The 57671-nt window shown below is 56.5% G+C and carries 49 protein-coding genes, 1 pseudogene and 1 riboswitch (2 of these 51 running past the window's edge); of the genes and pseudogenes, 28 read left to right on the top strand and 22 right to left on the bottom strand.

From position 1 onward, the window contains the following. Together metC and yghB are read left to right on the top strand one after the other, a co-directional pair. Positions 1 to 856: the 3' portion of a cystathionine beta-lyase gene (gene metC, locus A3466_RS14860; protein ID WP_063451186.1), read on the top strand. 332 nt of this gene lie to the left of the window's left edge; 856 of the gene's 1188 nt are visible here — the last part of the coding sequence; its start codon lies off the left edge, out of view; the stop codon is at positions 854 to 856. Positions 857 to 998: 142 nt separating this feature from the next. Further along, a complete protein-coding gene (gene yghB, locus A3466_RS14855) occupies positions 999 to 1658 on the top strand; it encodes a DedA family general envelope maintenance protein YghB (RefSeq protein ID WP_023323743.1) in 660 nt (219 codons plus the stop codon). A gap of 46 nt (positions 1659 to 1704) precedes the next feature. Here yghB and A3466_RS14850 read toward each other — a convergent pair whose 3' ends face one another. Next, positions 1705 to 2604, bottom strand: a complete 900-nt coding sequence (locus A3466_RS14850; RefSeq protein ID WP_063451185.1) for an AraC family transcriptional regulator — start codon at positions 2602 to 2604, stop codon at positions 1705 to 1707. Positions 2605 to 2799: 195 nt separating this feature from the next. On the opposite strand from A3466_RS14850, the gene yqhD reads away from it, so the two are divergent. Together yqhD and dkgA are read left to right on the top strand one after the other, a co-directional pair. Further along, positions 2800 to 3963, top strand: a complete 1164-nt coding sequence (yqhD, locus tag A3466_RS14845; RefSeq protein ID WP_063451184.1) for an alcohol dehydrogenase — start codon at positions 2800 to 2802, stop codon at positions 3961 to 3963. A gap of 105 nt (positions 3964 to 4068) precedes the next feature. Further along, positions 4069 to 4896, top strand: a complete 828-nt coding sequence (gene dkgA, locus A3466_RS14840) for a 2,5-didehydrogluconate reductase DkgA (protein WP_063451183.1) — start codon at positions 4069 to 4071, stop codon at positions 4894 to 4896. A gap of 79 nt (positions 4897 to 4975) precedes the next feature. Here the strand turns inward: dkgA and A3466_RS14835 are convergent, their stop codons facing one another. From A3466_RS14835 to parC, 4 genes are all read right to left on the bottom strand, one after another. After that, a complete protein-coding gene (locus A3466_RS14835; RefSeq protein WP_063451182.1) occupies positions 4976 to 7147 on the bottom strand; it encodes a YgiQ family radical SAM protein in 2172 nt (723 codons plus the stop codon). A 131-nt stretch (positions 7148 to 7278) separates the two neighbouring features. Beyond that, positions 7279 to 8691 carry a cell division protein FtsP gene (gene ftsP / locus A3466_RS14830; protein WP_063451181.1) on the bottom strand — a complete coding sequence of 471 codons (1413 nt, stop codon included), beginning with the start codon at positions 8689 to 8691 and terminating at the stop codon, positions 7279 to 7281. Between the two features lie 60 nt (positions 8692 to 8751). After that, on the bottom strand, positions 8752 to 9489 hold the full coding sequence (plsC, locus tag A3466_RS14825) for a 1-acylglycerol-3-phosphate O-acyltransferase (protein ID WP_063451180.1): 738 nt from the start codon (positions 9487 to 9489) through the stop codon (positions 8752 to 8754). Between the two features lie 163 nt (positions 9490 to 9652). Further along, positions 9653 to 11911, bottom strand: coding sequence for a DNA topoisomerase IV subunit A (parC, locus tag A3466_RS14820; protein ID WP_063451179.1), 2259 nt, complete (start codon positions 11909 to 11911; stop codon positions 9653 to 9655). Between the two features lie 277 nt (positions 11912 to 12188). Here parC and tssD point away from each other — a divergent pair, with 277 nt between their 5' ends. From tssD to A3466_RS14805, 3 genes and pseudogenes are all read left to right on the top strand, one after another. Then, positions 12189 to 14174 carry a type VI secretion system tube protein TssD gene (gene tssD, locus A3466_RS14815; RefSeq protein WP_063451178.1) on the top strand — a complete coding sequence of 662 codons (1986 nt, stop codon included), beginning with the start codon at positions 12189 to 12191 and terminating at the stop codon, positions 14172 to 14174. Beyond that, the gene (locus tag A3466_RS14810; protein WP_063451177.1) at positions 14171 to 14848 is read left to right on the top strand and encodes a DUF2931 family protein; all 678 of its coding nucleotides are present in this window, start codon (positions 14171 to 14173) and stop codon (positions 14846 to 14848) included. Before tssD ends, A3466_RS14810 begins: the two co-directional genes overlap by 4 nt. 12 nt (positions 14849 to 14860) lie before the next feature. After that, positions 14861 to 15538, top strand: a pseudogene (locus tag A3466_RS14805) (DUF2931 family protein). Positions 15539 to 15596: 58 nt separating this feature from the next. Here the strand turns inward: A3466_RS14805 and A3466_RS14800 are convergent. Continuing rightward, the gene (locus A3466_RS14800; protein ID WP_063451176.1) at positions 15597 to 15998 is read right to left on the bottom strand and encodes a YgiW/YdeI family stress tolerance OB fold protein; all 402 of its coding nucleotides are present in this window, start codon (positions 15996 to 15998) and stop codon (positions 15597 to 15599) included. A gap of 139 nt (positions 15999 to 16137) precedes the next feature. On the opposite strand from A3466_RS14800, the gene qseB reads away from it, so the two are divergent. The 6 genes from qseB to A3466_RS14770 all read left to right on the top strand — a co-directional run bounded on the left by qseB (position 16138) and on the right by A3466_RS14770 (position 20333). Next, the gene (gene qseB / locus A3466_RS14795; RefSeq protein ID WP_063451175.1) at positions 16138 to 16797 is read left to right on the top strand and encodes a quorum sensing response regulator transcription factor QseB; all 660 of its coding nucleotides are present in this window, start codon (positions 16138 to 16140) and stop codon (positions 16795 to 16797) included. Next, entirely contained in the window at positions 16794 to 18143 is a 1350-nt protein-coding gene (qseC, locus tag A3466_RS14790) for a quorum sensing histidine kinase QseC (RefSeq protein ID WP_063451174.1), read from the top strand. The genes qseB and qseC overlap by 4 nt, the downstream gene beginning before the upstream one ends. 103 nt (positions 18144 to 18246) lie before the next feature. Further along, a complete protein-coding gene (locus tag A3466_RS14785) occupies positions 18247 to 18828 on the top strand; it encodes an NAD(P)H-dependent oxidoreductase (RefSeq protein ID WP_063451173.1) in 582 nt (193 codons plus the stop codon). A 30-nt stretch (positions 18829 to 18858) separates the two neighbouring features. Continuing rightward, positions 18859 to 19173, top strand: coding sequence for a putative quinol monooxygenase (locus tag A3466_RS14780; protein ID WP_063451172.1), 315 nt, complete (start codon positions 18859 to 18861; stop codon positions 19171 to 19173). A gap of 152 nt (positions 19174 to 19325) precedes the next feature. Beyond that, the gene (gene lysM, locus A3466_RS14775) at positions 19326 to 19766 is read left to right on the top strand and encodes a peptidoglycan-binding protein LysM (protein WP_003862507.1); all 441 of its coding nucleotides are present in this window, start codon (positions 19326 to 19328) and stop codon (positions 19764 to 19766) included. A gap of 39 nt (positions 19767 to 19805) precedes the next feature. Continuing rightward, positions 19806 to 20333, top strand: a complete 528-nt coding sequence (locus A3466_RS14770) for a hypothetical protein (protein ID WP_063451171.1) — start codon at positions 19806 to 19808, stop codon at positions 20331 to 20333. 12 nt (positions 20334 to 20345) lie between these two features. Here A3466_RS14770 and A3466_RS14765 read toward each other — a convergent pair whose 3' ends face one another. Genes A3466_RS14765 through A3466_RS14755 form a run of 3 tightly spaced genes read right to left on the bottom strand, consistent with a single transcriptional unit; the run spans position 20346 to position 24673 of the window. Further along, a complete protein-coding gene (locus A3466_RS14765; protein WP_063451170.1) occupies positions 20346 to 21533 on the bottom strand; it encodes a glycoside hydrolase family 88 protein in 1188 nt (395 codons plus the stop codon). 27 nt (positions 21534 to 21560) lie between these two features. Further along, entirely contained in the window at positions 21561 to 22826 is a 1266-nt protein-coding gene (locus A3466_RS14760; protein ID WP_063451169.1) for an oligosaccharide MFS transporter, read from the bottom strand. Between the two features lie 32 nt (positions 22827 to 22858). Further along, positions 22859 to 24673 (bottom strand): DUF2264 domain-containing protein, encoded by a 1815-nt coding sequence (locus A3466_RS14755; protein WP_063451168.1) that lies wholly within the window; start codon positions 24671 to 24673, stop codon positions 22859 to 22861. A 166-nt stretch (positions 24674 to 24839) separates the two neighbouring features. Here A3466_RS14755 and A3466_RS14750 point away from each other — a divergent pair, with 166 nt between their 5' ends. Next, positions 24840 to 25679 (top strand): AraC family transcriptional regulator, encoded by an 840-nt coding sequence (locus A3466_RS14750; protein WP_063451167.1) that lies wholly within the window; start codon positions 24840 to 24842, stop codon positions 25677 to 25679. Between the two features lie 52 nt (positions 25680 to 25731). On the opposite strand, the gene A3466_RS14745 is transcribed toward A3466_RS14750, so the two are convergent. From A3466_RS14745 to A3466_RS14725, 5 genes are read right to left on the bottom strand one after another with little or no spacing between them, the layout of a single operon-like run. Next, positions 25732 to 26607, bottom strand: a complete 876-nt coding sequence (locus A3466_RS14745) for a MurR/RpiR family transcriptional regulator (RefSeq protein ID WP_063451166.1) — start codon at positions 26605 to 26607, stop codon at positions 25732 to 25734. Then, positions 26604 to 27554, bottom strand: a complete 951-nt coding sequence (locus A3466_RS14740; RefSeq protein WP_063451165.1) for an iron-siderophore ABC transporter substrate-binding protein — start codon at positions 27552 to 27554, stop codon at positions 26604 to 26606. Before A3466_RS14740 ends, A3466_RS14745 begins: the two co-directional genes overlap by 4 nt. 9 nt (positions 27555 to 27563) lie before the next feature. Then, a complete protein-coding gene (locus tag A3466_RS14735; protein WP_063451164.1) occupies positions 27564 to 28604 on the bottom strand; it encodes a FecCD family ABC transporter permease in 1041 nt (346 codons plus the stop codon). Next, positions 28601 to 29584 carry a FecCD family ABC transporter permease gene (locus A3466_RS14730; RefSeq protein WP_063451163.1) on the bottom strand — a complete coding sequence of 328 codons (984 nt, stop codon included), beginning with the start codon at positions 29582 to 29584 and terminating at the stop codon, positions 28601 to 28603. The genes A3466_RS14735 and A3466_RS14730 overlap by 4 nt, the downstream gene beginning before the upstream one ends. Further along, positions 29581 to 30393, bottom strand: a complete 813-nt coding sequence (locus tag A3466_RS14725) for an ABC transporter ATP-binding protein (protein ID WP_063451162.1) — start codon at positions 30391 to 30393, stop codon at positions 29581 to 29583. Before A3466_RS14725 ends, A3466_RS14730 begins: the two co-directional genes overlap by 4 nt. A gap of 375 nt (positions 30394 to 30768) precedes the next feature. Here A3466_RS14725 and A3466_RS14720 point away from each other — a divergent pair, with 375 nt between their 5' ends. The 5 genes from A3466_RS14720 to A3466_RS14700 all read left to right on the top strand — a co-directional run bounded on the left by A3466_RS14720 (position 30769) and on the right by A3466_RS14700 (position 39676). Beyond that, positions 30769 to 32898, top strand: coding sequence for a TonB-dependent siderophore receptor (locus A3466_RS14720; RefSeq protein ID WP_063451161.1), 2130 nt, complete (start codon positions 30769 to 30771; stop codon positions 32896 to 32898). 265 nt (positions 32899 to 33163) lie between these two features. Beyond that, positions 33164 to 33799, top strand: coding sequence for a response regulator transcription factor (locus A3466_RS14715; RefSeq protein WP_063451160.1), 636 nt, complete (start codon positions 33164 to 33166; stop codon positions 33797 to 33799). Beyond that, positions 33786 to 36938, top strand: a complete 3153-nt coding sequence (locus A3466_RS14710) for an ATP-binding protein (RefSeq protein WP_063451159.1) — start codon at positions 33786 to 33788, stop codon at positions 36936 to 36938. The genes A3466_RS14715 and A3466_RS14710 overlap by 14 nt, the downstream gene beginning before the upstream one ends. 126 nt (positions 36939 to 37064) lie before the next feature. Then, on the top strand, positions 37065 to 37499 hold the full coding sequence (locus tag A3466_RS14705) for a DUF1090 domain-containing protein (RefSeq protein WP_063451158.1): 435 nt from the start codon (positions 37065 to 37067) through the stop codon (positions 37497 to 37499). A gap of 53 nt (positions 37500 to 37552) precedes the next feature. Continuing rightward, complete coding sequence (locus A3466_RS14700; protein ID WP_063451157.1) at positions 37553 to 39676, top strand: fimbria/pilus outer membrane usher protein; 2124 nt, start codon at positions 37553 to 37555, stop codon at positions 39674 to 39676. Positions 39677 to 39742: 66 nt separating this feature from the next. Here the strand turns inward: A3466_RS14700 and parE are convergent, their stop codons facing one another. Genes parE through nudF form a run of 5 tightly spaced genes read right to left on the bottom strand, consistent with a single transcriptional unit; the run spans position 39743 to position 44151 of the window. Then, complete coding sequence (gene parE / locus A3466_RS14695) at positions 39743 to 41635, bottom strand: DNA topoisomerase IV subunit B (RefSeq protein ID WP_063451156.1); 1893 nt, start codon at positions 41633 to 41635, stop codon at positions 39743 to 39745. 28 nt (positions 41636 to 41663) lie between these two features. Next, positions 41664 to 42245 carry an esterase YqiA gene (gene yqiA / locus A3466_RS14690; RefSeq protein WP_063451155.1) on the bottom strand — a complete coding sequence of 194 codons (582 nt, stop codon included), beginning with the start codon at positions 42243 to 42245 and terminating at the stop codon, positions 41664 to 41666. After that, complete coding sequence (gene cpdA / locus A3466_RS14685) at positions 42245 to 43072, bottom strand: 3',5'-cyclic-AMP phosphodiesterase (protein WP_063451154.1); 828 nt, start codon at positions 43070 to 43072, stop codon at positions 42245 to 42247. Before cpdA ends, yqiA begins: the two co-directional genes overlap by 1 nt. 27 nt (positions 43073 to 43099) lie before the next feature. Next, positions 43100 to 43522 carry a DUF1249 family protein gene (locus A3466_RS14680; protein ID WP_063451153.1) on the bottom strand — a complete coding sequence of 141 codons (423 nt, stop codon included), beginning with the start codon at positions 43520 to 43522 and terminating at the stop codon, positions 43100 to 43102. Continuing rightward, the gene (gene nudF / locus A3466_RS14675; RefSeq protein WP_063451152.1) at positions 43519 to 44151 is read right to left on the bottom strand and encodes an ADP-ribose diphosphatase; all 633 of its coding nucleotides are present in this window, start codon (positions 44149 to 44151) and stop codon (positions 43519 to 43521) included. The genes A3466_RS14680 and nudF overlap by 4 nt, the downstream gene beginning before the upstream one ends. Before the next feature lie 204 nt (positions 44152 to 44355). Between nudF and tolC the strand changes: the two genes are divergently transcribed. The 3 genes from tolC to A3466_RS14660 all read left to right on the top strand — a co-directional run bounded on the left by tolC (position 44356) and on the right by A3466_RS14660 (position 47856). After that, positions 44356 to 45834: an outer membrane channel protein TolC gene (tolC, locus tag A3466_RS14670; protein ID WP_063451151.1), complete on the top strand. Its 1479-nt coding sequence runs from the start codon at positions 44356 to 44358 to the stop codon at positions 45832 to 45834. Positions 45835 to 46027: 193 nt separating this feature from the next. Continuing rightward, entirely contained in the window at positions 46028 to 46693 is a 666-nt protein-coding gene (locus A3466_RS14665; protein ID WP_063451150.1) for a DUF1190 family protein, read from the top strand. A gap of 2 nt (positions 46694 to 46695) precedes the next feature. After that, positions 46696 to 47856 (top strand): glutathionylspermidine synthase family protein, encoded by a 1161-nt coding sequence (locus tag A3466_RS14660; RefSeq protein WP_063451149.1) that lies wholly within the window; start codon positions 46696 to 46698, stop codon positions 47854 to 47856. An 82-nt stretch (positions 47857 to 47938) separates the two neighbouring features. Here the strand turns inward: A3466_RS14660 and ygiD are convergent, their stop codons facing one another. Continuing rightward, positions 47939 to 48727, bottom strand: a complete 789-nt coding sequence (ygiD, locus tag A3466_RS14655; RefSeq protein WP_063451148.1) for a 4,5-DOPA dioxygenase extradiol — start codon at positions 48725 to 48727, stop codon at positions 47939 to 47941. A 130-nt stretch (positions 48728 to 48857) separates the two neighbouring features. Here ygiD and zupT point away from each other — a divergent pair, with 130 nt between their 5' ends. The 5 genes from zupT (at position 48858) to A3466_RS14630 (ending at position 54853) form a co-directional block, all read left to right on the top strand. After that, positions 48858 to 49631, top strand: a complete 774-nt coding sequence (gene zupT, locus A3466_RS14650; RefSeq protein ID WP_063451147.1) for a zinc transporter ZupT — start codon at positions 48858 to 48860, stop codon at positions 49629 to 49631. 333 nt (positions 49632 to 49964) lie between these two features. Beyond that, positions 49965 to 50525 carry a fimbrial protein gene (locus A3466_RS14645; RefSeq protein ID WP_063451146.1) on the top strand — a complete coding sequence of 187 codons (561 nt, stop codon included), beginning with the start codon at positions 49965 to 49967 and terminating at the stop codon, positions 50523 to 50525. Between the two features lie 73 nt (positions 50526 to 50598). Next, a complete protein-coding gene (locus A3466_RS14640) occupies positions 50599 to 53037 on the top strand; it encodes a fimbria/pilus outer membrane usher protein (RefSeq protein WP_063451145.1) in 2439 nt (812 codons plus the stop codon). A 9-nt stretch (positions 53038 to 53046) separates the two neighbouring features. Further along, positions 53047 to 53808 (top strand): fimbrial biogenesis chaperone, encoded by a 762-nt coding sequence (locus A3466_RS14635; RefSeq protein ID WP_063451144.1) that lies wholly within the window; start codon positions 53047 to 53049, stop codon positions 53806 to 53808. Further along, positions 53792 to 54853 (top strand): fimbrial protein, encoded by a 1062-nt coding sequence (locus A3466_RS14630; protein WP_063451143.1) that lies wholly within the window; start codon positions 53792 to 53794, stop codon positions 54851 to 54853. Before A3466_RS14635 ends, A3466_RS14630 begins: the two co-directional genes overlap by 17 nt. A gap of 44 nt (positions 54854 to 54897) precedes the next feature. On the opposite strand, the gene ribB is transcribed toward A3466_RS14630, so the two are convergent. Beyond that, positions 54898 to 55551: a 3,4-dihydroxy-2-butanone-4-phosphate synthase gene (ribB, locus tag A3466_RS14625; protein ID WP_063451142.1), complete on the bottom strand. Its 654-nt coding sequence runs from the start codon at positions 55549 to 55551 to the stop codon at positions 54898 to 54900. Positions 55552 to 55656: 105 nt separating this feature from the next. Further along, positions 55657 to 55807: riboswitch (FMN riboswitch) on the bottom strand. 120 nt (positions 55808 to 55927) lie between these two features. Here ribB and ubiK point away from each other — a divergent pair. Further along, positions 55928 to 56224 (top strand): ubiquinone biosynthesis accessory factor UbiK, encoded by a 297-nt coding sequence (gene ubiK / locus A3466_RS14620; RefSeq protein ID WP_063451141.1) that lies wholly within the window; start codon positions 55928 to 55930, stop codon positions 56222 to 56224. A 116-nt stretch (positions 56225 to 56340) separates the two neighbouring features. Here ubiK and hldE read toward each other — a convergent pair whose 3' ends face one another. Next, a protein-coding gene (hldE, locus tag A3466_RS14615) for a bifunctional D-glycero-beta-D-manno-heptose-7-phosphate kinase/D-glycero-beta-D-manno-heptose 1-phosphate adenylyltransferase HldE (RefSeq protein ID WP_063451140.1) crosses the window boundary here: on the bottom strand, positions 56341 to 57671 show its 3' portion. 100 nt of this gene lie beyond the right edge of the window; only the last 1331 of its 1431 coding nucleotides appear in the window; its start codon lies beyond the right edge, outside the window; the stop codon is at positions 56341 to 56343.

Raw genomic sequence — 57671 nt, 5'->3', positions numbered from 1 at the left:
CGAGCCAAGCCAGGATTTCTGCACCAAAATTCTCAGCAAGCTCGGCGTCACTACCAGCTGGTTCGATCCGCTGATTGGGTCAGGCATTGCCGGGCTTGTTCAGGCCAACACGCGTGTGGTGTTCCTGGAATCTCCCGGCTCCATCACCATGGAAGTGCATGACGTCCCGGCCATCGTGAACGCGGTGCGCAGTATCGCGCCGGAAGCGATTATCATGATCGACAATACCTGGGCGGCAGGCGTGCTGTTTAAAGCGCTGGACTTTGATATTGATATCTCCATACAGGCGGCGACCAAATATCTGATTGGCCATTCCGACGGCATGATCGGTACGGCGGTAGCTAACGCCCGCTGCTGGGATCAACTGCGTGAAAACGCCTACCTGATGGGTCAGATGGTGGATGCTGATACCGCCTACATGACCAGCCGGGGCATTCGTACGCTCGGCGTGCGTCTGCGTCAGCACCACGAAAGCAGCCTGCAAATTGCCCAGTGGCTGGCGCTGCATCCGCAGGTGGAGCGCGTTAACCATCCGGCGCTGCCGGGCAGCAAAGGCCATGAATACTGGCAACGTGACTTTACGGGCAGCAGCGGACTGTTCTCATTTGTTCTTAAAAAGCGCCTGAATGACGCCGAGCTGGCGCGCTATCTGGATCACTTTACCCTCTTCAGCATGGCCTATTCCTGGGGTGGATTTGAATCGCTGATCCTGCCTAACCAGCCGGAGCAAATTGCGGCGCTGCGCCCGGGCGGCGAGGTGGACTTCGAGGGGACCTTAATCCGCCTGCATATCGGGCTGGAAAATGTGGACGATTTAATTGCGGATTTATCGGCAGGGTTTGAGCGCATCGTGTAAAGTGCTGGCTGAAATGTACTCCCCGGAAGCCATTCTGAACACCGCAAGCGGAAAAGTCTGTATGAGATGCGCCTGCGATCAACCCCGACAGGCAAATTTGGGAGTACAATAGCGTTATATCTGCTGTTCCACAGGAAAGTCCATGGCTGTTATTCAAAATATCATCACGGCGCTCTGGCAACACGATTTTGCCGCGCTGGCGGACCCGCATGTCGTCGGGATTGTCTATTTCGTGATGTTCGCGACGCTGTTTCTGGAAAATGGACTACTGCCAGCCTCATTTTTACCCGGAGACAGCCTGCTTCTGCTCGCAGGGGCGTTAATCGGCAAGGGCGTGATGGACTTCGCACCGACAATGGTGATCCTCACCTCTGCGGCCAGTCTCGGCTGCTGGCTGAGCTATTTGCAGGGGCGCTGGCTTGGAAACACCCGCGTGGTGAAGGGCTGGCTGGCGCAGCTACCGCATAAATATCACCAGCGTGCGACCTGCATGTTTGACCGCCACGGCCTGCTGGCGCTGCTCGCCGGGCGTTTTCTGGCGTTTGTTCGCACCCTGCTGCCGACCATGGCGGGAATTTCAGGCCTGTCTAACCGCCGCTTCCAGTTCTTCAACTGGCTGAGCGCCCTGCTCTGGGTGGGCGTGGTCACTACGCTCGGCTACGCGCTGAATATGATCCCCTTTGTTAAGCGCCATGAAGACCAGGTGATGACGTTCCTGATGGTGCTGCCGATCTTCCTGCTGGTTGCTGGGCTGGTGGGTACCATTGCGGTAGTGATTAAGAAAAAGTATTGCAGTGCATAAACAAAAGCCGGGTGGCGCTACCGCTTACCCGGCCTACGTTTCCCCCTCAGGCTCCCTGCATGGTTCGGATGCGCGACGCATCTTCCCCCGGCGTAACGCCGAAGTAACGCTTAAACTCCCGACTAAACTGCGACGCGCTTTCATATCCAACCCGCATCGCCGCCGCGCTGGCCTTCATGCCATCGTGGATCATCAGCATCCGCGCCTTGTGCAGACGGTAGGTTTTGAGGTACTGCAACGGCGACGTGCTGGTGACGGATTTAAAGTTATGGTGAAACGCCGAGACGCTCATATTGGCTTCCGCCGCCAGCTGGTCAACGCTGAGGTTTTCCGTGTACTGGCTCTCAATGCGCTTCAGCACGCGGCTAATCAGGCTGAAGTGCGTTTGCCGGCTTACCAGCGCCAGCAGCGCCCCGCCGCCCGGCCCCAGCAGTACGTGATAAAGAATTTCGCGGATAATCTGCTTTCCGAGAATACGGGCGTCCAGCGGCCTTTCCATCACATCTAACAGGCGTTCGATCGCGCAAAGAATTTCATCCGATAAGGTCGCGGAGTTAATACCGCTTGCCGCCATCGACGGCCGGAACAGTTCGTCCTCCCCAATCTCCATCAGCAGCTCCTGCAACTGGAGGATATCGACGTTGACGCGGATCCCGGCCAGGGGCACGTCCTCTGTCGCGAAGGTTTCACATTCGAAGGGTAAAGGTACTGTCAGAAGCAGATATTCATTGGGATCGTAACGGAAAACGCGCTCGTTGATATAGCCAATCTTATGGCCAGAAAAGAGAAAAACGATGCCGGGCTGATACATCACCGGGGTGCGTGTCCCGGGCTGGGTTCCGTAGAGCAGCCGAATATCCGGCAATAACCCGGACACATTATTTCCATTATCTGTCAGTCTCTTAATCTGCGACGTTAGCTGATGGCAGATGGCATCACGGTTCATTTTCAGTTACTCCGGGTACGGTTTCCGACGTTAACAGTGTGCGCATTTTCTTACCGTTTCTCCAGCGCGCTGTAGAAATGGGCAAGACATCGGCAGGAATGTGCATTGAGAGGATAGCGCCTGCCCGCCACAATGTGCAGCATCAGGTTGCCTTCTGCGCCACCACGATTTTTTACCCACTACAGGGAACAAGCCATGAACAACTTTAACCTTCACACCCCAACCCGCATTCTGTTTGGTAAAGACGCTATCGCTGACCTGCGTGCACAAATCCCGACGGACGCCCGCGTCCTGATTACCTACGGCGGCGGCAGCGTGAAAAAAACCGGCGTACTGGATCAGGTTTACCGCGCGCTGGAAGGACTGGACGTGCGCGAGTTCGGCGGGATCGAGCCTAACCCGTCTTATGAAACGCTGATGAACGCGGTGAAAATCGCCCGCGAGGAGCAGATCACTTTCCTGCTGGCGGTGGGCGGCGGCTCCGTGCTGGACGGCACCAAATTCATCGCGGCGGCAGCACATTACGCTGACGGCATCGACCCGTGGCATATTCTGGAAACGGGCGGCAGCGACATTAGCAGTGCCATCCCGATGGGTTCCGTGCTGACGCTGCCGGCCACCGGCTCTGAATCCAACAAAGGCGCGGTCATCTCCCGTAAAACCACCGGTGACAAACAGGCCTTTATGAACGAACACGTTCAGCCCGTTTTCGCGATCCTCGATCCGGTTTACACCTATACCCTGCCTGCGCGTCAGGTGGCGAACGGCGTGGTCGACGCCTTTGTTCACACCGTTGAGCAGTACGTGACTTATCCTGTTAATGCCAAAATTCAGGATCGCTTTGCGGAAGGCATTCTGCTGACGCTGATTGAGGAAGGTCCGAAAGCGCTGAAAGAGCCTGAAAACTACGACGTGCGTGCCAACGTCATGTGGGCCGCCACCCAGGCACTGAACGGCCTGATCGGTGCAGGCGTGCCGCAGGACTGGGCTACCCATATGCTCGGCCACGAGCTGACGGCGATGCACGGCCTGGATCACGCTCAGACGCTGGCGGTGGTTCTGCCTGCGCTGTGGAACGAAAAACGTGACGTTAAACGCGCCAAGCTGCTCCAGTACGCCGAACGCGTGTGGAACATCACCGAGGGTTCCGACGATGCGCGTATTGATGCCGCGATTGCAGCCACCCGTCAGTTCTTTGAAAGCCTGGGTGTGCCAACGCGTCTCTCTGACTACGGCCTCGACGGCAGCTCCATCCCTGCCCTGCTGGCGAAACTGGAAGCACACGGCATGACGCAGATCGGCGAGCATGGCGACATCACCCTGGACGTCAGCCGTCGCATTTACGAAGCGGCACGCTAAGCGTTTTTAGGATCCTGACTTTCGTTTTTTGACATTTCGTCCAGACTTAATGCACATCACATCGTCGGAGGTTCCCTCCGGCGATGAGCACCTGAAGGAGGAAAAATGGCAAACCAAACCGTAATCAAGCTACAGGACGGCAACGTGATGCCCCAGCTGGGGCTAGGTGTATGGAAAGCCGGTAACGACGAGGTCGTCTCCGCCATTCATAAAGCCCTGGAAGTCGGCTATCGGTCCATCGATACCGCCGCCGCCTATAAAAACGAGGACGGCGTGGGGACCGCGCTTGCCAGCGCTGGCGTTCCCCGCGATGAGCTATTCATCACCACCAAGCTGTGGAACGACGATCAAAAGCGTCCCCGCGAAGCGTTGCAGGAGAGCCTGGAGAAACTCCAGCTCGATTTTGTCGATCTCTATCTGATGCACTGGCCGGTTCCGGCTATCGATCATTACGTTGATGCCTGGAAGGGGATGATTGACCTGCAAAAAGAGGGGCTGATTAAAAGCATCGGCGTCTGTAATTTCCAGGTTCATCACCTGCAACGCCTGATTGATGAAACGGGCGTCGCGCCGGTGATTAACCAGATTGAGCTGCACCCGCTGATGCAGCAGCGCCAGCTTCATTCCTGGAACGCCACGCACAAGATCCAGACCGAATCCTGGAGCCCGCTGGCCCAGGGCGGCGAAGGGGTGTTTGATCAGAAAATTATCCGCGAGCTGGCGGATAAGTACGGCAAAACGCCGGCGCAGATTGTCATCCGCTGGCATCTGGACAGCGGTCTGGTGGTGATCCCGAAATCGGTCACGCCGTCGCGTATCGCCGAGAACTTCGACGTCTGGGATTTCCGCCTGGATAAAGACGAACTGGGTGAGATTGCGAAGCTGGATCAAGGTAAGCGTTTAGGGCCGGATCCGGATCAGTTCGGCGGGTAATAAAAAGCCGGGTGGCGGCTTCGCCTTACCCGGCCTGCATGTCTTCATAAAAAACCCCGGCTTGCCGGGGTTTTTCTTTTTACGCTTTGCGCTTCACGGGCTTCTTCGCGCTGGAATGACCATTCGAACGCTGATGCACAATCGGCGTGTGCTTCGTCAGCGCCGGGCGCGTATTGCGGTTCTGGCGGCGCGCTTCGCGCATCTCTTCCAGCGTTGGCGCAGGCACCAGACAATCACGACGTGAGCCAATGAGGTGCTTTTTGCCCATCTCTTCCAGCGCCTGACGGATCAGCGGCCAGTTTTTCGGGTCGTGATAGCGCAGCAGCGCTTTGTGCAGTCGGCGCTGTTTATCCCCTTTCGGCACCACCACGTCTTCACTCTTATAGCCAATCTTACTCAGCGGGTTCTTGCCGGTGTAATACATGGTCGTCGAGTTAGCGAGCGGCGACGGATAGAAGTTCTGCACCTGATCCAGACGGAACCGACGCTGCTTCAGCCACAGCGCCAGGTTCACCATGTCTTCATCACGCGTGCCAGGGTGCGCGGAGATGAAGTAAGGGATCAGATACTGCTCTTTCCCCGCCTGTTTTGAATAGGTGTCGAAGAGCTGTTTAAAGCGGTCGTAGCTGCCCATACCCGGCTTCATCATTTTGGACAGCGGGCCTTCTTCGGTGTGCTCCGGGGCGATCTTCAGATAACCGCCCACGTGGTGCGTCGCCAGCTCTTTAATGTAGCGCGGATCTTCCACGGCGATGTCGTAGCGCACGCCAGAGGCGATCAGGATCTTCTTGATGCCTTTGAGATCGCGCGCGCGGCGGTAGAGGTTGATCGTCGGCTCGTGGTTGGTGTCCATATGCTCGCAAATGCTCGGATAGACACAGGAGAGACGGCGGCAGGTCTGCTCGGCGCGCGGCGATTTACAGCGCAGCATATACATGTTCGCCGTCGGGCCACCCAGATCGGAGATCACGCCGGTAAAGCCCGGCACCGAGTCGCGAATCGCTTCGATCTCGTTAACAATCGACTCTTCGGAGCGGCTCTGGATAATACGGCCTTCGTGTTCGGTGATCGAACAGAAGGAGCACCCGCCAAAGCAGCCGCGCATGATATTGACCGAGAAGCGGATCATCTCGTACGCCGGAATACGGCTGTTGCCGTATGACGGATGCGGCACGCGCTTGTACGGCAGGGCAAAGACGCTGTCCATCTCTTCGGTAGAAAGCGGGATCGCCGGCGGGTTAACCCAGATATAGCGCTCACCGTGCTTTTGCATCAGCGCTCGGGCGCAGCCCGGGTTGGTTTCGTGGTGCAGAATACGCGACGCGTGGGCGTAAAGCACCTTATCGCTTTTCACCTTCTCGTAAGACGGCAGCAGCACGTAGGTCTTCTCCCACGGCTTCGGACGCGGCGGCTGCACCACCACGGCCTTTGCTTCCGCTTTCTTTGATTCAACCGGTTTGTTATCCGCGCACGGCAGGTCGTCACCGTACGGATGTGGGATAGGGTCGATTTTGCCCGGCATATCGATAATGCGGGAATCCACCCCGCTCCAGCCCGGCAGCGCCTCTTTTACCATGATCGCGGTATTGCGCACGTCGCGGATCTCGCTGACCGCTTCGCCCTGCGCCAGACGGTGCGCCACTTCCACCAGCGGACGCTCACCGTTACCGAAGATCAGCATATCGGCTTTCGAATCCACCAGCACCGAGCGGCGCACGGTGTCAGACCAGTAGTCGTAGTGCGCGGTACGGCGCAGGCTCGCCTCGATGCCGCCCAGGATCACCGGCACGTCTTTCCATGCTTCTTTGCATCGCTGGGTGTAAACGAGGGTCGCGCGATCGGGACGTTTACCCGCCACGTTGTCTGCCGTATAAGCGTCGTCATGGCGCAGCTTACGGTCAGCGGTATAGCGGTTGATCATCGAGTCCATGTTGCCCGCGGTCACGCCGAAGAACAGGTTTGGCTTGCCCAGACGCATGAAGTCGTCTTTGCTGTTCCAGTCAGGCTGGGAGATGATCCCCACGCGGAAGCCCTGGGCTTCAAGCATACGGCCACAGATCGCCATGCCGAAGCTCGGGTGATCGACATACGCATCACCCGTCACCAGAATGATATCGCAGCTGTCCCAGCCCAGTTGGTCCATCTCTTCCCGGGACATCGGCAGGAACGGCGCCGGTCCAAAGCAGGCCGCCCAGTACTGGGGCCAGGAGAAGAGGTCGCGATCCGGCTGGATCAGGGAAATAGCGCTCATAGTGCTTCCGAAGAAAAAATAGACAAAAGGAGCGGGATTATACGCTGGAACATTGTGGGAAATGAAGGGGTATTATGCGGGCTGTTGCCCTCACCCCAACCCTCTCCCACAGGGAGAGGGAGAAAAGCACGTTACGGCGCCGGATTGACCAGTATCTGCCCTACCGAACCCCTGTCCATCATCTCCAGCGTCTGGCTGTGGAACAGGAACGGGAAGTGCGGCCACGACGGTTGACCATAGTAGACCAGCAGTTCTACCTGTCCATCCACCCAGACGGTATCTTTCCAGCCTCTGTCTTCCGGGAACGGCATCGCCCCGTTGACGTTGCGGATCAGGAACGACACCCCTTCAATATGGAACGACTGCGGCATCTCCGAGCGAACGGTCCAGCGCTCCCAGGTTCCCTGCTGTGCGGTGATATCAATGCGGTTAACGTCCCACAGCGCGCCGTTGATGCCCGGGTCATCGCCCAGGCTGATATCGCGACTGCGCACTGCCGGTCCGGTCACGATCTCCTGCGGCAGCAGGCGCATCGGCAGGCTATCGGTCACCAGCGGCAGCAGGCCGGTCGGGCGCAGCGTCAGCACCAGCGTGGAGACCAGAACGCTCGACGGTTCAAAGAACCCGCGTATGCGGTCAACAATGCTTGCCGCTTCACCGCAGGTGACGGAGACTTCGTCCCCGTTGGTCATATCAACGAGGATTTCACGCCGTTCGCCCGGCGCCAGCGCCAGCTGTTTCACCGATACCGGCGCGGGTAATAATCCCTGATCGCCTGAAATAACATGCAGCGCACGGCCGTCGCTCATCTGCAATTGGTAACGGCGCGAGTTGGAGGCGTTCAGCAGACGCAGGCGCACCCAGCCACGTGACACTTCCACAAACGGGCTTTGCGCGCCGTTAACCAGCAGCGTATCGCCCACAAAGCCACCGCTGCCCGGCTCGCTGTACTCCGGCGTGCCAAAGTTATCCAGGCGCTTGTCCTGGATGATGACCGGGAAATCGTCCACGCCGTAGTGATTTGGGATCGGCAGCGTTTTACTGACCTCATCCTCAATCAGCCACATCCCGGCCAGGCCGTTGTAGACCTGCTGGGCGGTGCGGTTTGGGGTATTGGCGTGATACCACAGTGTCGCCGCGCTCTGACGAATCGGGAGCACGGGCGCCCAGTCGGCATTCGGCGACATCATGCGCGCCGCGCCGCCAATCAGCGGCCCCGGCACCTGCAATCCACTGACGGTCATCGCGACATTTTCAGTCGTCCGGTTACTGTAGATGAGCTTAACGTCATCGCCATTCCACACGCGAATGGTCGGCCCAAGGTAGCGTCCGTTAATGCCCCATACCTGCGCGCGCGTTCCCTGGGTAAAGGACCAGTGGCTACGCTGAAGCGTGAGGAATAGCGGCTGCCCGCGACGGGATTCAATCAACGGCGGAATGGGCAGCGGCTGTTGCTGCCCGGCGGCGCTGGCTGTCCGCGGCATCGCGCCCGCACAAAGGGCGATACCCGAAGCCTGAATAAACTGACGCCGACTGAGTGACATATAAGCTCCATCTGAAACGACTAACAACGCGGGAATTCGTTTTCCCTTAAACGACGCCGGTTAAATCTTACCGGCGGCTTCTCGCTCTGCAACTTCTTTATCGAGCTGCGCAATATGCTGAGCCATCAGCTCACGACAGTGCGTGGCCAGCTCGCGCACCTGGTCTTTACCGTATTTAGAGGTATCCACCGGCGGCAGCATTTCGACAATCACCAGTCCGTTATTCAGACGGTTAAGATTAATCTTATTCGATGTATTGGAAACACACACGGGAATAATTGGAACACCCGCCGCAATTGCAGCATGAAACGCGCCGGTCTTGAACGGCAGCAGGCCGCGACCGCGGCTGCGCGTCCCTTCCGGGAACATCCAGATTGAGATCCGGCGCTTTTTAAACTGATCCACCACTTCCGCAATGGTGCCATGCGCTTTGGCGCGGTTGTTGCGGTCAATCAGCAAGTTACCGGTGAGCCAGTATAGCTGGCCGAAAAACGGGATCCACAGCAGGCTCTTTTTACCCACGGTTACGGTCGGCGGAAGAACAATATTTGAGGCCGTCACCATATCGAAGTTGTTCTGATGGTTAGCGATATAGATGGCGTTACCGAAATTCTCCGCCCCTTCAGGCAGACGCTTCTCAACCTTCAGGCCAAACAGCGGCGCAAGACGGCCAAACATGTGGCCAAACGTCGCGACATGCTTTGGGTTGCGCGGGCTGAACAGGCAGTAAATCGATCCGAAAATACAGACCAGAATGCAGTAAATAACGGTAAGAATGAGACGAACAATGTATAGCATAGCGACCTCTGAAGCCCTGACAGCTGACAATTATACTTCACCTGTGGCCAGGTAAGGACTTTATTACGAGCGCGTATTGTTAATCGCAACGCACGAATTAACAACGTTTTTACGGGAAATTTTACGGTAATACCCCCTCCGGACAGAGGGGGGATGAAACAGGTTACTCTTCGCTGTCGTCCGCTTTGCTGCGCGCCGGCGAGTCGATCTCCACGCGGTCGATTCGCTGGAGGCCGCGCATCAGTGAGCCGCGACGTCCGCGCTCACCCACCACCTTCTGCAACTCTTCCGGACGCAGTTTGATCTTACGTTTGCCGACGTGAATGGTCAGCGTGCTCTGCGGTGGCAGCAGGAAGAGATGCGCCAGGCCATCTTCGCCTTTTGCCGCTTCCGCTGACGGGATACTGATGATCTTGTTGCCCTTCCCTTTCGACAGCTCCGGCAGATCGCTGACCGGGAACATCAGCATACGTCCGGCAGAGGTGATCGCCAGCAGCATGTCGCTTTCGTTCTCGATGATCAGCGGCGGCATGACGTGTGCGTTATCCGGCAGGCTGATCAGCGCTTTACCGGCACGGTTACGCGACACCAGATCGTTAAAGGTACAGATAAAGCCGTAGCCCGCATCGGAGGCCATAAGCAGCTTCTGGTCGTCGGCTTCCATCAGCATATGATCAACCGTGGCGCCCGGCGGCAGCGTAAGCTTGCCGGTTAGCGGCTCGCCCTGCCCGCGCGCGGACGGCAGGGTGATCGGGTCAATGGCGTAGCTGCGGCCCGTGGAGTCGATAAACGCCACCGGCTGGTTGCTCTTGCCTTTCACCGCCGCCTTGAAGCTGTCGCCGGACTTGTAGCTCAGGCCCGGCGCGTCGATATCGTGGCCTTTGGCGCTACGCACCCAGCCGCTCTGGGAAAGCACGATGGTTACCGGCTCGGACGGCAGCATGTCGTGCTCGTTCATCGCCTTCGCTTCTTCTCGCTCGTGCAGCGGAGAACGACGGTCATCGCCAAAGGCGTCGGCGTCGGCCTGCAACTCTTTCTTAAGCAGGGTGTTCATCTTGCGCTCGGACGCCAGAATTGCCTGAAGCTGATCGCGCTCTTTTTCCAGCTCGTCCTGCTCGCCGCGGATCTTCATCTCTTCCAGCTTAGCGAGATGGCGCAGCTTCAGTTCGAGGATCGCTTCGGCCTGGGTTTCACTGATGCCAAAGCGCGACATCAGGGCGGGCTTAGGTTCGTCCTCGGTACGAATGATCTCAATCACGTCGTCAATGTTGAGGAACGCCACCAGCAAACCTTCAAGGATATGCAGGCGCTTAAGCACTTTTTCCAGACGATGGTTCAGACGACGGCGCACCGTATCGCGGCGGAAGGCCAGCCATTCGGTGAGGATCTCCAGCAGGTTTTTCACCGCCGGACGACCGTCCAGACCAATCATGTTCAGGTTGATGCGATAGCTTTTTTCCAGATCGGTAGTGGCGAACAGGTGGTTCATTACCTGCTCCATGTCCACGCGGTTAGAGCGCGGCACAATCACCAGGCGGGTCGGGTTTTCGTGATCCGATTCGTCGCGCAGGTCGTCCACCATCGGCAGCTTTTTATTGCGCATCTGGGTGGCGATCTGCTCCAGCACTTTGGCCCCGGAAACCTGGTGCGGCAGCGCGGTGATCACCACCGCGCCATCCTCTTTGGTCCATACCGCGCGCATACGCACGGAGCCGCGACCGTTCTGGTAGATTTTGCGGATTTCAGCACGCGAGGTGATGATCTCGGCTTCGGTCGGATAGTCCGGCCCCTGCACGATATCCAGCAGATCGTCCAGCGAGGTTTTCGGCTGCTCAATCAGGGTGATAGCGGCTTTGGCCACTTCGCGCAGGTTGTGCGGCGGAATGTCCGTCGCCATGCCCACGGCGATACCGGTCGTGCCGTTCAGCAGGATGTTCGGCAGGCGTGCAGGCAGCATTTTCGGCTCCTGCATCGTACCGTCGAAGTTTGGCACCCAGTCAACCGTGCCCTGCCCCAGCTCGCCCAGCAGCACTTCGGCATATTTAGATAAACGGGATTCGGTATAACGCATCGCCGCGAAGGATTTCGGATCGTCCGGTGCCCCCCAGTTCCCCTGGCCATCCACCAGCGGATAGCGATAAGAGAACGGCTGGGCCATCAGCACCATCGCTTCATAGCAGGCGCTGTCGCCGTGCGGATGGTATTTACCCAGCACGTCACCGACGGTACGGGCGGATTTCTTGAACTTGGCGGTAGCGTTCAGCCCCAGTTCGGACATCGCATAGACGATGCGGCGCTGAACGGGCTTCAGGCCATCCCCGATAAACGGCAACGCCCTGTCCATGATGACGTACATGGAGTAGTTCAGGTAGGCATTTTCTGTGAATTCATGTAGCGCGAGGCGCTCTGCCATATCGCTCATTACGTATGATTCCTCAACTCAGAAACCGATGGGTTTCAGGCAATATTGCCGCAGATACTACCTCATCTGGCGAGTTGAGTCACAAAGAAAAAGGGCCGGATGAGGGTGTGAGACCCCGCTGTTATCGGCGCGTTTTATTGCTCTCTAATTAAATAAGCTTTCCTTTAACACGTCATTATTTTTCAGTGATAACCATTTATTGTGATAAATAGCAGGTTAATTATTTCAACAAGCCACTACATTTGTTTCTGAAAAAAATTACGCTCAGGGAAAAGAGATGAGCCCTATTATTTATTTAACCCTTGAGGGCAATATTCAGGGACAGATTTCCGCTGGCTGTGGGTCAGTGGCCTCTATCGGCAACCTCTACCAGCTGGGGCACGAGGACGAGATTCAGGTGTTGAGCCTGAAGCAGACAGCGCGCGACTCACGGGGCTGCACGGGCCATCACAGTCTGGATTTTTGCAAACGCCTGGATAAAAGCTCGCCGCTGCTTAGCAACGCCATTAATAATAATGAATACCTTAAACTTACGTTTGATATCTATCGCATAAATAAATTTGGCCGGCTGGAGAGGTTTTATCTTATCGAACTTCGCGGCGCTACGCTGCAATCCATCCATCAGACGTTTACGGCCAGTCATCCAGACTATGAATATATATCGGTGCGCTACGATTATATTCTTTGCCGTCATCTGATCGCCCAAACCGAATTCGATTACTTGCTGACGCCGGACAATTTCAACCGTCTTTTTCCGGTCGTGCAGAAAACGCTGCTTTCACCGGAGCCACCGCCGCGTAAGGTGACGCTGGTACTGGGCGTATTTTTCGACGGCACGGGCAACAACGCGGTGAACACGCAAAACATGTTAAAGACCCTCACGGCGCAGCACTATGATATTGATAACCCCAACGCTGAAAGCATACTTGCCAGAAATACGTCAGAGAAAATGGGGATCAGCGGCATAGGGGCGGGCAGCTACCTTGGATACTATACGAATATTCATTGGTTGAATGAATTATACGAGCAAAAATTCTCAACAGATGGCAGATACATTCAAGGTGCGATTTATATCGAAGGAATCGGCACTCGGGCAGGCGAACCCGATGACCCGATCGGGCTGGGGCTCGGCACCGCAGAAACGGGGATTATTGCCAAAACGGACGACGCGGTGGCGCAGCTGGCTAAAACGATAGATGCCACCTTAGCTTCACTGAAGGGGAAGTTTGTCGTCGATAATCTGCTGTTTGATATCTTCGGTTTCAGCAGGGGCGCAGCGGCGGCCCGGCACTTTGCAAACCGTGTTCAGACAAACGATCACAGCATTCAGGATGCCATAACGACAGGTATGCGAAAATTTACCTATCGCGGCACGCCGACCGGTAATACCCGCTTTCTCGGCATTATGGACACCGTAGCCGCAGTCGGCACGGTGGCGAACGGCCTCAACCCGCATAGCGCCGATACGGGCAGCGTCAAAATCGCACTGCATCCCGGCGTCGCGCAGAAGGTGTTTCATATCACCGCCGGACACGAATGCCGCTATAACTTTGCCCTCAACAGCGTCGCTCCCGCCTGGCCGGAACTGGAACTTCCCGGCGCCCATTCTGATATCGGCGGCGGTTATCTGCCGCAGCTTCGCGAGGATCTCTACCTTACCCGCCCTCAGGTTGAAACGCTGCCCCAGAGCAAACCCGGAACAGCGTCCCGTGTATACCAGCAGACCCTGGTGCAGCTTGAAGAGCTGGCGCACACGCCGGCCATTATGCCCATCACTCATTCTCACACCATCTCTCCCGAAGTCTGGGAGGACGATTATGCGCCTGCCGATCGCTACAGCCAGCCGCAGAAACGTACCTTTGCGGCCCTGACGCTACGCCATCGCATCGTGAGATATGACTGGTCGAAGGTGGTATTACGGGTGATGGTCGATGCGGCGACAGATGCGGGGGCGGTGTTTATGGATCTGGAGAAGATAAATGAGCATCGTATTCCGGAAGAACTAAAACCGTTTTGTGAACGCGCGCGGAGTATGGGGAAAGCGGTTCGTCAGCATACGACGGCGTCCGGTTTTACACCTGAAGAGGTAGACACGATTGCAAGCAACTATATCCACTGCTCAGCGCACTGGAACGCGGTGCAACTCAATCTGTCCGGCGAATTACAGGGCGGCGCTTCCGCTTCTGAAACGGTCAGCTTTGTGAACAGGCCGGACACCAACTGGAGGAGAACGATTTACACTATGGACGGAAATAAACGATGAAACTAAGCAACCTATTTGCCGTTGTTCTGCTGCTGACAACCGCTGGCTGCGGCCCTCAAAAAACCTACCCGTTGCAGTCCAGGCAGGCCGCCAGCGGCGACTGGACCCTGCCCTACGGTGAATGGAGCTTTTCCTTCATCACGCCAAAGGATTTGATCGCTGAAACTACCCATGCCCGGGTCATCGATACGGATGGTTATCTTTATACCTTTAACACGCTCGATCAAACTTCTCCCGATCCCGATTCGGTTGATAAATGGACAGATGTAACATTTGGCGGCAGCGTCCATTTCAATAAAGTCAAAAAACCGCCGCAGTACATCGTCTTCTGCTGGGATTCCTATGCCGATCAGAAAACCTACCAGACCAGCGCTATGTTCGGGCCGGAAACCTGGCTAAGAATGAAAACGCCTGCCGACCATATCTGGAGTAATGGAGATTTAGTCTGGTATGACAATATACTTTTTGGCCTGTCACCCGGCGGAAAGGTCAAAATCTGGTTTCCGGATGTTGCCGGACGCCCCAGCATCCCCGTTAAGCCCAGAACGCTGGTGACCCGCTCCGGCAAGGATCTGACCTTCTGCAAAGATTTCGAGACCCCCGTTGAAAACTACGTTCAGTCTATTGAAGAGATCGGCAAAGGCAGGACCTACCCCTACGGAAACTGGGATTAACAGGGATAAAAAATGAAGATAATAGACGGCCTTATTCTCGCTATGATAGTCGCCCTCGCTGGCTGTGCGACGCAAAAAACCTACCCGTTGCAGTCCAGGCAGGCCGCCAGCGGCGACTGGACACTGCCCTACGGCGAATGGAGCTTTTCCTTTGTCACGCCAAAGGATTTGATGTCTGATATCCGTCATGTGCGGATAATCGATACAGATGGTTATCTCTATACCTTTAACACGCTCGATCAGACTTCTCAAAGTCCAGATTCTACAGAGAAATGGTCTTCGGCCGTGCATGGCGGAGGAGTATATTTCAACAAAGTCAAAAAACCGCCGCAGTACATCGTCTTCTGCTGGGATTCCTATGCCGATCAGAAAACCTACCAGACCAGCGCTATGTTCGGGCCGGAAACCTGGCAAAGAATGAAAACGCCTGCCGACCATACACGTCCTACATGAGCTCCTGTCTGGTATGACAGAATGGTGTTTGGCCTGTCACCCGGCGGAAAGGTCAAAATCTGGTTTTCGGATGTTGCCGGACGCCCCAGCATCCCCGTTAAGCCCAGAACGCTGGTGACCCGCTCCGGCAAGGATCTGACTCTCTGCAAAGTCTTCGAGACCCCCGTTGAAAACTACGTTCAGTCTATTGAGGAGATTGGCAAAGGCAGAATCTACCCCTACGGATACTGGGATTAACACACATAAAAAATGCCGTTCGTTGACCGAGCGGCATTTTTTTCACATCAATCAGGCATTATTTGTTCAGCTTGATAACCTGCTTCACGTCGATTTCAAACTCGTTCCACTCTTTATCGATTTTACCCTGAAGCTCGACTTTATCCTGTGGCGTCACCGTCACGCCGTTCCAGCGCTTGTGGTCTATCTCAACCACCACCGTGCCGCTTTCGTCGCGGAAGGTGTAACGATCATCGGACAGGCGCTCGGTGATGTTACCGCGCAATTTCACCCAGCTGTCGTCCTTCATGTCTTTCACTTTAGCCGCGGTGGTGAGGTTGGCGTTGTTATCGACAAAGCCGCCCTGCTGGGTTTGCGTCTGGGTCTGTGTTGCAGATGGGCCCGTGAAGCCGCCCTGTGCAGCAAAAACAGGGGCAGTGGTCATCATCATGATGGCAGCAATTGCAGCGTATTTTTTCATCTTAATCTCTCCCTTTAATGTCGTTTCACAATCCATTAAACAGGGTAAACCTTAACAACTTCTTAAGGGGAAAATTTATTTATTTTTACTGTACAGCATGCGCGTGCAGAAGGTTTACTGACGGCAACAAGGAGGGACAATGCGCATTTTACTGGTAGAAGACGACAAGCTTATCGGCGATGGCATCAAAGCGGGCTTAAGCAAAATGGGCTTTAACGTGGACTGGTTTACCGACGGTAAAACCGGTCAGGCGGCCCTGTACACCGCGCCGTACGATGCCGTGGTGCTGGACCTGACGCTGCCGGAGATCGACGGCCTTGAGATCCTGCGCGCCTGGCGTGAAAGCGGTAAGAGCGAACCGGTGCTGATCCTGACGGCGCGGGATGCGCTGAACCAACGCGTGGAAGGCTTACGCCTGGGGGCGGATGATTACCTGTGTAAACCGTTCGCGCTGATTGAAGTGGCAGCCCGCCTCGAAGCGCTGGTGCGCCGCAGTCACGGGCAGGCGCGCAGCGAGCTGCGTCACGGCAAGGTCACGCTCGACCCCACAAGCCTTGTCGCCACGCTGGACGGCGAAACGCTGGTGCTTAAACCAAAAGAGTTCGCCCTGCTGGAGCTATTGATGCGCAACGCGGGCCGCGTGCTGCCGCGCAAGGCCATCGAAGAGAAACTCTACAACTGGGATGATGACGTCTCCAGCAACGCCGTTGAAGTCCATGTACATTATTTACGCCGCAAGCTCGGCAGCGAATTTATCCGCACCGTGCACGGCATCGGTTATACCCTGGGTGACGCATGAAACTGACCCAACGCCTGAGCCTGAAGCTGCGCCTGACGCTCCTCTTTTTGCTGCTTTCCCTGGCGGCCTGGTTTGCCGCAAGCGTGGTCGCCTGGCACCAGACGACCGACAAGCTCGATAAACTGTTCGATACCCAGCAGATGCTGTTTGCCAAACGGCTGCTGACGATGGACGTGGACGAACTCCGCGCGCCACAGCGTATGCGCGAAGTGCCGAAAAAAGCGAAACACGGCCATCTTGACGACGACGCGCTGGCCTTCGCGATCTTCACCGCCGACGGCAGCATGGTGCTTAACGACGGCGAGAACGGGCGCGACATCCCCTATCACTACCGCCGGGACGGGTTTGATGACGGTCGATTGCAGGATGACAGCGACGAATGGCGTTTCCTGTGGCTAACCTCCCCGGACGGGAAATACCGCGTGGTGGTCGGTCAGGAGTGGGAGTACCGACAGGATATGGCGCTGGACGTGGTCAGCTCGCAGCTGACGCCGTGGCTGGTGGCGCTGCCCGTGATGCTGCTGTTGCTGATTGTCCTGCTGAGCCGGGAACTGAAGCCGCTGAAAAATCTGGCGCAGACCCTGCGCTCGCGTTCGCCGGATGCGACCGATACGCTGCCCACCAACGGCGTGCCGACGGAGGTTCGTCCCCTGCTTGATGCGCTTAACCATCTTTTTGCCCGTACGCAGGAGATGATGGCCCGCGAGCGCCGCTTCACCTCGGACGCCGCCCACGAGCTGCGCAGCCCGCTGGCCGCGCTGAAGGTGCAAACCGACGTGGCGCAGCTTTCCCACGACGATCCCGAGGCGCAGTCTAAAGCGCTGGGGCAACTGCATGCGGGTATCGACCGCGCCTCCCGGCTGGTGGACCAGCTCCTTACCCTGTCGCGCCTGGATTCACTGGATAACCTTGATGACGTCGAACCCGTGGCGATGGCTGATTTACTGCAATCCGCGGTGCTGGACATCTGGCATCCGGCGCAGCAGGCGGGCATTGATGTTCGGCTCAACGTTAATGCGCCCGAGGTGATGCGTCATGGGCAGCCGCTGCTGCTGAGCCTGCTGGCGCGTAACCTGCTGGACAACGCCGTTCGTTACAGCCCCCGCGGCAGCGTGGTGGACGTGACGCTGAATACCCAAAGCTTTACCGTGCGCGATAACGGACCGGGCATTTCTCCTGAAGCGCTGGCACGCATCGGCGAGCGTTTTTATCGTCCACCCGGGCAGGACGCCACCGGCAGCGGCCTGGGGTTGTCTATCGTTAAGCGTATCGCAACGCTACACGGGATGCGCGTCTCGCTGGACAATGCGCCCCAAGGGGGCTTTGCGGTGACCGTCAGCTGGTAAGATTATTGCGCTTAGCGCAAAAGACTTTGCACATTTTGCTTATTTTTCCGCTCCGTCCTCGCGCGTAGAATACCCGGCATACTCTCAGCATCGAGGACAAATAATGAGCAACATTCTGATTATCAACGGCGCAAAAGAATTTGCGCACTCTAAAGGCCAGCTGAATGACACCCTGACCGAGGTCGCGGATGGTTTCCTGCGCGACGCCGGACATGATGTTAAGGTCGTGCGCGCGGACAGTGATTATGACGTCAAGGCCGAAGTGCAGAACTTCCTGTGGGCCGACGTGGTGATCTGGCAGATGCCGGGCTGGTGGATGGGCGCACCGTGGACCGTGAAAAAATACATGGACGACGTGTTCACCGAAGGTCACGGTTCGCTGTATGCCAGCGACGGCCGTACCCGTTCAGATGCGTCTAAAAAATACGGTTCCGGCGGTCTGATTCAGGGCAAAAAATATATGCTCTCCCTGACCTGGAACGCGCCTCTTGAAGCGTTCACCGAGAACGATCAGTTCTTTGAAGGCGTGGGCGTAGACGGCGCGTATCTGCCGTTCCATAAGGCTAACCAGTTCCTGGGAATGACGCCGCTGCCGACCTTTATCGTCAACGACGTGATTAAAATGCCGGACGTCCCGCGCTATATCGCAGAATATCGCAAGCATCTCGCGGAAATTTTTGCTTAACTGTTAGCCTGGCATTAGAAGGAGTTAACCATGCTTACCGTAATTGCTGAAATCCGTACGCGTCCCGGCCAACATCACCGCCAGGCGGTGCTGGATCAGTTCGCAAAAATCATCCCGACCGTTCTGAAGGAAGAAGGCTGCCACGGCTACACGCCGATGGTGGATGCCGCTACCGACGCTAGCTTCCAGGCAACCGCGCCAGACTCCATCATCATGGTGGAACAGTGGGAAACCGTCGCCCACCTTGAAGCGCATTTGCAGACCGCGCATATGAAAGCGTGGAGTGATGCGGTGAAAGGGGATGTCCTTGAAACCCACATCCGTATTCTGGAGCAAGGGGTTTAAGTTCTGTGAAATTTGCCGGGCGGCAATGCGTTTACCCGGCCTACAACTTTCCCCCACAGGCCCGGTAAGCGTTAACGCCACCGGGCTTTTTTTATCACCTTACCGCTCAACTGCTATGCTTATTCTGACTTCATGTTTAACAGGAGGATGGAATGGGTCTTTTTAACTTCGTGAAAGAAGCAGGCGAAAAGCTGTGGGACAACCTGACCGATCATAAGGGTCAGAGCGACAAAATCACCGAGCACCTCAAGAAACTCAACATTCCCGGTTCCGATAAAGTTCAGGTTAACGTCACCGACGGCAAAGCCAGCGTAACGGGCGACGGGCTGACGCAGGAGCAGAAAGAAAAAATCCAGGTCGCCGTCGGCAACATCGCGGGCGTCAGCGAGGTGGAGAACAATATCACCGCAACGGACGCCAAAGATGAAGCAACCTACTATACGGTAAAATCCGGCGATACCCTGAGCGCCATCTCTAAAACCGTGTACGGCGATGCCAATCAGTACAACAAGATCTTTGAGGCGAACCGCCCGATGCTCTCCAGCCCGGATAAAATTTATCCCGGCCAGACGCTGCGTATCCCTAAGGCATAACGTCTGAGGCTATTGGTTCACGTCGCTCAGAGGAACAGCATGAAAATCGCTTGTCTTGGCTGGGGCTCGTTAATCTGGAAAAGCGGCGCGCTACCGGTAGCCGGTGAGTGGCAAACCGACGGGCCATCACTGCCCGTCGAGTTCTGCCGCGTAAGCGATGGCGGCGAACTGGCGACCGCCATCTGCATCAACGCGCCCGCCCTGCCTGTGCTTTGGGTATGGCTGAATGCCACTTCGCTGAACGTGGCCACTCAGGCCCTGCGCGAGCGGGAGGCCATTCCTGACGATCGTTGCGATGGTATCGGCTCGCTGCTGATAGCCGGACGCAACGCGGGAGCGATCTCGACATGGGCAAGGGAGAGAGGAATTGAGGCGCTCATCTGGACCGGGCTTCCCCCGAGAAGCGCGTCGCAGGAGGGCAGGATTCCTGCCGTGGACGAGGCCATCGCCTATCTCGACAGCCTCAGCGGACAGACCCGCAGCCATGCGCGGGACTATATTTGCCGCGTGCCTGCCCAGCTTGATACGCCCTACCGGCGCGCCATTAAAGAGGTGCTTGGGTGGTGAAACCCCTGCCCGTTACCAGTACAGCTTCCAGCTCTGGGTGAAGCGCACCAGCGCCTCAACGTAGAAGTAATCGCCCCAGCTTGCGCACTCATCCACGCCTTTGTTGCTCGCCAGGTGGTAGACCGAGTGCTTGAGGATCCCGTTGCCCTTCTCGTCTTTGCCCATCAGATAGTGCCTGGTCAGCGACGACATGATGCCTTTCGCCCACTCCAGATACCGCTCCCGGTCCGGATCCGTCACCGGCAGATGCTTCACCAGCTCAAGCAGCCCGCACACCGCAATCGCCGCCGATGACGAGTCGCGCAGCGCGTCGGTGCCCACCAGCGCCAGATCCCAGTGGCAGACGTAATCCTCCGGCAGGCGGTTGAGGAAGTAGTTCGCCAGCCGTTTCGACAGGGCAATCATCGTTTCATCGCCGGTATAGATATAGCTCAGCAGGAAGCCGTAAATCCCCCACGCCTGCCCGCGCGACCAGCACGAGTCGTCGGCATAGCCCTGCTGCGTGTTGCCGTAGCGCGGCGCGCCGGTTACCACATCCATATAGTAGGTGTGGAAGGTGGACGCATCGTCACGAATGAGGTACGTCGCCGCCTGCATGACGTGCGCTTTGGCCGCGTCGGCAAAACGCGGATCGCCCGTCTGCTCGGTTGCCCAGTAGAGCAGCGGCAGGTTCATGTTGCAGTCGATGATCATCCGCCCGGCCTGATCGGGATCGGAGAGATCGCCCCACGCCTGGATGATCTTCGCCTTCTCATGGAAGCGCTCCAGCAGCGCTTCCGCCGCCAGCAGCGAGAAGCCGCGCGCCTCGCGGCTGCCGGTCAGTCGCCAGGCCGCCACGCAGGAAAGCGTGTACAGGAAGCCTAAATCGTGGGTGTTGGTGTCGTTGCGCCCGGCGATGCGCAGGCCAAACGAGCGCACGTGTTTTTCCGCCATCGCGCGAAATTTCTCCTCGCCGCTCATCTCCCACGCCAGCCACAGCTGGCCGGTCCAGAAGCTGGTGGTCCACTCCACGTTTTCGGTCAGCGGATAAAAGCCCTCTTTGCAGGTCTCCGCCGGGAATTTGTCGCCGAACGCCGTTAAATGACGGCTAATCAGGTCGAGAACGTGGTCGCGGGCCGAACTCAGCTCATCGCTGAATGCGCGGGAATCAACGGGCGCAGCGATAGCAGACAGACGTTCCTCTTTGATACGACTTAACATATTTCGGTTCCTTCTTTGACGGCGTAATTAGCGTGTTGAGGTTTCTGCTACGTTCAGCGCACGGGCCCCGCGCCACTTGCTCTGGCAGGCGGATAACGTAAAGGCAGAAATAAGGGTAAAGGTCAGCGCCGTAGCGCCCATGATGATATAGGTGTGCTCAAAGCCGATGCGGTCGTACATATAGCCGGCAGGAGAAGAGACCACCACGTTGCCAACGTACAGCATCGCCTGATAGCCAAGTAAATACATGGTGGCATTGACGCGCTTGTCGAAATGTTCGGCGATATATTTAAAGACCGACACCAGCAGCAGGCATATTTCCAGGCCGTACAGCGGCTTAAGCACGGAAATTAACAGGTGAGAGTCACACATGCCGGAAATAATCAGACGCGCCCCGACAATCAGCCCGACAATTAACAGCCCGCGCTTGGCGCCAATGAAATTCACAAACAGCGGGACCACCATATACATGACAAATTCCATGCCCGACTGCACCGTACCGAGGTAGCCAAATACCGCGTTGCCCTCGTGAATATCGTCGAAGAAGGTGACGAAATAGCGCGAGAACTGCTGCTCGGCGATAAACATCATCCACGCCACGCCCGCCACGTAGAGGCAGAAGGCCCAGAATTTGCGGTTTCGCAGCAGGGCGTAAACGTCAGAGGGAGAGATTTTTTCTTTCGTCAGCACCTCTCCAGCGTGAGCGGAGTTAGTGTTCACTTTCAGGTTCAGGAGGACGATCAGCATCACCACCGACGCCACGCTGCCGAGAATAAAGTTATACGCTGGTGAGAGGTTAAACAGCAGGCCGGAGAAGGATGACGCCACCGCCCAGCCGAGCGAGCCCCACATGCGAATTTGCCCGAATTCCATGCCGTTCAGGCGGCTAAAGCGGTCAGAATAAGATTCGCACGCCGCCACGCCCGCGTACCAGGCAAAGCTTAAATAGAGCGCGCCGATAATAATTCCCAGCAGGGTGTTCGACATTAACAGCGGCTGGTAAACATAAATAAAGAACGGAGCCATCAGCGCCGACATGAGCACCACAAAATAGAGCAGGTATTTGCTCATGCCGATCTTATCGAGAATATAGCCGTAGATCGGTTTGAGAATAACGGAGAAAATCCCGTTAACCGCAAAGACGGTTCCAATCACCGACCCGCTAAGATTGGCTTTCTGGCCGAGCCAGATCGCCAGCAGGCCAATACTGGCAGACCAGGTAAAGAAATAGAGAAAAATAAAGCTGCTGATTTTGTAATATTCCGTTCTGCTGGTTGTCGATGTACTTTTCATATCATCCTCGCCGACGTGTAGGGCCAGATTTTTTATAGTGTGAACGACAGCTTACGTTCGCTTCCGGGTTCGTGGATCACGACCTGGTGATGGGTAATATTCAGCTGCGGTACCGCCGCAGATATCGGTTTTTCGCAGGCCAGGACGGCGCAGCAGAGCCAGCTCTCCCCCGGCGGGAGTTCGGTTTGCAATAGCGGAATAGAGGCGCACCCGGCAAACATCACGCTGCTGTTGGGCGGGGTGACGACGCTGCCCGGCGCGCGGGTGATATCGGGCGAGAGATCGACAATCGCGCTGCTGCCGTTTTCTGCCGTCAGGTAACTTCCCCGCTCGCGCAGCTGGTGGTCGGTTTTCAGCACCGCAAAGCCGCCCTCGACGGTTTGCAGAGTACGCGCGCTGTTGATACGGTGCAGGCGCAGGTGCCACTCCCCGAACGGGATCTGCCAGGTCTCTATGTGCACGTCGCGCCACGGTGACCAGCGCGAAAAAATATAGTTTTCATCCACCCGAACCTCGTCGCATTCGCGACGGCCGCGGAAATAGTCGTCTCCGTCCGCCAGCAGCAGCATGGAATCGCAGGCCGCATGCTTCAGGCCAAAACGCCCGCGCTCAATGGTGAAGCCGAAGCGGCTGGAGTAGGCAAATTTGGTGTATTTCGCTTCGGTGTTGACGTAGTTGTTCAGCTCCAGCTGGCCGGCGGTGAGCATGACGGCATGCTGCGAATCTTTCGAATGCATCAGGATCTGCTGCGCGTGCGGGATCACGCGCGTCTCAGCCAGCGCGGGCAGCGGCTGCTCGTCGGCCTGCCAGAACGGATGCGTCTCCGGCAGCGCCAGGATCAGGTAGGTTTTCAGCGCCCAGTACGGTGAACCGGGGGAGTTATAGTCCTCGCACATCGCCAGGTTTGGGCAGGCAAAACCGAGGGTGAGAATGCCGTCGCGGTCGGTAATCGGCTGCTGCTGCCACCAACGCAGATGCCGCAGCACGATGCCCTTCACGATGCCCGGCGTGAACACGTCCAGCTGAGAAAAGGCCACCGCACTCCAGAAGGCGACCATCGCAAAGCGGTAGGTCAGACTGCGGCCAAACGGAACCGAGGCGCCGTCGGCGGCGGACCAGTAGATAAAGTCTTCCGCAAAGAGGCGCGAGCGCTCGCGCAGTACCTCCGCCCTCGCCTCGTCACCGCTCAGGGTGGCGTAAATCAGGCCGTAGAAGTGAAAGGCCATGGAGATGTAATAGTCTTTCGGGCGGCCTGGGCCGTCGGAATACCAGCCGCCGCCGAGGTAGTAGGCGTCCATCAGCGTAAAGCGACGGTCAATGGCGGCCTGGTCGTACGGCAGCCCGGCGCGCTTAAAGCCGAGCTGAACCATAATGGCAAAATAGTTCCAGTTGCTGTCAGGCATCTGCGCGTCGGTGATTTGGTTGAGCCACGCGTGCAGGTTCATTACCTCGCGCCCGGTAAAGCGCGCGGTGAGCGTCTCCCCCAGCAGAGCAAGTCCCAGACCGTAGGCCGCCATCTCCACCAGACGCTGATCGTACGGGCCGGTTTCGCCCCAGTAGCCGATGCTTTGCGGGTCGGTACCGATCTTGATGGCGGTAAGGTACTTCTCGCTGAACGGCGTGCTTTCGCCGGACGCCATCAGCGGAAACAGCCCCCACAGCGCGCGGGAAAGGCCCTCCATCTGCGCAATATCCGTTGTGTAATGGGCGCAGGTATCGCCCAGCGAGAACCGTGAACGGTTTACCGGAAATTGCGTGTCCAGCGCTTGTAAAAGCGCATTCAATGACGCCACCACATCCTGGCGTGAAGACAACGGATTTGATTTTTCTTTGTTTGCCGCGCACATCGGTTCGCCCTCGTAATCAACTGCGGCAAAGCATAGTGAATCCACAAGGGGCAGAAATGTTAGCCGTGTCACAGGCATGAACGATGAATAAACCTCCAGTTGAGAAAATTTAAAAAGGTGGTTTATAAAGACGGTCAGACGGGAAAAAATTGAGTTTTATTGCACTATGCGCGACACGCCGACATCCGACCTTCTGGAACTGATCGCCCTGAACGATACCGTGGCCTCGTTCAGCCGCCTGTTTGCCAATACCGTGCGCTACCATCACTGGCATCAGTGTCTGGAGATCCTCTACGTGGAAGAGGGCTTTGGCGTAGCGATCGTCGATAATCGTCACTACACCATGCGCCCCGGAAGGCTGTTTTTCTTCCCGCCTTTTACGCTGCATAAGGTAATGGTGGACGAACAGGCAGAGGCGATTTACCGCCGCACCATCATTCACCTCGACCAGCACGCGGTGCTGAAGATCCTGCGGGATTTTCCCCAGAGCCGGCAGCGGCTGGAGCGGCTGTCACGCCGCGGGGGCGAAGCGTGGGTCGCCGATTTAGCCCACTGCCATCACCCTATCGACCATCTGTTTGGCTGCTATAAACCGCCGATGAACAGCGAGAGCATCGCCAGCCTGCTGATCGGGCTGTTTGCGATGCTTCCCGCCGATCGCGACGGTGAGCCGGGCAACAGCCAGGGGATCGCCAGCCGGGTGATGTTCTGGCTCGACGAGCATTATCAGGAGAAATTTCGCCTGGACGCGCTGGCCAATGAGCTGGGGAAATCCCGCAGCTACGTATCGCGAAAATTCCATGCGGAAACGGGCGAAAAAATTCATGACTATCTGAATACGCTAAGGTTGCGTAAGGCGTGTGAGTGTTTACTCCACACTGATTCAAGCGTGCGTGATATTGCCGCACAGACGGGTTTTTCCGACGTGACGTGGTTTATCAGCGCATTTAAAAAAGGGATTGGCGAGACGCCGTTGCAGTACCGGAAAAATCATCGTGCGGTGTGATCGAGGGAACTGCTCACGGCTTATCATCCAGCCCACAGGAAGAAAGTGTAAATCAACCGCTCTTCTTGCCCGGCTTTAACCCTCGGTGGAATTCGTTGATGCGCTTCATGGACCTGATGGTGCGCTGCGGCTCGGTGGAGGCGACGGACAAAATAATCATTTCCAGACACAGCAGCACCGTGCCGTGCAGCGGGATTTTGCCCTTCTCGCCTCCGCGTGGAACGTGGATCACCACGCTGGCCTCTTTGCTAAAGCGTGAGTCAGTGGCGTTGGTCAGCAATATGGTGGGAATGCCCAGGCGCTTCGCTTCACGCAGCGTCGTCAGCCCTTCCCGGTGCGCGGATTTTTGCGCCATCATCACCAGCACATCACCGCGCTGTAAGGCTATCAGCTGTTCGGCGAGGCCGATACCGGTGCGGTTGAGTGGGATCGCAGGCAGGCCGATGCGGCTGAACAGGCGGGAGGTGTACTCGGCCAGGATGCCGGATGCGCCAATACCAAAAATAGCGACCTGTCTCGCCTGCGCCAGCAGCGACACGGCCTGCGCCATCGCGTAACGGTTACCCGGTTCGGACAACACATTACAGGTATGCTGATGCCCTTCCAGCACAAAATCGATGCTCGCGTTGACGTCACTGGTCAGCGTATTCACCGTGGTGGACATCTTCTCGCTGGAGGTGACCACCGGACCAAACCACTGCTCAAGCGTCTGCTTGAGATCCCGTAGCCCGCCAAACCCCAACGCCTGAATGGCTCGCACCACGGTGGCGTCCGAGGTTTTTAGCACTGCGGCGATCTCCATGGCCGTCTGTTCCATAACGGCTTCACGGTTTTCATTGATATAGCGCGCCACCTGGAGCAGGCGCGGTGTCAGCTGATGCGCTCGCGAGCGAAAGCGGTCGCCGTAGACATCAATTTTTCGAATCATCGTGCGGCCTCCGGCAGCGGACGGCCCGCTATCTGCGACTGCACCTGCGCGACCATCAGTCCTAGCGAGGCGAACGAATTTGAGATCGCTTCCTCGCGGGAGATCAGCACGTAATGCCCGGTCCGGCAGGCGTTAAGAAACTGGCACCAGCCCGGCATCACCGCGTCCATCGCCGCAAGTTCGTCCTGCGGTTTACCGCCGGTATCTCCGCGCCAGGTGGCAAAGACGAAATCAGCATCCAGCTCCGGCAGGCGCTCGGCGCTGACGTCGATGCGCCCGCCCTCCGGGATGCTCTCAATCAACGGCGGAAACGTAAATCCCGCATCGCGCAGTACGCGCCCAAGTGAATGGTAGCTGTGCATGGCGTTAATCTTTCCCTGGTTAGCCTGAATCACCGAGACGGTGATTTTGCGGGTATCGACGGTCGCCTTCAGGGCCTTGATTTGCTCCTGGTAGCGACGCTCCAGAACCTTCAGCTTCGCCTGCGTGCCGGTCAGCTGTGCCAGCTTGCGGTAGATTTCCGGCGCGCCGCCGTCCAGGTGATCGATACTCACCGTCGGGGCAATTTTTTCCAGCTGTTCCACCGGCGTGTTGCGGGTTGGCTCAGTGACGATCAGGTCCGGCTTCGCGGCGGCGATGGCTTCGATATCGATATCCGCGGTGCCGATGAATGTGATGTCGGCATTATCAAAATCGATGCCCGTCAGCATACCGCTGGAACGCAGAAAATGGCTACCGTCCGGTCGGGTACGGCCATGGCTGGCAACTGGCGGTACGCCAAGCTCGATCAGCGGAATGGTAATATCCAGGTCATGCAGGGAAACAATTCGCTTCGGCTTAACCGGCACCACCACTTTGCGGTTCAGGTCGTCAGTAAACGTCTGCGTTGGCGCCGCGGCTCCGACAGCAAAGCCCACCAGCAGCAGCATTGAGAAAAGTACGCGCATCACACACTCCTAAAATCGGTCCCGACGCTGCCAGAGCAGCAGCAGGAAAAATGGTCCGCCAATCAGTGAAATAACAATGCCTGCCGGCAGCTGCAACGGGTGGAATGCCAGCCGCCCGACGTTATCCGCCAGCAGTACCAGCAGCGCGCCCAGCACGGCGCTTCCCGTCAGCAATGCGGTTTGCCCGCCGCGCAGCAGCAGGCGCGCCATATGTGGCGCAATCAGCCCGACAAAGCCTATACTCCCCACGCAGGAGACGCAGGCCGCCGTCAGCACCACGGGCGCAAACACGCGCAGCAGCGCGAGACGTGAGGTGCGTACGCCGAGCCCCGTTGCGGTCTGATTGCCAAGCAAGGCCACGTCCGCGGCGCGCCCGGTAAAAAGCAGCAGGGCAAACGCGGGCAGCGCCCAGGCCGCAGCCATGCCGAGCAGGGTCCAGTTAGCGGCATGCAGGCTTCCGGCCAGCCACAGCATTGCGGTCTGCACGTCGCGCACGTCGGCAGTGGTCATAAAGATGCCCATCGCGGCGGCAAACGTCCACGACACGCCTATGCCGATCAGGATGAATCGCGGACGCGAGATATCGCGAGACAGCGCCACCACCAGCAGCGCGGTGAGTAGCCCACCCGCCATGCCGACTAGCGGACGCCACGCCAGTCCCGCTGCCGGTAACTGAAAAATCAGCAGCAGCACCGCCGCGCTACAGCCCTCTTTCACGCCGATGAGTCCGGGATCGGCCAGCCCGTTACGGGTGATGGACTGCATCGCGGCCCCCGCCATGCCAAGCATCGCCCCGCACAGCACCGCCATCAGCAGGCGCGGCAGGCGAATATCCATCACAATGTAATGCGCATCCGTCGTCAGACGTTCAGGGTAAAACAGCGCACGTCCGATGGCGGAAGCAGGAATGGGCAGCGAGCCGTGTGTCAGGCCAAAACTCAGCAGCAGGAGAGCGGCAAGGGTTAAAACGGTCAGATACCGCAGCGCCCTCGGGCGAACCAGCGCCGAGAGGGGCCCGAGGCGTAACGCACGCAGTCCGGCCCGGTTCATTTGAACATCCTCGAGGCCATGAAGATAAAGATCGGTGCGCCGACCATGGCGGTCATGACGCCCGTTGCCAGCTCATAGGGCGTAAACAGCGTGCGGGCGGCAATATCCGCCAGCAGTAGAACCAGTGCCCCGCACAGGGCCGAAAGCGGAACCATCACCCGCAGGTCCACCGAAACCAGACGACGCACGAGCTGCGGCACCACGAGCCCGATAAACCCGATCGGCCCGGCAATGGAAACGGCCGCGCCGCACAGCAGGGCAATGGCCAGCAGCGCGAACAGGCGGGTTTTTAAGAGCGACACGCCAAGCCCCTGCGCCATTCTGTCGCCCAGCGCCAGCATGTTCATTGCTGGCGACAGCCAGAGCGCCAGCGCAAACCCCACGGCTGCTACCCCAGCAGCGCTGCGGACAGCGTCTGCGTTTAACCCCGCTAAATCTCCCGCCAGCCAGGTCCGCATGGCGAGCAGCGTCTGTTCATCCAGAATCAACACGGTGGCGGTAATCGACGAGGCAAACGCCGACATCGCCACGCCGCACAGCGTGACCTTCATCGGCGTGAGCCCGGTACGCCCGGAAGAGGAAAACATCAGCACCAGCAGAAACAGCACGGCGGCGCCTGCGCAGGCAATCAGCGGCCGCCCAAACGGCAGTGAAAGCCCGAGGGCGTTAGTCAGCACAACCGCCAGCGCTGCCCCGGCATTTAGCCCCAGGATGTGCGGTTCACCGAGCGGATTGCGGATCGCCGACTGCAACAGCACGCCCGCGACGCCGAGCGCGGCACCCGTCACCATGGCGGCGCACAGGCGTATCAAGCGCAGCCTGACGATCACGTTATGGTCAAAATTACGCGGATCGAAGTGGAAAAATGCCTCCACTACCGTTCGCGGAGCGATAACGCGCGCGCCAATACCCAGGTGGGCAATCGCACCTGCCCCCAGCAGCAACGTGAACAGGATGAAAGCCAGAGACGTGCGCATCATGATTTGTCGGCCGCCTGGCGAAACGGCATAAAAAATGGCTTACCGGTCAGCGGATTAACAGACATATGCACATCAACATCAAACACCGATTTAATGAGCGCCGGCGTGCAGGTGTCGCCTTCATGCAATACGCCCTCGACTTTCCCCTGACGTAAAAAGACCAGCGAATCACCGTAGTTTACGGCGAAGTTGAGATCGTGCAGTACCACTACCACCGTGCGTCCGTGCCGGCGCGTGAGCGTATGCAGCAGTTCGAGGATCTCTACCTGATAGCGAAGATCGAGGTAAGTGGTCGGCTCATCAAGCAGGATGTACGGCGTTTGCTGTGCCAGCGCCATCGCGATCCAGCAGCGCTGGCGCTGGCCACCGGACAGGCTTTCCACGGGCAAATCGGCAAACGCCGCCGTGCCCGTCAAACATAACGCCTCTTCCACGGCCCGCTCATCTTCCTCGCTCCACTGGCGCATAAGGTTCTGCCAGGGAAAACGCCCGCGCGAGACCAGCTCAAATACGGTCAATCCTTCCGGCAGCAGCGGAGACTGCGGCAGGATGCCAAGCTGCCGGGCAACCGCTTTAGTGGGCTGCGCGTGGATGGCTTTGCCGTCCAGCACCGCGCTGCCGCCAAGCGGCTGGAGCAGACGCGCGATGGTGCTCAGCAGCGTGGATTTTCCACAGCCGTTCGCCCCCACCAGAACGGTTATTTTCTGCTGGGGGATCGTGAGGGAGATATCATCAACGATGATTTTTTTCTGGTAACCCGCCGAAAGGTTCTTCAGAACCAGTCCCGAGGTTGTCGTGTTGTGAGCCACGTGAATGCCAACGTAAATAATAAATAAAAATAAAACTCATTCTCTTTTAAGGAGTTTGCCGCTGCGCCGTGTAGTAGTCAAGCCATGTAAAGCCCTAAAAAACCAGGGATGAATACATAACACAACACAGTCACGAATAAATATTTATGGTTTTATCTCAGTAAGTTAAACATCTAAAGTCGCGCTAGACAGCCGCGACAACCCGCTGTAGTCGATTTTTTCTTTTTTTCATTTACTACTACATTTGCGCATGTTTGAATGATTCTCAATTACAAGTTCGATGCTATTCAGGCTAACGAACAGACCGTAAGGGCAATGACTCACACATTTCTCCGCGAGCCTTCACTCGCCGGATTTTTCGGGATAACAGATTTAATGGCTAAATTCACACCTTCATTCTCTGGGATAAAAGGGCGCGCGCTCCTTTCACTGTTGTTTATAGCTCCCCTGGTACATGCAGCGGCAAAAGACGGCGACACCCTGACCGTTACCGCCGATCCGAATGCTACTCTTGACGCTACCAGCGGCTACCAGCCCCTGAACACCTCCACCGCCACGCTAACCAACATGCCGATGCTGGACATTCCGCAGGTGGTGAACACGGTTAGCGACAAAGTGCTGGAAGATCAACACGCGAAGACGCTCGACGAGGCGCTGTATAACGTCAGCAACGTGGTGCAGACCAACACCCTGGGCGGCACGCAAGATGCCTTTGTGCGGCGCGGTTTTGGTGCCAACCGCGACGGGTCGATCATGACCAACGGCCTGCGTACCGTGCTGCCACGCAGCTTTAACGCGTCAACCGAGCGCGTGGAAGTGCTCAAAGGTCCGGCCTCAACGCTGTACGGGATCCTCGACCCCGGCGGGCTGATTAACGTGGTGACCAAGCGCCCGGAGACCCACTTTGGCGGCTCGCTATCAGCCACCTCCTCGAGCTTTGGCGGCGGCACCGGGCAGTTCGATGTCACAGGCCCGGTTGAAGGCACGCGGCTGGCATATCGTCTGACGGGTGAATATCAGGACGAAGATTACTGGCGCAATTTTGGCACCGAGCGCAGCACTTTTATCGCCCCGTCGCTGACCTGGTTCGGCGATGATGCCACCGTGACGGTGCTCTATTCGCATCGCGACTATAAGACGCCGTTCGATCGCGGGACAATTTTCGATCTCAATACTAAGCAGCCGGTAAACGTGGATCGCAAAACGCGCTTTGACGAGCCGTTTAACGTCACTGACGGGCAGTCCGATCTCGCTCAGCTCAACGCGGAGTATCGCCTCAACGGCCAGTGGACCGCGAAGTTCGACTACAGCTTTAGTCAGGACAAATACAGCGATAACCAGGCGCGCGTGATGGCCTACGATTCAAAAACCGGCAATCTGACTCGCCGCGTGGATGCCACGCAGGGATCGACCCAGCGGATGCACGTCACCCGCGCAGATCTTCAGGGGAACGTGGATATCGCAGGCTTCTACAATGAGATCCTGACCGGCATCTCGTATGAGAATTACGACCTGCTGCGCACGGATATGATCCGCTGCAAGAACGTTAAAGGTTTCAATATTTACAACCCGACGTATGGCGATATTGGCCAGTGCACCACCGTTTCAGCCTCCGACAGCGACCAGACCATCAGGCAGGAGAGCTACTCCGCCTATGCGCAGGACGCGCTGTACCTGACCGATAAATGGATTGCCGTTGCCGGTCTGCGCTACCAGTATTACACCCAGTACGCGGGCAAAGGCCGTCCGTTTAACGTGAATACCGACAGCCGCGACGACCAGTGGACGCCGAAGCTGGGCCTGGTTTACAAGCTCACGCCTGCGGTCTCTTTATTTGCCAACTATTCCCAGACGTTCATGCCGCAATCATCGATTGCAAGCTACATCGGCAACCTACCGCCAGAGACGTCAAATGCTTATGAAATCGGCGCTAAGTTCGACCTGTTTAACGGAATTACGGCTAATATCGCTCTGTTTGATATTCACAAGCGCAACGTGCTGTATACCGAGAGCGTGGGTGACGAAACCGTGGCTAAAACCGCAGGCCGTGTGCGCTCGCAGGGCGTGGAGGTGGATCTCGCCGGATCGCTTACGGAGAACACCAATATTATCGCGAGCTATGGCTATACCGACGCGAAAGTGCTGGAAGATCCGGACTACGCGGGCAAACCGCTGCCGAACGTGCCTCGCCATACCGGCTCCCTGTTCCTGACGTACGATATTCACAACGCGTTTGCCGGGAATACGCTGACAATTGGCGGCGGCGGGCACGGCGTGAGCCGTCGCTCAGCAACCAACGGCGCGGATTATTATCTGCCGGGCTATTTCGTGGCGGATGCATTTGCGGCGTACAAAATAAAGCTGCAATATCCGGTGACGCTACAGGTGAACGTGAAGAACCTGTTTGATAAGACCTACTACACCTCGTCGATTGCAACCAACAACCAGGGGAACCAGATTGGCGACCCGCGTGAAGTGCAGTTTACGGTGAAGATGGCGTTTTAATAAGAACGGCCCGGTGGCGATACCCTTTACCGGGCCAGGACTTTTAACAGGAAAAATCTTAATTGACCCGATAGCGAACAATCTCCGCATTTCATTTTATTCTTTATTCGGAATAAGCCGCGCCGAAATAGTAAAAGCTTCCTTAATCCTGGCTGCAAATTCTTAAATCCAGCCATTTACTATATCGTTCTTATGCGCTGTTGATTACTATATTGCCCCTCAGGTAGAAGGAGTCAGTGAAGCCACCAAAAGGACAAGCGGTAGTATGATTTCGATTTTGCTTGCAGACGATCATCCAGCAATTTGCTTTGCTTTAAAGGTACTGCTGGAGAAGCACGGAGATATGGTCGTCAGTACCTCTACAGGTGAAAAACTGCTGTCTCAGCTGCATCAGCAGCGTCCGGACCTATTAATTCTGGATCTCGAACTTAAGCACGCCGATGGCCTCGACCTGTTGCCCCGAATTAAACAACACTTGCCGGAACTTAAAATCCTGATCTTTACCAGCCAGTCAGCAGGGTTATATGCGCTGAGAACGCTTCAGGCCGGGGCGCAGGGCTTTATCAATAAAAATATGCCGCTGGAAAACGTTGAGCCACTGTGCCGGCTTATTATGGCGGGCTATCAATGTTTTCCCGAGGGAACGCTGTTCAAAGCCGCCAGCGTCAATGAAAAAAGCGATGCGCCTGAATCACTATCAAGCCGCTTCTCGGATCGCGAAATGGCCGTTCTCAATTACCTGAAACAGGGCAAAAGTAACAAAGAGATTGCCGATCTCCTGATGCTCAGCAATAAAACCATTAGCACCTATAAAACCCGGATGCTGCAAAAATGTGGCTGCAACGATCTCAATCAGCTGATTTCACTGATCTTCAGAGAGTCTGATAATGAGAATACTTAGCGGACTACTGCTGTTGCTCGTCGCGTTTATGGCTCAAGGTGCGACGGCGCAAGAACCCCTAAAGCTTCTCTCCCGAAGTATGGAGACGATTGCCGACCCGGGGCTGAGTGCAAGCGAATGGCGCTGGCTGCGTGAACACCGCAAAATCCGCCTGGCCGTCTGGCTGCCGATGTCGCCGCCTTATGACATTACCACCGGCCTGAATGATTACGGTGGCATCAATGCCGATTTCATCGGTCTGGCGGCAGATAACCTTGGCGTCGAAATAGAGGTGATTCGCTACCCAAACTATCAGGCTGCACTGGAAGCGTTACGCGCAGGGGAAGCCGATTTCATCGCGCAGGCCAGCGATAACCAGCATCATCAGGGGCTGATACTGAGCCATCCTTACAGCCCAAATTCTGCCGTTGAAGTGGTCAATAACGAAGCCACACAGGATGATGCGGTCAGAAAGATTGCCATCGCGCCGGGCTACGATCCTCAACGCGTCCTGGAGCGCTACCCGAATGCGGAGATCGTCCCCTTCTATTCACCACGCCATGCGCTGGAAGCACTCGCGTTTCGAAAAATTGACCTTTTCTTTTGCGATGGCGTCACCGCTCGCTATCTGGTGAACCAGTCCAACATCAGCAACTTACTTATTCGCCCTCTCGACACCCCCTTCCCCGTTTCAGGATTTTCCTTTGCGGCAATGCCAAAGATGCACATCTGGATCACGGTGTTGAATAACTTTCTGGCCGCGTTACCGGAAAGTGCGAGCGTAGAGATACACCGTCGGTGGAATGGCGGTATCCCGCTTTCACTCAGCGAGCAGAAACCGGTCTTTACGTCGCTGGAGAATAAATGGATTGATGAGCACAAACGTATACGGGTGGCAGTGGCCGAGGATAACCCACCGATTGCCTTTTTTGATAAAGGCGGCAAGATGCGTGGCATTATTGCCGATGTCCTGACCGCATTACAGCTTCGCACCGGGTTTACCTTTGTTATCCAGCGTTTTCCTACCCAAAGGGCGGCCCTGGCGTCGGTAAAAGCGGGAAAATCGGACTTGGTTGCAGGCGTGACGCAGGGGGATATCTGGCGCACCGATTTACTGACCACCCGCACCTGGCTCTATAACTCCTGGGTGATGGTCGGACAAGCGCATTCTGTTCCTGGCGCGGTGAGTCCCGGCGTACTCAGCCTGGACGGGCAGTCGCCCGAAGAGTGGTTACGTAAGCAGAGCGGGGGCCAAACGGAAAAGGTCGACACCTGGCGACAGGGGCTTAACCGCATTGTTCACAGTAACGACAAGATGATGGCCATGCCGCTGATCGTCGCCAATACGCTCCTGGCGAATAAAGAGTATGCCGCGCTCCGTATTCTGGGAAGCATCGACATCGACCCAATGCGATTCTCGTTCGGGGCGTCCCGCCAGTCCTGGCCTTTGATCACCATTCTCAATAAAGCGCTCATTAATATTCCGCCGGAGGATCTCCATGCCCTGACCCGTGGCGGAAATGCGGGTAACAGCTTCACGTCGACAGGACCAAAACAGGTCGCGCTGAGCACGGTAGTGAGCGTCGGACTGGCAATCGCATTTTTTCTCTGCCTCGCCGCCGCGTGGGGTTATCGTCGCCATCTGCACTATCAGCAGCGCATGCTGAAAATCATTTCGGCCCAGCGACAATCCAGGAAACTTGCGCACCGCGCCAGCCGTGCTAAGAGCGCGTTTCTGACAACCATGAGCCACGAGATACGCACACCGATCGGCGCCATCATGGGGATGCTGGAGCTCGTGATGAAACGCCCTGGTGATACTCAGCAAAATCGCCAGTCCGTGCAGGTGGCGTGGGATGCCGCCCAGGCCCTGCTGGATTTGATCGGCAACATACTCGATGTGTCGCGTATCGAATCTGGCCGTCTGGTGCTTCGCCCCGAGCGTTCCTCGCTGCGCAAGCTGATTGAGGAGCCCGCCATGTTGTTCGAAGGCATGGCGGCGCAAAAAGGGCTGGCCTTCGTACTGGAACGTGATGCCGAACTGCGGGAGGACGTATTGGTCGATCGCAGCCGTTTCAGGCAGATTCTGGTTAACATCGTCGGAAACGCGATCAAATTCACCGAACGCGGACAGATAACGCTGAGCGTGCAGCTCGACGGACGTGACGAGGGCTATCTGCTGTTGCGTATCACGGTCGTCGACACCGGCGTAGGTATCGACGAGGCCACACAACAGCGGTTGTTCCAGCCCTTTGCTCAGGGAAACACCCCTAACGTTGCACAGGGGAGTGGGCTCGGCCTTTACATCTGCCGCACGTTAACAATGATGATGGGCGGCAGTTTAGCGATCCACAGCGAGCCTGGACAGGGAACGACGGTCACAGTCTCCCTTAAGCTGCCGATAATGGCAGAACGCCAGGATGTTCCTGATATACAGCCTGCGCCCCCGCTTTCTCGCCCCTCCCTGCGCGTTTTGATTGTCGATGATAATCCCGTGGGCAGAATGGTACTCAGCCAGCAGCTAAGCTGGCTCGGTCACTGCACGATCGATGCCGACAGCTCAGCCTCTGCGCTGGAAGCACTACAGCATGCGCAACCGGATGCGGTGATCACCGATTGCAATATGCCCGGCATGAGTGGGTTTGAGATGGCACAGATAATTCATACGAACTACCCCGACATTGTGGTCTTTGGCGCGACCGCTGACGCACGGGAAGTTGTCCGGGAGAGGGCAAGAGAAGCCGGTATGCGCCACTGTCTGTTTAAGCCGATCACACTCACTATGCTTGCGGAACTGCTGGCCCCCCTGAAGGGATCTGCCCCGATTGCCGCGAGGCCGCAAGGATCAATAGCGTGCAACCTGCCGCCCGAATTGCTGGAAGGGGATAACCTGCCCCTGTTCCTTTCGCTCCAGATTTCGGTCATTGATGAATCCCTTGCCCACCTGCGCGCCTGGCTCGTGACGCCGGATAACGCTCTGCGTGAGACGCTGCACAAACTGCGCGGCGGGCTGGCATTACTGGGCGTGCCCGTGTTGATAGCCCGCTGTGAAGCCCAGGAAGCCAACCCGGACCGCGACGGGCTCCACCAGCTATTAGCTGAACTTGAGCAGCTACGCGCCGAATTACAGCGTTGGTACGATTCAGGACGACAACCTTAATCCACGTCCTACATGCGTTGAGGACGCGTCTGCATCGTTTTGGCTATCCGCGTTGCAGTACTCTTTTGTTCACAGGAGATTGCCGGAGCATCCGTTCAGGCAATACATCAACAAAGGAGAAAGACTATGAAGAAATTAGTTTCCGTTCTGTCTGTCGTTGCAGCTGTTGGTATGTTCGCTACAGCATCAGCACACGCCGCTGAAAGCTGTGCTGCTAAAAGCGCTGCGCTGGAAAAAGAGATCAAAATTGCCCAGCAGTACGGCAATATCTACAAAGTGAATGGCCTGAAAAAAGCCCTGGCAGAAGTCAAAGCCCACTGTACTAACGCAAGCGTTCTGGCTGATGCCCAGAAAGACGTGCGTAAGCTGGAGAAAAAACTGGCTGAAAAACGTGGCGACGTTGCTGAAGTTCAGGCCGATCTGGCAGAAGCTAAAGCGAAGGGTGATGCTAAGAAGATCGCCAAGTACCAGAGAAAACTGGCCGAAAAACAGGCCGATCTGCGTGAAATTCAGCAAGAGCTGAATCAGGCTCGTGCTGAGCTGGCTGCCCTCAATAAATAAGCCATAGCGAGCTTAATCGTGGGCAGCAAAAGCTGCCCACGATGTAAACGCATATGCAGATTCACCCTGCAATTCGAGTGATGGTGCTGTTACTGACAGCAAACGCTGCGTCTGCAAATGAAAAGACATGGGTTATTCTTAATAACGACTATAAAGGCTCAATCTTTCTTGATTTTCACTCCGGTAAACCCTGCCTGACGCGTCCTCTCCTTGAAGAGTGGGGCGTAAAATCCTCCGTACTTGACAGGCTTCACTGGGACACGAGGGCATGTCTGAGCGCCGACTCGGCGAACGCCTTCGACCTCCAGTCCTGGTATCGTCCGGATGCCAGCCTGCTCACGCTTTTATTTCCCCAGGAGGCGTTTAACCCGCAACAAAACGGGGTCAGTACCAGCCGCTGGGATGATGGAATTAATGCCCTGTTTGTTAACTACCGGCTGGACGTTAATAACCAACGTGCGCAGTACCGTTGGGATACGCCGGGCACCGATGCAACGCTCGTTCTGGAAAATGGCCTCAACGTCGGGCCATGGCGCATGCGCTACCAGAATACATTCTGGCGAGAGGCGGACCGCCAGCACGGCTCTTACAGCAATTCAGCCTCTGTCTGGCGCAGTATCACCTCTATGCGCTCCCGGCTTAACCTTGGCGACGGTTACACCTCATCGAACCTGTTCGACAGTATGTCCTATCGGGGGATTTCCCTTGCCAGCGATGAGGCAATGTTCCCGGATAGCTGGCGGCCCTATTCGCCGCTGATTAACGGCTATGCGCGCAGCGAAGCGGAAGTCACGCTTCGCCAGAACGGCGAGCGCGTCTATCGCATTCACGTTCCGCCGGGGCCCTTTGTAATCCGTGATTTTTATCCACCAGATTTACAGGGCAACCTTGAGCTGACGATTCAGGAGAGCGACGGGAGCGAGCGTACCCGGTCCATTCCGTACTCGATCATGCCCAATCTGGTGCAGTATAAAATGTTCAGTTACGAGCTGGTCGCCGGGCGTTATAAACCCTTACACGGCGTTGAGCTGGATAAAGATCGTTTCTGGCAGAGCACGCTCTCCTGGGGCGTCGCCCCGCGCACTACCGTATTTGGAGGCATACAGCAGGGCGAAAATTACTTCAGCCATGTTGTGGGATTGGGCGGCAATATGGGCAAATGGGGAGCGTTATCTGCGGATGTACGTAACGCCCGTTACCGCCAGCAGGGCAAAGCGCTGAGCGGCAGCGTCGGGCGAATGCGTTATGCCAAAACATTTTTTCAAACCGAAACCAGCCTTAACGCCCAGCTTCAGTGGTACCCGCGCGGTAGCCAGTATCGTTCGCTTGAGGAGCGGTTAAACCGCGCCTCGGTGCTGGCCTGGGGTTTCGATGATGACACCACCCAGCGCGCCCTTGAGGGCCAGATTGAGATGACGCAAAACTTCGACGAAAACTCGAGTCTGAGCCTCTCGTGGCGCTGGCTGAAATCACGCGCTCGCGAGGCGGGCAGTAACAGCCTCACCCTGAGTTTGGACGCCAGCTGGGAGGACGTCGATTTTTCGCTTTATGGCGGCTATGACCGCTACGGCGACTCTGCCCCGGAATCAACGCTGGGGTTTAACATCAGCATTCCCTTCAGTATTGGAAGCCATTTTACCAATGTGGCATTGGTTTCCGACCTCGCCAGCCGAAACAAGAATACCCATGGAATCAACGTCAATGGCTCGCTGCTGGATGATTATAGCCTGCGCTATGACGTGACGGCGGAGCATAGCGAACACGGGAACGATGCCCTGAAAAGCAGTATCGGCTATCAGTACAACAGCGGGGAGCTGAACGTCAGTATGACCCGCAGCGGCACGCAACGTGATTATCATGGTGACGTCAGCGGCAGCGTGCTGTTATATCAGGAGGGGGTTGTCCTGGGCCAGACGCTGGGAAGTACTGCGGCACTGGTTCAGGTGCCAGGTTCGGCGAAGATTGGATTTTATAACCAGTTCGGTTCGACCACCAACGCAGAGGGCGATCTGCTGGTGAGTTACCTCACTCCCTGGCGAGTAAACCGCATCACGGTTGACAGCCTCAGCCTGCCAGAAGGGACTGATATGGATGTGAATGAGCTGGAGACCGTCCCCACCGACGGCGCAATTGTTAATCTGCGTTTTTTGAAACCGGAAAAGACAGCGTTTCGCTGACGGGATTATGGCGCAATGCCCCGGTGCCCGGCGATCCCTCAGCCTGGGAGGCTGAGGGCCAGTACATCAGGCTTCAATATCCGCCATATCGCCTTTCTCCTGTAGCCAGTTACGTCGGTCTTCAGAACGTTTCTTGGCCAGCAGCATGTCCATCACGGCGTTAGTTTGCTGTTCGTCTTCGTCGCTGATGGTCAGCTGCACCAGACGGCGAGTGTTCGGATCCAGCGTGGTTTCACGCAGCTGCATCGGGTTCATCTCGCCCAGCCCCTTAAAGCGCTGCACGTTCGGTTTTCCCTTCTTGCGTTTGAGCTGCTCCAGCACGCCCGCTTTCTCTTCTTCCGTCAGCGCATAGTAAACTTCTTTGCCGAGGTCGATACGGTACAGCGGCGGCAGCGCCACGTGGACGTGACCGTTTTTCACCAGCGTGCGGAAGTGCTTCACGAACAGCGCACAGAGCAGCGTGGCGATGTGCAGCCCATCGGAGTCCGCATCCGCGAGAATGCAGATCTTGCCGTAGCGCAGCTGGCTCAGATCGTCGCTGTCCGGATCGATGCCGATCGCTACGGAGATGTCGTGCACTTCCTGCGAGGCCAGCACTTCATCGGACGAGACTTCCCAGGTATTCAGGATCTTACCCTTGAGCGGCATGATCGCCTGATATTCACGATCGCGCGCCTGCTTGGCCGATCCGCCCGCCGAGTCCCCTTCCACGAGGAACAGCTCGGTGCGGTTGAGATCCTGCGCGGTACAGTCCGCCAGCTTGCCCGGCAGCGCGGGGCCGCTGGTCAGCTTTTTACGCACCACTTTCTTCGCGGCGCGCAGACGGCGCTGGGCGCTGGAGATGGCCATTTCAGCCAACATCTCAGCCGCCTGAACGTTCTGGTTCAGCCACAGGGTAAACGCATCTTTCACAACGCCGGAAACGAACGCCGCGCACTGGCGTGACGACAGGCGCTCTTTAGTCTGACCGGCAAACTGCGGATCCTGCATCTTCACGGAAAGCACGTAGGCGCAGCGGTCCCAGATATCTTCGGCGGAAAGCTTCACGCCGCGCGGCAGAATATTGCGGTATTCGCAGAACTCGCGCATCGCATCCAGCAGACCCTGACGCAGGCCGTTGACGTGCGTACCGCCAAGCATGGTTGGGATCAGGTTGACGTAGCTTTCGGTCAGCAGCTCGCCGCCTTCCGGCAGCCACAGCAGTGCCCAGTCAACCGCCTCGGTGTCACCTTCGAAATTACCGACGAACGGTTTTTCCGGCAGGGTCGGCAGGCCGTTAACCGCTTCGCTCAGGTAGTCGTTGAGACCCTTTTCGTAGCGCCAGCTCTGCTCGGTGTTGTTAACGTGATCCTTAAAGGTAATTTCCACGCCGGGGCACAGCACCGCTTTGGCTTTTAGCAGATGCGACAGGCGAGAAACGGAAAAACGTGGGCTGTCGAAGAAGCTTTCGTCAGGCCAGAAGTGGACGCTGGTGCCGGTGTTGCGCTTACCGCACGTCCCGACGACCTGCAAATCCTGTACCTTTTCGCCGTTTTCAAACGCGATGTTATAGACCTGACCGTCGCGACGGACGTTCACTTCCACGCGCTTCGACAGGGCGTTAACCACGGAGATCCCCACGCCGTGCAAACCGCCGGAGAACTGGTAGTTTTTGTTGGAGAACTTACCGCCCGCGTGCAGACGGCAGAGGATCAGCTCAACGGCAGGAACGCCCTCTTCCGGGTGAATATCCACCGGCATACCGCGGCCGTCGTCGATGACTTCCAGCGACTGATCGGCGTGCAGGATAACGTCCACGCGTTTGGCATGGCCTGCCAGCGCTTCGTCCACACTGTTATCAATTACTTCCTGGCCCAGGTGGTTTGGGCGCGTCGTATCGGTGTACATCCCCGGGCGGCGGCGAACCGGCTCAAGCCCGGTGAGTACCTCAATGGCATCAGCGTTATAGGTTTGCGTCATGATTTAAACTAGCAATTCGCATTGATTGTCAGTGGCTGTGCAGTCCAAGAAAATCGACAATCTGGGTGAAATGATCTTCAAAGCCCGTGAAAGCATGGTTTCCGCCCTCCTCTACAGTCTGGCGGCAGGATGCGTAATACGCCACTGCCTGGCGGTAATCCAGCACTTCATCTCCCGTCTGTTGCAGCAGCCAGATAAGATCGGGCGCTTCAAGCGGGTCGACCTGCATAACTTTGAGATCGTAAATATGGCGTGACTCTAGCACATATTGTTGGCCGGTGTAGGGGTTCTCGTTTTCACCGAGAAAGTCCCTTAACAGCTCAAATGGCCGGACCGCCGGGTTGACGACGACAGCGGGCAACATAAAGCACTGCGACAACCAGGTGGCGTAGTAGCCGCCGAGCGACGACCCGACAACGCCAAACGATTCGCCGCCATGTTCAAGCACAATCGATTCCAGCATCTCTGCCGCATCCGCCGGGTAGGGGGGCAGCTGCGGAATAATCATCTCCACGTACGGATGATGTTCGCTCAGCCATTGGCGAAACTGCGTCGCCTTTGCGGAACGCGGTGAACTGTTAAACCCATGGAGGTAAAGAAGCGTCGACATCAGTAGCCTTCTGAAGCGGTATCCGGGCGGAATTCAGCCCCGGCCAGACGGCAAACTTCGGTGGTCAGCGTGCCGTCGGCATGCAGTTCCAGCCAGCGCCAGCCCGGCGCGATAGTATCCAGCGTGAAGTTGGCGCAATGCGGCTTAAACTGCACGCAGGTGGATGGCGTCGCGAGCAGGCGGCGACCGTTCCAGTCGAGATCCTGCTCCTGGTGAATGTGCCCGCACAGCAAATGCTTCACGCGCGGGAATTTCGCCAGCACGCGGTCCAGCGCCGCTGAATTACGCAAGCTGTGCTGATCGAGCCAGCTACAGCCCGCCGGCAGCGGATGATGATGCAGTAGCAGCAGCGTATTGCGATCCGGCTCGGCGGCCAGTTTTGTCTCCAGCCAGTCAAGCTGATAGTCGCTCAACTCACCGTGCGGAACGCCAAACACCTGGCTGTCGAGGAGCAGAATTTGCCACTGGTCCCCCACAAAGACACATTTTGCCGGTGAAATCCCCGCATCCTGAAGCGAACTGTACATGGCGGGCTGAAAATCGTGGTTGCCGGGTAGCCAGACGCAAGGCACGCTAAAGCTCGCAATCCCTTCAGCGAAATGCTGATAGGCTGCGGAGGATTGATCCTGCGCCAGATCGCCCGTCGCGACGATCAGATCGCATGGCCGGTTTTCAGCATGAATTGCGCTAAGCACCGCCTGATAACTCTCCCAGGTGTTCACGCCCAGCAGAGTCTCATGCTTTTCGGCAAAAAGGTGGGTGTCGGTGATTTGTAATATCCTGACTGGCGCCCCACCAGCAACAGTCAGGTTCAACAGGCTTTCCAAATGGTGTCCTTAGGTAGGTTTATGACGCTAACAAACCGGAATCGCCATTGCTCCATGTGCTAAACAATATCTTAGCCAGTCGGCTAAAAACTGGTTAATTTGATGCTTTTCGTCGCGTTGATGCAACTTTTTATTCGGGTAATCATACCGCGCTTTAAAGCGAAAGATCTGCTGGCTTGAACACACTTCAGCGACCATCGCATCGTGATAAAGACGTACCGTCATCGACGGCAGGCTCCAGTAGCTGATTTTCGGCGCCGTTTGCTCAATTTCCACCAGCGTAGTGTAGCGCGTTGATTCTGTTATCGTTAACCGATACTGGGCGTTGCTCACCTGATAGCTCACCGTTTCGCCGGGTGCGTCGTTTCGCGGCAGCAGGCGGCGCAGCTGTGCGAAATTGGTTTCGCACAGGCGCATCATTTCTGGGAAGTCAGGCGTATAGCGCTTCATTTTTTCCACTCGTTTCGTAAACTCTGATAGTGCAGTTGCAGCCATTGCAGGGCAATGACAGACGCTGCGTTGTCGATTTTCCCCTCTTCTACCCATTGGTAAGCCTGCTCCCGACTCACCACATGAACCCGAATATCTTCGTTTTCATCTGCCAGACCGTGGATCCCTTCCGCTGTCGTGGCGTCCACTTCGCCCACCATAATAAATGAACGTTCCGTTGTACCGCCCGGGCTTGCCAGGTAGCTCAACACCGGTTTTGTCCGGCCTACCACCAGGCCCGCTTCTTCCAGCGCCTCGCGGCGAGCGACGTCCTCGACCGACTCACCTTCTTCAATCATCCCGGCCACCATTTCCAGCAGCCACGGGGTTTCGCTGGTATCATAAGCCGCAATGCGAACCTGCTCGACCAGCACAACTTCATCACGCACTGGGTCAAAGGGTAGCAACACAGCCGCATGCCCGCGCTCAAAAATTTCGCGTTTGATCTCACCGCTCATTTCACCGTTAAACAGACGATGCCTGAAACGGTAAAGTTCCATTGAAAAAAAACCGCTATAAAGCGTTTCTCGTGCAATAATTTCTACATCGTTTTTGGCGAAGGTGACAGGCACGTTTTCTGGTTTTTGCATCGGTCAAGTCCTGGTAGCAATGGTGATGAAATTGTGAATTTCAAGGCTGTTTGGCTGCCGTTTGTATGGCTATATGGTAGATTGGAGCAAATTACCGCCAGATGGCACGTTACGCCAACCTTTTGGTGTGGATGATTCTGTTAGAATCGGCAATTATTTTTTAATTAGATCAGCGCTAATACTGCTTCACAACAAGGAATGCAAATGAAGAAATTGCTCCCCATCCTTATCGGCCTGAGCCTGACGGGCTTCAGTGCAATGAGCCAGGCAGAGAACCTGTTACAGGTCTACCAGCAGGCACGTCTGGGCAACCCTGATTTACGTAAATCGGCGGCCGATCGTGATGCTGCGTTTGAAAAGATTAACGAAGCACGTAGCCCACTGCTGCCGCAGTTAGGCTTAGGTGCCGATTATACCTACACTAACGGTTTTCGCGATAACAACGGCATCGACTCGAATGCCACCAGCGCCTCTTTACAGCTTACACAGACCCTGTTCGATATGTCCAAATGGCGTGAACTGAGTTTGCAGGAAAAGAGTGCGGGCATTCAGGACGTCACCTATCAGACCGATCAGCAAACGCTGATCCTTAACACCGCGACCGCGTATTTCCAGGTGCTGAGCGCGATTGACGCCCTCTCCTACACCGAAGCGCAGAAACAGGCGATTTACCGTCAGTTAGATCAAACCACCCAGCGTTTCAACGTGGGTCTGGTGGCGATCACTGACGTGCAGAACGCCCGTTCACAGTACGATACTGTACTGGCTAACGAAGTGACCGCACGTAACAACCTCGACAACGCGCTGGAAGCTCTGCGCCAGGTCACCGGTAACTACTATCCTGAGCTGGCCTCTCTGAACGTGGACAGCTTCAAGACGGACAAACCGCAGGCGGTAAACGCCCTGCTGAAAGAAGCGGAAAACCGCAACCTGACCCTGTTGCAGGCTCGCCTGAGCCAGGATCTGGCACGCGAGCAGATCCGCCTTGCACAGGATGGTCACCTGCCAACCCTGAGCCTGAGCGCCTCGACCGGCGTATCGGATACCAGCTACAGCGGCTCTAAAACGACGTCTCAGGCCTATGACGATAGCAACGTTGGTCAGAACAAAGTGGGCCTGAGCTTCTCTCTGCCGCTGTACCAGGGCGGGATGGTTAACTCCCAGGTTAAACAGGCGCAGTACAACTTTGTTGGCGCAAGCGAGCAGCTGGAAAGCGCGCACCGCAACGTGGTGCAGACCGTGCGTTCTTCCTTTAACAACGTGAACGCGTCTATCAGCAGCATCAACGCTTACAAACAGGCCGTTGTCTCTGCGCAAAGCTCTCTGGACGCGATGGAAGCGGGCTACTCCGTCGGTACGCGTACCATCGTTGACGTGTTAGACGCAACGACCACGCTGTATAACGCTAAGCAGCAGCTCTCCAGCGCACGTTACCAGTACCTGATTAACCAGCTGAACATCAAGCAGGCTCTGGGTACGCTGAACGAGCAGGATCTGCAAATGCTAAACAGCACGCTGGGTAAACCGGTTTCCACGTCGCCTGACAGCGTCGCGCCGGAAAATCCAGAGCAGGATGCCGCGGTTGATAACTTCAACGCTAACGGCAGCATGCCAGCAGCGCAGCCAGCGGCCGCGCGTAGCACGGCACCTGCAAGCAGCGGTTCTAACCCGTTCCGTAACTAAGCATTGCCCGATGGCGCTTCGCTTATCGGGCCTACTGAATCGTAGGCCGGGTAAGCGCAGCGCCACCCGGCGCAAAATCCCCCCGAACGTAAGCCAACGTAAAGATCCCCTGCATTTCGCCCCTCTTCGCTTCATTTTCAACCACTCATCCTCTATCCTGAGCGTTATTACCACTGGGTCCCGGAAGACAAATATGAAACGGACAAAAACGATGAATCACGCGTCGTTCCGCAAAAGCTGGAACGCACGCCACCTGACACCTGTCGCGCTGGCGGTCACTGCCGTCTTTATGCTGGCAGGCTGTGAGCAAAGCGACGAAACGGTTTCGCTATATCAAAACGCCGACGACTGCGCGAGCGCAACCGGTAAAGCCGCCGAATGTACAACGGCCTATAACAACGCCCTGAAAGAAGCGGAACGTACCGCGCCGAAATATGCCTCACGCGAAGACTGTGTCGCTGAATTCGGTGAAGGCCAGTGCCAGCAGGCCCCGGCTCAGGCGGGTATGGCACCGGAAAACCAGGCGCAGGCTCAGTCCAGCGGCAGCTTCTGGATGCCACTGATGGCGGGCTATATGATGGGCCGTCTGATGAGCGGCGGTGCGGGCTATCAGCAGCAGCCGCTGTTTAGCTCCAAAAACCCGAACAGCCCGGCGTACGGCAAATACACTGATGCCACCGGCAAGGGTTACGGCGCAGCAACGCCGGGCCGTACGATGACCGTACCGAAAACCGCGATGGCACCGAAACCCGCAACCACCAGCACCATCACCCGTGGCGGCTTCGGTGAGTCCGTGGCGAAACAAACCACCATGCAGCGTAGTGCGGCCGGCTCTTCGACTCGCTCAATGGGCGGCTGATCATGGAACGAGTCAGTATTGTCGAGCGCCCGGACTGGCGCGAAAAAGCCACCGAATATGGTTTCAACTTTCACACCATGTACGGCGAGCCGTACTGGTGTGAAGACGCTTACTATAAGCTCACGCTCGCTCAGGTTGAAAAGCTTGAAGAGGTGACCGCTGAGCTGCACCAGATGTGCCTGAAGGTGGTCGAGAAAGTTATCGACAGCGATGCGCTGATGACCAAATTCCGCATTCCAAAGCACACCTGGAGCTTCATTCGTCAGTCCTGGAAAACGAATCAGCCTTCGCTTTACTCTCGCCTCGATCTGGCATGGGACGGCGTGGGTGAACCGAAGCTGTTAGAAAACAACGCGGATACGCCAACCTCGCTGTACGAAGCCGCATTCTTCCAGTGGATCTGGCTGGAAGATCAGGCGAACGCCGGAAACCTGCCGGAAGGCAGCGACCAGTTCAACAGCCTACAGGAAAAGCTGATTGAGCGTTTCGCCGAACTGCGTGAACAGCACGGTTTCAACCTGCTGCACCTCGCCTGCTGCCGCGATACTGAAGAAGATCGCGGTACGGTTCAGTATTTGCAGGACTGCGCAGCCGAAGCGGAAGTGGCGACGGAGTTCCTCTATATCGAAGATATCGGTTTAGGTGAAAAAGGTCAGTTTACGGACATGCAGGATCAGGTAATCAGCAACCTGTTCAAGCTCTATCCGTGGGAATACATGCTGCGCGAGATGTTCTCGACCAAACTGGAAGACGCCGGCGTGCGCTGGCTGGAACCGGCCTGGAAGAGCATTATCTCCAATAAAGCCCTGCTGCCGATGCTGTGGGAGATGTTCCCGAACCACCCGAACCTGCTGCCTGCGTACTTTGCCGAAGATGAGTTCCCGCCGATGGAGAAATACGTCGTTAAGCCGATCTTCTCTCGCGAAGGCGCGAACGTCTCCATTATCGAAAACGGTAAAACGCTGGAAGCGGTTGAAGGGCCATACGGTGAAGAAGGGATGATCGTCCAGCAGTTTTATCAACTGCCGAAGTTTGGCGACAGCTATACGCTGATCGGCAGCTGGCTTATTAACGATCAACCTGCCGGGATTGGCATTCGCGAAGATCGCGCACTGATTACGCAGGATCTGTCACGGTTCTATCCGCATATTTTTGTTGAATAAGACTTGCCCGGTGGCGCTACGCTTACCGGGCCTACTCTCAACATGTAGGCCGGATAAGGCGAAGCCGCCACCCGGCATGTTTTTATCCCACCTGCACCGACAGCATACTCAAACTCCCCATCTCAATGCCGTCGACCGGGAGGGTAATCGCCTCCTGACCATCCCACGTGCCTAACACATACAGCAGCGGCAGGAAGTGATCCGCCGTGGGGTTAGAGAGCGAACCGCCTTCGTGATCCAGATAGTTCACCAGCGGATGCTGTTCAACCGGCCCCTGCCAGGCGAGGTTGTCTTTCACATAGTCGTTAAAAGACGTCGCCCAGGGATACGGGGTATTCTCCCCATGCCAGCGCACCGTGCGCAGGTTATGCACCACGTTACCGCTCGCGACCAGCATGATGCCTTCATCACGCAGGGTTGCCAGCTTACGGCCCATCTCCATGTGCCAGGCCGCTGGTTTGGTGCTGTCGATGCTCAGCTGCACCATCGGGATATCGGCCTCGGGATACATTTTAATCAGGACGCCCCAGGAGCCATGGTCAAAGCCCCAGGCTTCTTTATCCAGCGCCACCGGAACCGGTGCGAGCAGATCCACCAGCCGCTGCGCCAGCGCAGGGGAGCCGGGCGCAGGATAGTGCGTGTCATACAGGGCCTGCGGAAAGCCGCCAAAGTCATGGATAGTTTTCGGCGCTTCCATGGCCGTTACGCCGGTACCACGGGTAAACCAGTGCGCAGACACCACCACAATCGCCTTCGGTCGCGGCAACGTCTCGCCCAGGTGTCGCCAGGTGCGGGTATAGACATTGTCTTCCAGAACGTTCATTGGGCTGCCATGGCCTAAAAACAGTGCTGGCATACGAGATGAAGACATGGTGATATCCTTACAGGAGGTGTCAATTTGATGGTTCTACATTACGCGCATTCAGGTGAAGATGAACGCAGATAACCGTGAAGATCATCATCAGGAAATTTGAATGTCAGATACAGCTTAAGGAGAGTGCATGTCAGTACCCTTGATTTTGACCGTACTTGCGGGTGCCGCGACCTTTATCGGCGCGTTCCTCGGCGTGCTCGGACAAAAACCGTCTAACCGCCTTCTGGCCTTTTCGCTGGGTTTCGCCGCCGGGATCATGCTGCTTATCTCGCTGATGGAGATGCTGCCCGCAGCCCTTCATACCGAGGGGATGTCGCCAGTGCTGGGCTACGGCATGTTCATCGTCGGCCTGCTGGGCTATTTTGCGCTCGACCGCATGCTGCCTCACGCGCACCCTCAGGATCTGATGCAAAAGAGCGCGGCTCCCCTTCCGGGCAACATCAAGCGCACGGCCATCCTGCTGACGCTCGGCATCAGCCTGCATAACTTTCCGGAAGGCGTTGCCACCTACGTCACGGCCAGCAGCAATCTGGAAATGGGGTTTGGCGTAGCGCTGGCGGTAGCCTTACACAATATTCCTGAAGGACTTGCCGTTGCCGGCCCGGTCTACGCGGCCACCGGTTCAAAACGGACTGCCGTACTCTGGGCTGGGGTTTCCGGCCTGGCTGAAATTCTTGGCGGCGTGCTGGCGTGGCTGATCCTCGGCAGCCTCGTTTCGCCTGTGGTGATGGCCGCTATCATGGCGGCGGTGGCCGGGATCATGGTCGCACTCTCGGTCGATGAGCTGATGCCGCTGGCGAAAGAGATCGATCCTAACAATAATCCCAGCTACGGCGTGCTGTGCGGCATGTCGGTGATGGGGTTAAGCCTGGTTCTGCTGCAAACGGCAGGTATAGGCTGACTCGGATGCCCTCATCAATGAGGGCAATTCTTTGATGCGCCCCGGCGCAGCCGTTGCATTTTACACTGTCTGCGGTTCTGTATTTATAATTGGAAAATCAAGAATTTTTATGGATATTTTTAAGCGCAATACTTCCCATTTAAATTGCGTTTTAAAAGCCGCTATTGCATGAAGTATTAACCGATTACGATAGTAATAAATTATATATTAACCTTCTCTTAAAATATCTTTAAGCCTCATTAATCGCAAACACCTCCCTCAACCCGTTATACTTTGCGAGTATTCTGAAAATTAATATTCAGATTATGAATTCAATTGAAAAAGGATATTTTCATGTATATGGGAAAAAAAGTACTGTTAGCGGTTGCGATGGCTGCCATCGTTTCGGGTTCTGCTTTTGCTGATGACCAGGGTTCCGGCAAAATCAAATTCAAAGGCGTGGTCATTGATGCACCGTGCAGCATTGCACCAGACAGCGTTGATAAAGAAGTGGACCTGGGTGAAGTCACCACTGCCGTGATCAACGCTAACAAAAAATCTACCGCTGTTCCGGTTGATATCAATCTGGAGAACTGCCAACTTGACGATCCGGCGGACGAAACGGATACGCCAGTGACCAAAGTTGACGTGACCTTCACCAGCGCAGCAACTGACGCTACTGACACCAGCCTGATGAGCAACACCTATGCTAGCGGTGCTCAGAACGTCGGTGTTCGTCTGATGGATAACAACGAAGCCAACATCACCCTGGGTTCGGCTCAAACGGTCGATCTGCTGGCGGGTTCCACCACTCAGACCCTGCACTTCAAAGCATTAATGGAAGTTGCTCAGGGTAAAACTGCCACAGCGGGTCAAGTTGAAGCGACCGCCAACTACGTGCTGATGTACAAATAAGGCAATGCATCACGATAAAACCGACTGGCATTATATGCCAGTCGGTATGTGATATTATTTTGGTAACAGGATGATGACATATAAATTACAATCAAAAATCATCATTGCGTCCCTGTTAATGACGAAGATTGCCTCTGCCACCGAGTTTAATATCAATGCCATTGATAAAGACCAGCGGGGCAGCGTTGATCTCTCCCTTTTTAAAAATGAAATAGCGGTTACCCCTGGCAGCTATTTTGTTACCGTATCTATTAACGACACACCGCTGGCTAACGGCTGGCAGCTTACCTGGAAAGAGGTAAATAGCACGGTACAGGTGTGTATTCCTCCTGAACTGGCGGATACGTTTGCCCTGAAAGAGGAAGTCCGCGACGCCTTACCCGAAAAAGAGGGATGCGTCGACTTTTCCTCCAGACCGGATATCACCTTTCATTTTGAACAAGCGACCCAGACGCTGAAGGTCACCGTACCCCAGGCATGGTTGCAGTACCGCGCCGCCGACTGGATGCCACCCGCAACGTGGGACAATGGCGTACCGGGCGTGATTCTGGATTACAACCTGTTCGCCAGCCACTATCAGCCCAACGACGGCAGCAGCACCAACAACGCCAACACCTATGGCACGGCGGGCGCGAATATGGGCGCATGGCGCCTGCGCAGTGATTATCAGTACAGCCAAACGCATACCGATGCAGGTTCGGATCATGACGGACGCTTTTCGCGCGTCTACATGTTCCGCCCTCTTCCTTCACTTGGTGCTAAGCTGACGCTGGGTGAAACGGACTTCCAGTCCTCAATCTTTGACGCTTTTACCTATACAGGCGCCTCCCTGATCAGCGATGAGCGCATGCTCCCCTGGTCTCTGCGTGGCTATGCGCCACAAATTACCGGCATCGCGCAAACCAACGCGACCGTCACGGTCAGCCTGGCCGATCGCGTAATTTATCAAAGCAAAGTCCCGCCTGGCCCCTTTGTTATTCAGGATCTCAACCAGTCCGTTCAGGGTACGCTGGACGTAAAAGTGACGGAGGAAGACGGGCGCGTCAGCACTTTCCAGATCTCGGCGGAATCGGTGCCTTTTTTAACGCGTAAAGGGCAGGTTCGCTACAAGCTGGCGGCGGGTAAAGCGCGTAAAGACGCCTCTCACGATGTCGAAGACACCGGTTTTATGAGCGGTGAATTCTCATGGGGAATGCTGTCAAACACCTCGCTCTATGGCGGGACGCTTGCCGACGGGGAGCATTACCGTTCCGTTGCCGCCGGGATCGGGCAAAATATGGCGCATCTGGGTGCCCTCTCTTTTGACGTCACGCAGGCCACCAGCCAGCTCCCCTTTCAGGATAGCCAGACGGGTTACAGCTACCGTTTTAACTACAGCAAGCGTTTCGATACCACCGGCAGCCAGCTTACGCTTGCCAGCTACCGCTACTCCGATCGGAAGTTCCTGAGCTATGCCCGCTTCCTTGATTATGACGACAACGATCGTCAGACAGAAAAGCAGACGCTGAGCGTAACCGCCAGTCAGTACATCAGCCCGTTATCGCTCAACCTCTACGTCAACGTACTGCGTCAGACCTGGTGGAACGAAGCCCCGTCCACGACCGGAAGCATTACCGCAGGTTATAACTTTGATCTGGGGCGCTGGAAAAACCTCGGCGTCACCCTCTCCTGGAGCAAGACGCATTACGAAGATGAAGACGACGATACGCAGTTTTACCTGTCCCTGAGCGTACCGATCGATCCGGATCATCGCCTCAGTTACGATCTGCACAACAGCGATAGCCTGAGCCAAAATGTCTCCTGGTACGACACGTCCGATCGCAATAATACCTGGGGCGTCTCCGCGGGAACGGAGAGTGAACATGCGGACGCGGGCGCACAGATGAGCGGCAACTATCAGCACTATTCACCTTTTGGCGATCTGAATATCTCCGGAAGTTATAAAGCTGATGAATATAACTCCCTGAGCGCCAGCTGGAATGGCTCGTTTACCTCAACGGCCAAAGGCGCAGCGCTGCACCGTCGCAGCTACGGAAACGAACCGCGCGTAATGGTCAGCACCGACGGCGTCGGCAACATTCCGCTGAACATGTCGCGGGATGAAACCAACCGCTTTGGTATCGGCGTTTTACCGTCGGTTTCAAGCTACTCTCCAGCCAGCGTACAGGTCAATCTGGATAACCTGCCTGACGGCGTCGATGTGGACAACCGCATCACGACCACCACCTGGACCGAGGGGGCGATTGGCTACCGCCAGATTGCCACGCGCGCCGGCAACGATATTGCTGGCATTATACGTACGCCAGCCGGCACCCCGCCGCTGGGCGCGATTGTTCACCTGCTGGAAAGTGACCTGCAAATCGGCATGGTCGCCGACGAAGGCCACGTCTGGCTGGGAGCAGTCGAGCCTGAACAACAATTCCGGGTAACGTGGGGTGACAATCAGCAGTGTCGCTTCTCGCTGCCTTCACACCTTGAAAACAGTATGCAGTTGATACTGCCATGCCAGTAAGAAACCATGATGAAACTGACCTCATTCACTAGCCTGTGCCTGATGTTAATCGGCACCGCATTTACCACCCACGCCGCCGTTAACCTGGACCGCACCCGCATTGTGTTTCCGGAAAGCGATAAGGCCAGCAGCCTCAAGATTGATAACCAGAGCAAAACGTTGCCTTATCTGGCGCTCTCCTGGATAGAAGATGAAAACGGACGCAAGGAGGACAGCCATTTTATGGCGCTTCCGCCGATTCAACGTCTTGAAGCGGGCGCCTCGTCTCAGGTCCGGATTGTGAAGCAGGCCGCGACTGCCCGGTTGCCGAAAGACCGGGAATCGCTGTTTTATTTCAACCTGCGCGAGGTGCCGCCGAAAAGTTCCAGCGCGAGCGAGGAACGCAGCGTCATGCAGGTCGCGATGCAGAGCAGGATCAAACTGTTCTGGCGTCCCAAAGCGATCGCCAAAAAGGCAGGCGATCAGGCAGAAATGCGTATGGAAGTCACCGCAAACGCGAAAGGGCTCACCGTGCATAACCCTACGCCTTATTACATTACGCTGGCGTGGCTGAGCAAAAATGCGAAAACCATGCTGCCCGGTTTTGACAGCCTGATGATCGCCCCGTTTGCGACAGCGACAACCTCTACCGGTGACTATCACGGCAACTACTACAGCATTGGCTACATCGATGATTACGGTGCGCTGAAAAAGGTCGACGCGCAATGTGCAGGCACGGCGAAATGTACGCTCAGCGAGCATAAGGTCGATAAAAATGCGCAAGCTCGCTAATCTGCTGTTCCTGCTGCTGATATCCGCTCTGCCCGTAAGAGAAGCGCTGGCGCTGGACTGCTATCTTGGTGCTTCAGGCGGGCCGGTTGAAGAGACAAAAACCATCTCGCCCTTTGCTATCCCCAGCAACGCGCAGGTGGGGCAGAAAATCTGGGAATCAGATGACATTAAAATCCCGGTTAGCTGCGATCACAACGTCAATGGCGGCTTTGAGCCGGAAGACGTATTCGCCTGGGTTAACCCTTATCCTGCCGCAACGGACCCTTACTATGAGCTTGGCGTAACCTACGAAGGGGTGGATTACGATGCCACGGGCCAGCCGAATGGTGTGGACACCCGCCAGTGTCTTGATAACAAGAATATCCTAATCTATACCCCGGATCAGATACGGCAGATGGGCTGGGAAAACCTGATCTGCTCCGGAAACCCGGATGACATTCATCCGACACGCACGTTTATTGCCCGCTTTCGCCTGTTTGTAAAAATTAAGGCGATGCCGCCTCACGGCTACGTGAGTTCCCTCGGCGATTACATCGTGGTGCAGTTTGACGGTAAAGGCGGGGTCAACCAGATGGCCGACGCGAAAAACCTGAAGTATCACATCAACGGCTTGCAAAACATTACCGTTCTGGACTGCGGGGCAACCTTCAGCATCTACCCTGAAAACCAGGAGATCGATTTTGGCACCTTCAGCGCTCGCGACATCGTGAACCAGAAAACGCGCGTTCGCGAATTTACGGTCAAAACCACCAAGGTGCAGGACGCGCAGTGCTCTGATGGATTCAAAATGGACTCGTCATTCTACACGAACGAAAAACTCAGCGCTGACGATACGGCGCTATTGATTGGGAATGGGCTAAAACTGCGTATTCTGAACGGAACCGATCCGTTTACCTTCAACCACTACCAGGAATATGCCGACTTCACCGGGAGTACGTTGCAGTATGAGCAAAAGTACACGGCAGAGCTGTCGTGGGATGAAGGAAAAGCGATCCAGTCCGGACCGTTTGAAACCGTGGTGCTGTTTAAAATTAACTACCACTAGCGACAAAAAAGCCGGGTTTCCCCGGCTTTTTCACGTCAGCGCGTTCAGCTGGCCTTGCGCTCATGCGCCTGGCGGTACTCCACCAGATCGTCAATCGTCACCACCGGCATGTTGTGCAGACGGGCAAAGGTGATGCACTCCGGCGCGCGCGCCATGGTGCCGTCATCGTTGGTCAGCTCGCACAGGACGCCCGCAGGCTTGAAGCCAGCCAGCGTCACCAGATCGATGGTCGCTTCGGTATGACCACCACGGGTCAGCACGCCGCCCGGCTGCGCGCGCAGCGGGAAGACGTGGCCAGGACGGTGCAGATCGGAAGGTTTCGCGCCATCGGCAATGGCTGCACGGACGGTAGTCAGGCGGTCAGCCGCCGACACGCCAGTGGTTACGCCATGCGCCGCTTCAATGGTCACGGTAAAACCGGTCCCGAAGGCGCTGGTGTTGTTTTCAACCATCATCGGCAGCTCAAGCTGCTGGCGGCGGTCTTCGGTAATACACAGGCATACGATGCCGCTGCCGTGACGAATGGTCAGCGCCATCTGCTCAACGGTCATGTTTTCGGCGGCGAAAATCATGTCGCCTTCGTTTTCACGATTTTCGTTGTCCAGCACCATCACGCCGCGGCCTTCGCGCAGTGCATCCAGTGCATGTTCAACACGTTGAGTTGAAGTGCCAAAAGAGGAAAGTAGCGTCTGATTCATGGTAAAAAAACCTCATTAACTTTATGGTTACCAGAATCAGGGCAGTCTTAGGAGCGCCGTACAAGCGGCAAAAAAATAACGTGAGCGGGCCTCGCCCGACTTGATCGTTACTCTCTCCCATCCGGACTCTAACCGTCGGCCCCGGAATTACACCGGATCTGCTGACCTTTGAGAATTCACCCAAAGCGCTCGCGGGCTTTCAGCGCTAAGCTGATTTACCGCCGGTGGGGAATTTCGCCCCGCCCTGAGAATAAGCGAGATAACTATAACGCTATTGATTACCCTGGGCAATGCATAAGCTTCAAACAATTTTGTTTAACCCGCGGCATGACGCGCTACAATAGGCACTAACACCTTTTCATCAAGGGAAACGACAATGATTGACCCAAAGAAAATTGAGCAGATCGCGCGTCAGGTTCATGAGTCCATGCCGAAAGGCATTCGTGAGTTTGGTGATGACGTTGAGAAGAAAATCCGCCAGACGTTGCAGGCACAGTTGGTTCGCCTTGATTTAGTCAGCCGCGAAGAGTTTGACGTGCAGACTCAGGTTCTGCTGCGCACCCGCGAGAAGCTGGCGCTGCTGGAACAGCGTCTGAGCGATCTGGAAAACCGTAATGCGCCGGAAGAAGTGAAGCCGGCACCGGCCATTCCGCCGGTGGATGACCAGGAGTAAGTGCGGCCTGTTGTGCCCGGTGGCGGCTCTGCCTTACCGGGCCTGGATGAACGCGTAGGTCGGGTAAGGCGCAGCCGCCACCCGACATAAAAAAACGGGCCAGCTGGCCCGTTTTTTTACTGGCTGTCTTTCTGGATCTTCCTGATGATGTTGGTGGTTGAGCACCCGTCCTCAAAGTTGAGCACCATCACTTCACCGCCATTCGCCCAGACCTCTTCGCTACCCGCGATTTGCTCTGGCTTGTAATCGCCGCCCTTCACCAGCAGGTCAGGCAGGATCCCGGCAATCAGGCGCTGCGGGGTATCTTCTTCAAACGACACCACCCAGTCCACCGCTTCCAGCGCGCCGAGCACGATCATGCGCTGCTCCAGCGGGTTCACCGGGCGCGTTTCGCCTTTCAGACGTTTGGTCGACGCATCGCTGTTGACCGCCACAATCAGGCGATCGCCCAGCTTGCGCGCGTTCGCCAGATACGACACATGGCCCGCATGCAGGATGTCGAACACGCCGTTGGTCATCACCACTTTTTCACCGCGTTTGCGCGCGGCGGCAACGGCCACCTTCAGCTCGTCTTCGGTCATGACGCCAAAGCCGGTATCCGCACGCCCGCGCACCGCGTTTTCCAGCTCGATGGGCGAAACGGTGGAAGTCCCGAGTTTACCGACAACCACGCCCGCCGCGGCGTTCGCGAAGTAGCACGCCTCTTCCAGGGAGTTACCCGCCGCCAGCGTTGCCGCCAGCACGCCGATCACCGTATCACCGGCACCGGTCACGTCGTACACTTCCTGCGCCTGGGTTGGCATATGCAGCGGTGCCTTGCCCGGTTGCAGCAGCGTCATGCCCTGTTCGGAACGGGTGACCAGCAGCGCAGACAGCTCGAAATCAGTAATGATTTTCATGCCGCGCTCAACCAGCTCTTCTTCCGTTTTGCACTTGCCCGCCACCGCTTCGAACTCAGAAAGGTTGGGCGTCAGCAGGGTTGCGCCGCGATAGCGCTCAAAGTCAGTGCCTTTCGGGTCGATCAGCACCGGTACGCTGGCTTTACGCGCCAGCTGGATCATGGTCTGCACGCTCGCCAGCGCACCTTTGGCATAATCAGACAGCACCAGCGCGCCGATATTGCCCAGCGCCTGGCTGATGCGCTCGTGCAGCGGCTCAGGATCAACGCCTTCGAACCCTTCTTCAAAATCGAGGCGGATCAGCTGCTGGTTACGCGACAGCACGCGCAGCTTGGTGATGGTTGGGTGTGTCGGAACAGAAACGAAGTCGCACTTCACGTTCACGTCCGCCAGCGACTGACTCAGCGCACGCGCCGCATCGTCAATGCCGGTCAGCCCCACCAGACGCGAATGCGCGCCCAGCGAGGCGATGTTCATCGCCACGTTTGCCGCGCCGCCTGGACGCTCTTCAATGGTGTCGACCTTAACCACCGGCACCGGCGCTTCCG

The organism is Enterobacter genomosp. S (assembly GCF_001631805.1).
GTDB classification, from domain to species: domain Bacteria; phylum Pseudomonadota; class Gammaproteobacteria; order Enterobacterales; family Enterobacteriaceae; genus Enterobacter; species Enterobacter quasihormaechei.
The sequence above is the reverse complement of the archived record's forward strand: the minus strand, read 5'-3'. Positions and strand labels throughout refer to the sequence as shown.

Bases quoted from the DNA above. Each gene is read 5' to 3' on its own strand.
- yghB (WP_023323743.1), top strand. From the start codon at position 999: ATGGCTGTTATTCAAAATATCATCACGGCGCTCTGGCAACACGATTTT.
- A3466_RS14850 (WP_063451185.1), bottom strand. From the start codon at position 2,604: ATGAACCGTGATGCCATCTGCCATCAGCTAACGTCGCAGATTAAGAGA.
- yqhD (WP_063451184.1), top strand. From the start codon at position 2,800: ATGAACAACTTTAACCTTCACACCCCAACCCGCATTCTGTTTGGTAAA.
- dkgA (WP_063451183.1), top strand. From the start codon at position 4,069: ATGGCAAACCAAACCGTAATCAAGCTACAGGACGGCAACGTGATGCCC.
- A3466_RS14835 (WP_063451182.1), bottom strand. From the start codon at position 7,147: ATGAGCGCTATTTCCCTGATCCAGCCGGATCGCGACCTCTTCTCCTGG.
- ftsP (WP_063451181.1), bottom strand. From the start codon at position 8,691: ATGTCACTCAGTCGGCGTCAGTTTATTCAGGCTTCGGGTATCGCCCTT.
- plsC (WP_063451180.1), bottom strand. From the start codon at position 9,489: ATGCTATACATTGTTCGTCTCATTCTTACCGTTATTTACTGCATTCTG.
- parC (WP_063451179.1), bottom strand. From the start codon at position 11,911: ATGAGCGATATGGCAGAGCGCCTCGCGCTACATGAATTCACAGAAAAT.
- tssD (WP_063451178.1), top strand. From the start codon at position 12,189: ATGAGCCCTATTATTTATTTAACCCTTGAGGGCAATATTCAGGGACAG.
- A3466_RS14810 (WP_063451177.1), top strand. From the start codon at position 14,171: ATGAAACTAAGCAACCTATTTGCCGTTGTTCTGCTGCTGACAACCGCT.
- A3466_RS14800 (WP_063451176.1), bottom strand. From the start codon at position 15,998: ATGAAAAAATACGCTGCAATTGCTGCCATCATGATGATGACCACTGCC.
- qseB (WP_063451175.1), top strand. From the start codon at position 16,138: ATGCGCATTTTACTGGTAGAAGACGACAAGCTTATCGGCGATGGCATC.
- qseC (WP_063451174.1), top strand. From the start codon at position 16,794: ATGAAACTGACCCAACGCCTGAGCCTGAAGCTGCGCCTGACGCTCCTC.
- A3466_RS14785 (WP_063451173.1), top strand. From the start codon at position 18,247: ATGAGCAACATTCTGATTATCAACGGCGCAAAAGAATTTGCGCACTCT.
- A3466_RS14780 (WP_063451172.1), top strand. From the start codon at position 18,859: ATGCTTACCGTAATTGCTGAAATCCGTACGCGTCCCGGCCAACATCAC.
- lysM (WP_003862507.1), top strand. From the start codon at position 19,326: ATGGGTCTTTTTAACTTCGTGAAAGAAGCAGGCGAAAAGCTGTGGGAC.
- A3466_RS14770 (WP_063451171.1), top strand. From the start codon at position 19,806: ATGAAAATCGCTTGTCTTGGCTGGGGCTCGTTAATCTGGAAAAGCGGC.
- A3466_RS14765 (WP_063451170.1), bottom strand. From the start codon at position 21,533: ATGTTAAGTCGTATCAAAGAGGAACGTCTGTCTGCTATCGCTGCGCCC.
- A3466_RS14760 (WP_063451169.1), bottom strand. From the start codon at position 22,826: ATGAAAAGTACATCGACAACCAGCAGAACGGAATATTACAAAATCAGC.
- A3466_RS14755 (WP_063451168.1), bottom strand. From the start codon at position 24,673: ATGTGCGCGGCAAACAAAGAAAAATCAAATCCGTTGTCTTCACGCCAG.
- A3466_RS14750 (WP_063451167.1), top strand. From the start codon at position 24,840: ATGCGCGACACGCCGACATCCGACCTTCTGGAACTGATCGCCCTGAAC.
- A3466_RS14745 (WP_063451166.1), bottom strand. From the start codon at position 26,607: ATGATTCGAAAAATTGATGTCTACGGCGACCGCTTTCGCTCGCGAGCG.
- A3466_RS14740 (WP_063451165.1), bottom strand. From the start codon at position 27,554: ATGCGCGTACTTTTCTCAATGCTGCTGCTGGTGGGCTTTGCTGTCGGA.
- A3466_RS14735 (WP_063451164.1), bottom strand. From the start codon at position 28,604: ATGAACCGGGCCGGACTGCGTGCGTTACGCCTCGGGCCCCTCTCGGCG.
- A3466_RS14730 (WP_063451163.1), bottom strand. From the start codon at position 29,584: ATGATGCGCACGTCTCTGGCTTTCATCCTGTTCACGTTGCTGCTGGGG.
- A3466_RS14720 (WP_063451161.1), top strand. From the start codon at position 30,769: ATGGCTAAATTCACACCTTCATTCTCTGGGATAAAAGGGCGCGCGCTC.
- A3466_RS14715 (WP_063451160.1), top strand. From the start codon at position 33,164: ATGATTTCGATTTTGCTTGCAGACGATCATCCAGCAATTTGCTTTGCT.
- A3466_RS14710 (WP_063451159.1), top strand. From the start codon at position 33,786: ATGAGAATACTTAGCGGACTACTGCTGTTGCTCGTCGCGTTTATGGCT.
- A3466_RS14705 (WP_063451158.1), top strand. From the start codon at position 37,065: ATGAAGAAATTAGTTTCCGTTCTGTCTGTCGTTGCAGCTGTTGGTATG.
- A3466_RS14700 (WP_063451157.1), top strand. From the start codon at position 37,553: ATGCAGATTCACCCTGCAATTCGAGTGATGGTGCTGTTACTGACAGCA.
- parE (WP_063451156.1), bottom strand. From the start codon at position 41,635: ATGACGCAAACCTATAACGCTGATGCCATTGAGGTACTCACCGGGCTT.
- yqiA (WP_063451155.1), bottom strand. From the start codon at position 42,245: ATGTCGACGCTTCTTTACCTCCATGGGTTTAACAGTTCACCGCGTTCC.
- A3466_RS14680 (WP_063451153.1), bottom strand. From the start codon at position 43,522: ATGAAGCGCTATACGCCTGACTTCCCAGAAATGATGCGCCTGTGCGAA.
- nudF (WP_063451152.1), bottom strand. From the start codon at position 44,151: ATGCAAAAACCAGAAAACGTGCCTGTCACCTTCGCCAAAAACGATGTA.
- tolC (WP_063451151.1), top strand. From the start codon at position 44,356: ATGAAGAAATTGCTCCCCATCCTTATCGGCCTGAGCCTGACGGGCTTC.
- A3466_RS14665 (WP_063451150.1), top strand. From the start codon at position 46,028: ATGAAACGGACAAAAACGATGAATCACGCGTCGTTCCGCAAAAGCTGG.
- A3466_RS14660 (WP_063451149.1), top strand. From the start codon at position 46,696: ATGGAACGAGTCAGTATTGTCGAGCGCCCGGACTGGCGCGAAAAAGCC.
- ygiD (WP_063451148.1), bottom strand. From the start codon at position 48,727: ATGTCTTCATCTCGTATGCCAGCACTGTTTTTAGGCCATGGCAGCCCA.
- zupT (WP_063451147.1), top strand. From the start codon at position 48,858: ATGTCAGTACCCTTGATTTTGACCGTACTTGCGGGTGCCGCGACCTTT.
- A3466_RS14645 (WP_063451146.1), top strand. From the start codon at position 49,965: ATGTATATGGGAAAAAAAGTACTGTTAGCGGTTGCGATGGCTGCCATC.
- A3466_RS14640 (WP_063451145.1), top strand. From the start codon at position 50,599: ATGACATATAAATTACAATCAAAAATCATCATTGCGTCCCTGTTAATG.
- A3466_RS14635 (WP_063451144.1), top strand. From the start codon at position 53,047: ATGAAACTGACCTCATTCACTAGCCTGTGCCTGATGTTAATCGGCACC.
- A3466_RS14630 (WP_063451143.1), top strand. From the start codon at position 53,792: ATGCGCAAGCTCGCTAATCTGCTGTTCCTGCTGCTGATATCCGCTCTG.
- ribB (WP_063451142.1), bottom strand. From the start codon at position 55,551: ATGAATCAGACGCTACTTTCCTCTTTTGGCACTTCAACTCAACGTGTT.
- ubiK (WP_063451141.1), top strand. From the start codon at position 55,928: ATGATTGACCCAAAGAAAATTGAGCAGATCGCGCGTCAGGTTCATGAG.